Below are 57,671 nucleotides of genomic sequence, written 5' to 3'. Positions count from 1 at the left end.
GTTACGGGTCTGAACCAGTTCTTCAAACTTACGGTCAGCTTCTGCGTTAGCTTCAGCATCGCGTACCATTTTCTGGATCTCTTCCTCGTTCAAACCAGAAGATGCCTTAATGGTGATCTTCTGCTCGCGACCGGTATTTTTGTCTTTAGCAGACACATGCAAGATACCGTCGGCGTCGATATCGAAGGTGACTTCGATTTGCGCCATACCACGAGGTGCCGCCTGAATACCGTCCAGATTGAACTGACCCAGAGACTTGTTATCCTGAGCACGTTTACGCTCACCTTGTAGCACATGGATGGTTACCGCAGACTGGTTGTCTTCTGCAGTAGAGAACACCTGGCTGTGCTTGGTTGGGATAGTGGTGTTTTTGGTGATAAGCGGAGTCATCACACCACCCATGGTTTCAATACCCAGTGACAGTGGAGTTACGTCCAGCAATAGGACGTCTTTCACTTCACCAGACAGAACACCACCCTGCACTGCCGCACCAATCGCTACAGCTTCATCTGGGTTAACGTCTTTACGTGGTTCTTTGCCGAAGAAATCAGCCACTTTCTTCTGAACCATTGGCATACGAGTCTGACCACCCACCAGGATAACGTCCTGAATATCGGAAACAGACAAGCCAGCATCCTGCAGAGCCACTTTCAGTGGTTCAATAGAACGGTTTACCAAATCTTCTACCAGTGACTCCAATTTAGCGCGAGTCACTTTGATGTTCATGTGTTTTGGACCGCTGCCATCAGCCGTAATGTACGGCAGGTTAACGTCGGTCTGTTGAGCTGAAGACAACTCAATTTTTGCTTTTTCAGCGGCTTCTTTCAGGCGCTGCATGGCCAGTGGATCGGTACGCAGATCCATACCTTGGTCTTTCTTAAATTCATCAACCAAATAGTTGATCAAACGGCTATCGAAGTCTTCACCACCCAAGTGGGTATCACCATTGGTTGCCAGAACTTCGAAGGTTTTTTCGCCATCAACTTCATCGATTTCGATAATAGAGATATCGAAAGTACCACCACCGAGGTCATAAACCGCAATAGTACGGTTTCCAACTTCTTTATCCAGACCGTAGGCCAGTGCCGCGGCGGTTGGTTCGTTGATGATACGTTTTACTTCCAGACCTGCGATACGGCCAGCATCTTTAGTTGCCTGACGCTGAGCATCGTTGAAGTAAGCAGGTACGGTGATAACAGCTTCAGTAACGGGTTCACCCAGAAAATCTTCCGCTGTTTTCTTCATTTTCTTCAGCACTTCAGCAGAAATCTGCGGTGGTGCAACTTTCTGGCCTTTTACTTCAACCCAAGCATCACCATTGTCAGCAGCCACGATTTTGTACGGCATGATGTCTTTATCACGCTGTGCTTCTTCATCCTGGAAACGACGGCCAATCAAACGTTTGATGGCAAACAGTGTATTTTGTGGGTTAGTGATAGCCTGACGTTTAGCAGGTTGACCAACCAGAATTTCACCATCTTGGGTATAAGCGATGATAGAAGGTGTAGTGCGGTCACCTTCGCTGTTCTCCAGCACACGCGCTTTTGTACCATCCATAATAGCTACACAAGAGTTGGTAGTACCCAAGTCGATACCAATAATTTTACCCATCTAAAACGCCTCCACTAAAAAGTCATATTCGGTCAAGTTACTAATCTATATGTGGGCGGATTGTTTATTTTCAACTGCCCGTATTTTCTTAATCAATGTTTTCATGCCCAATATTGTGTTGATGCATGTCTCCGCTGATCCACGATTAGCTCCTGCGGTTGGGAATAAGATGGGGCCACGAAACTCAGCATCAAGGGGGGAGATGAAAAAAAATTACTTTTTATCACCCTCAAGATCATTGTTTCCAATCGCGGGGATCATTATGATGCCGCGCGCACTGAGGGAATCGACGACTTTTTGGTCATTCAGGCGCTTTATACTTATTCGGATAATGATACCCAAAGAGTTTGGTGTTGCAGCTAGATTGTCAGCTAACCTTCTGCGACTTCAAGAATGAAGGGGATATCCATTTTTTAGCATTCTGTTAGTGACAGAGGACTTATGAACACCACCAAGTTGGCGAATCCTGGCCCATTAGGGCTGATGGGCTTTGGGATGACTACCGTCTTGCTTAACCTGCACAATGCAGGCTTCTTTCCCCTGACCTCTGTTATTTTGAGTATGGGGATTTTTTACGGCGGCCTGGCACAAATTTTGGCCGGTTTGCTGGAGTACAAAAAAGGCAATACCTTTGCGGCAACTGCATTTACCTCATACGGTGCATTCTGGCTGAGCCTCGTTGGCTTGCTGATGCTGCCGAAAATGGGTCTGGCGGAAGCCACTGACGCACAATTCCTCGGTGTTTATTTAGGTTTGTGGGGTATTTTCACGCTGTTTATGTTCTTCGGCACCTTACCAGCTAACCGCGCCTTGCAATTTGTCTTCGGCAGCCTGACAGTGCTATTTGCTCTGCTGGCAGTGGGTAACTTCACGGGTAACCATTCGCTGTTGGTCTTTGCTGGCTTCGAAGGCATTATTTGTGGTGCTAGTGCAATTTATTTGGCAATGGCTGAAGTGCTGAACGAGCAATATGGCCGTACTGTGCTGCCAATCGGCGAACCAAGCCAAATTTCACATGTACAAGCTGTAGCTTAATTACAGCTTCACCAGTAATTTTATATTTAATAACACACTGAATATTGGATAACTCTAATATTCAGTGTTCTTCATTTATTACTTCACAACTAAACATTATTTATCACTTAATGATGTAACCATTTATTAAAACCAGAATAACTCATTCAATATATACCACCATAAAAAACGCACTATAACATTGTGATACCTCATAATTGAAAAATAGACAAGGAGGAAAATACCGACACATCTTATAATCCCAACGCCTCGATAATGACACCCCGTTTTTTAGTTAACGAAGCCAAGAGGATATCATGATAATAGCCTGCAAACTATTAGTAATAATTACATTAATAATATCAAAAATAGCTTATTCAGATGAGGGTGATGATGAAGTTTGCTTCTACACTGAGGATTATTTTCAAGGTGAGAAGACCTGTTTACATTCAGGCCGACAAATAGATCTGTACCATGAGTATATAAGTTCATTTCTTTTGGAAACAGACCCATCTATTATTGATAATGATAGTATAAATTCAATAAATATACCACCAGGAATGATGGCGACAATATATAAAAATGATAATTTCAATGCGCCTTTTTTCTCGTTAACGGAAAGCATAAACACTAAAGACTTAATTAGTATAGATATGGACAACGAGATAAGCAGTATTAAAGTATCAGAAAACAAAAAGCTCAATTGTAATCAAAAATGTATTATTTTAGATTCATACAAGATAACACTGCCTGAAGCATTCGGAAAATACTGGAATGATGAGCGCTTAGTTAACAAACAAATATTACTCATTTTTAACAGTCAAGATCATAGGAAAGACGATGGTTACAGTATCAACTTACTAAATGGACCGAATATTACCGTTGCAGAAAAAGAAATTACGTTCTCAGATTACAGCATGTTCAATAAATTCGCTTTTGAATACGTAAACAATGCGGACAAACTTGCTTTCATTATACAATTAAGTGATGACACTGTACAATTTCAATATATTCAAACACTAAAAGAACAGTTGGTGGATATATCACCTATTATTTCATTCAAGTGGATTGAAGTTATTGATATAGCACCAGAAATAATCATTGAAAATTACAATTACCGCAGTAACAAACCATTGATATTAAATAATTCTATACTAACAGCTGACACCGGCGAGCAGAACTGGGAAAAAAGAGACCTGGCTAAAACGAGTCAGTTAATATGTTACTTCACACCATTTTTAAATATTTACAACTATATTACTCATGGTTCATGTCAACAATTAGATAGAATACTTTTCAATGCAGATGAATATTTCAGCCATAATACCAAAGAAAAAACTTTGCATATTGCAGGAGATAGTCGCCCGTTAAAAGAGAAACCATCAACAGATATCAGTATTAAAGAAGTAAGAACTAAAGAAACAAATAAAACTGAAATCGATGATAACTACATGACACTTAGTTATATTGACAGCACACATAACCACCAATCATTAAGCCTGCCTGCGGTAGCAAAAACCTGTATGGTCTCGATATACTCGCTACTTAATACACGTCTACCACGTCAAGTAAGACCCCCTTGCATTGATTGGACGCTAGATATCATGACTGATTTTACATTGTTATTTGGCAACGATATACGAACCTGGAACTCAGAGTATTTTAGTAAAATTATAGACTCAATTATAAGAACAGGGAGCACAGGAGCTATAGTCGAAAATAAAGAGATAGAGCAACGATTAAGTGATGCGATAAGGGAAAAAATCGTCGATAAAACCACAGGAAACCCCCTAAGTCAGATTAAGACTGCGTTTGATTATGCTCAACTGAGTTATTTAACCTATAGTTTTTATTACTCATCTGATGACATGCCAGCCCAAGTAGAACAACTGCCACTGGGTATTTATGAGTTGCTCTTAGAAACCTTCGTATATAGACCAACAACACCTAGGGTTATTGAACACGGTGAGTTAGTCGAACAACATGATTCAGAGTTTGAGATAGAAATAATAGCAACACCATCTCCCGAGGAAGTAGCAAAACTATCCGCTGAGGAAATTGAGAAAAATCGCGCCTTACGAGAAGAACTCATCAAAATCATTGAACAATGGGGAGAACGATATCAAGGCATGCATATTGTTGATCAAGATGCCGACTCCGATATGGCAAATGCAATGAGTAAAACTCTGCATGCTGGACATATTGTTACCGGTATTATCCACCGCAGATTGATTATTAAGCGTCCTGGTGAGATTTATGTCGTGCTCAAGTTCCGCGGGGAAATTATCGCGATTGTTCTGGCAGACCGTTTCAATAACAGAAATCAAGTTGAGCTGGTCGCATCGGCAACACTGCCAGACTATGTGTTAACCCCGAATAGTGAAGGGACCGTAAGAGGAGCGGGAACAGCCGCCGTTAACGCATTGGCTCAATATTTACAGCAACAAGGTGCCAGTACACTCTTTTCTGAGGTGATTTCTCAACCCTCTGCGCGCGTAAAACAAAAGGTCGGTTTTAATTTTAAATCAGAGTTCTAACGGACCCAGCTAAAAACAAAAGCCCATAATGTTTGATCACATTATGGGCTATTTTTTTACGGTAACTTGGCATGCATGAGTAATAATTTGGTTAGCTCATGACCTTCTTCGCCATATTGATTTTAACTTCGCTGTTAATATCGTTACGCAGATAAACCCCGAGTAGCAATCCTACCAACGATAGCAGCAACATATAATAGGCTGGTGCCATAGGGGTCACCTTCATTAATAGGGTGACCAGAATCGGTGTCAGGCCGCCGAATATGGCGTAAGCCACATTGTAAGAGAATGAAATCCCCGTGAAACGGACCTCCGCGGGGAAAGCACGTACCATTACATAAGGTACCGCGCCGACGATCCCGACACAAAAACCGGCCATCATATAATGGGTAAACAGTTGGGTCGGATCAGTGAGATTGGTGTGATAGAACGACCATGTTGATAGCGCCAACATTAGGCTGCCGACAATAAAGGTTTTACTGGCACCGAAGCGGTCAATCGCCAGACCCGCAATGACACAACCGCAAACCAATGCGACAATCGCCAGACTGTTCGCCTGCAATGCTAACGCGGGCAGCACACCGAACTGTTTCTGCAAATAGGTCGGGGTCATCAAGATAACGACCACGATACCGGCAGAAAGTAGCCAAGTGAGTAACATCGAAACAACCACTTCTTTCTTGTAATTGACCACCACGGATTTCAGTGGCAGCTCTTCAGCCAGAGCTTTACGAGCCTGCATCTCTTTGAAGATAGGTGTTTCCTGCAACCAGCGGCGTAAATACATCGCGAACAAACCGAAGATCCCCCCCAAGAAGAACGGCACACGCCAACCGCCATCCAAAATAGCCTGATGACCCAACGTGGTATTCATGGCCGTCGCGACCAGTGAACCCAGCAAGATCCCCGCAGTCAGACCGGCGGTCAAAGTACCACAGGCAATCCCAATGCGTCGGCGCGGCACATGCTCCGCCACAAAGACCCAAGCTCCGGGGACTTCACCACCGATTGCCGCACCTTGCAACACACGCATCAGCAGTAGCAGCAGTGGTGCAGCGATGCCGATAGAGGCGTAAGTTGGCAGCATACCGATCGCCAACGTTGGCAAGGCCATCAATAGAATACTGAGGGTAAACATCTTCTTACGGCCAACCAAGTCGCCAAAGTGCGCCATGATAATGCCGCCCAGCGGCCGGGCCAGATAGCCGGCGGCGAAGATACCGAATGTCTGCACCTGACGCAGCCATTCAGGCATATCCGTCGGGAAGAAGAGGTCACCAATCACCGCCGCAAAAAAAACAAAGATGATAAAGTCATAAAACTCTAGCGCCCCGCCTAATGCAGCCAGAGTCAGCGTTTTATAATCTTGCTTATTCAACCGACGATTATGATTATGTTGTTGGTCAACATCATGTTGGGATAAGTCGCTTTGAGATGAGTTGTGTTCTTGAGACATATGACACCGTAGTAAACCAGAGTTGGGGAAGAAAAATATTTTCATCTTTTTGTAAAGTAAACATGACTATACCGTACAAAATTCCCCACACTTTGATAATGGTATCTAATGCTATAGAAACTTTTAATTTAGCTTTTTATATCGATAATGGCGTTTTTCGGACGAAAAGTCGCTACCACTTCAGCATTGGTCTCTATATAAGGCCCATCCAGCAGTTGAATGCAATAAGGCACACTAGCAAAAATACCCGCAACCACCGCCTTCGACTGGGAATCTTTCACCCCTTCCAGCGTCTCTTTAATTGATTTGGGCTGTCCCGGTAAGTTGATGATCAGCGCCTGCTTACGGATAACCCCAACTTGGCGGGATAAAATAGCGGTAGGAACGAAATGGAGGCTGATTTGACGCATTTGCTCGCCAAAACCGGGCATCTGCCGATCGGCGATAGCCAGAGTGGCATCAGGGGTGACATCGCGCCTTGCTGGGCCAGTTCCACCCGTAGTCAACACCAAATGGCAACCCATTTCATCGACTAACTCACACAGGGTTTGTTCAATCAGCGTTTGTTCGTCAGGGATAAGGCGCGTTTCAATTTCAAAGGGGGTGGTTAATGCACTTGCCAGCCACTCTTCTAGCGCCGGAATGCCTTTATCCTGATAAACCCCGCTCGACGCCCGATCAGAGACGGAGACTAAACCTATACGTAATGTATTCATGCGACTACCTCGATGAAATGCCTTTATCTGGTCGAATGATAACATACCCAAAGTGATTGAAGTGACGGCTCGGGCAGTAAAGCGCCCCAGCGAATAGGCCGCAGAAAACAAAAAAGGCGGCTTACGCCACCTTTTCGTCAAATCTCGCGTGATCCGCTCAGATTACAGCAGGTCGGAGATCATTTTCTCAAGTTTGCCCTGATCGATAGCAAACTTACGGATACCGTCAGCCAGTTTATCAATCGCCATTGGGTCCTGATTGTGCTGCCAGTAGAATTCAGCTTCAGTCAGTGGCGTAGGTTTCGGCTGAACTTCACCGGTGTAAGACAATTTACGCTCAACCGGACCTTCGCTTTCTGCCAGCTCTTTCAGCAGTGATGGTGCGATAGTCAGACGGTCACAACCCGCCAATTCAATGATTTCGCCCAGATTACGGAAGCTTGCGCCCATCACCACAGTCTTGTAACCGTGTTGTTTGTAATACTGGTAGATCTCAGTCACTGAAACCACACCTGGATCTTCGTTTGGCGCGAACTCTTTTTTGTCGCCATTGGCTTTGTACCAATCAAGAATACGGCCAACAAACGGAGAAATCAGGAACACACCGGCTTCCGCACAAGCACGTGCCTGAGCGAAGGAGAACAGCAGTGTCAGGTTGCAGTTAATGCCTTCTTTTTCCAGCTGTTCTGCGGCACGAATACCCTGCCAAGTAGAAGCCAGTTTGATCAGAATACGGTCATTGCTGATGCCCGCTTCGTTATACAGTTTGATTAGGCGCTTGGCTTTTGCCACGCTAGCGACGGTGTCATAGGACAGACGCGCATCAACTTCGGTGGAAATACGCCCAGGGATCAATTTCAGAATTTCCAAACCAATATTGACAGCCAGTTTGTCCGTTGCATCGACGATCTGCTGAGCATGATCGCTGCTCTGTTCGCGCGCCCAGGCAATAGCTTCATCGATCAATTTGCGATATTCAGGAATTTGAGCCGCATTCAGAATGAGGGATGGGTTGGTGGTTGCATCTTGCGGTTGATACAGTTTCATTGCCGCGATATCCCCAGTATCTGCGACTACAGTGGTGATTTGGCGTAGGGAAGTAAGTTTATCGGTCATGTTGTCGTTTCTCGTCGTTTGTGCATGAACTTTTGGCATGTCGCAACTTTTTATCGCTTTCGAAATGGTTCTTCACCGTTTTTGGAATGTTAGCCATTTCGCAATATTGGCTATTTTGAAGCCCTGCCTTGTCTTGATAATAACATGCGTAATCCTTGGTGCAAGGCAGTTAAACTGATTAAAAAAAGCGCAACCTTGCTCTATCCGGTTCGCAACCGTTTTCGCCTTTCAAAACAGCTGGAAATCGTCTGATTAATAGCAACTTCATCCATTCTTGTGGTGCTGAGACGATTTAGCTAAGCTATTTATCTTGCGAAAACTATACCTCCGATATAGAAAGCAGCCCACCTATCTTAGCAATCGCCCAATCTTCTTTTAGCTGGCGCGCGCTTTTTGCTACAGTGTGTTATCTGGATTAACAGGATGTCGTGATGCTTATTATTATCTCCCCGGCCAAAACCCTTGATTATCAAAGTCCGTTAGCGACCAACAAGTTTACTCGGCCTGAAATGTTGGATAAGTCACAAGCACTTATCGAGATCTGCCGCGAGCTGACGCCGGCTCAAATCAGCAGCCTGATGGGGATTAGCGACAAACTGGCGGGTTTGAATGCCGCTCGCTTCAGTGAATGGCAGCCTGATTTCACGCCAGAGAATGCCCGTCAGGCCATTCTGGCCTTCAAAGGTGATGTCTACACTGGAATGCAGGCACAGACGTTCAGCGATGCCGATTTTGATTTCGCCCAACAACATTTACGTATGCTCTCTGGCCTATACGGCGTGCTGCGTCCGTTGGATTTGATGCAACCCTACCGGCTGGAAATGGGCATTAAGCTAGCTAACCTACAGGGCAAAGATCTCTATACGTTTTGGGGTGACCAGATAACCGAGAAACTGAATCAAGCGCTGGCACAGCAAGGGGATAACGTGCTGATTAATCTGGCGTCTGATGAGTATTTTAAAGCCGTGAAACCGGCCAAATTAGTTGGTTCACTGATTAAGCCAGTATTCTTGGATGAGAAAAACGGTAAATACAAAATTATCAGTTTCTACGCCAAGAAAGCCCGTGGTCTGATGAGCCGTTTCATCATCCAGAACAAGCTAACCAAACCTGAGCAACTGATTGATTTTAATCTGGAAGGTTATGAGTTTGATGCCGGACTGTCAGCGAAAAACGAACTGGTATTTAAGCGGACTGAGCGGTTTTAACAGCTTCAAGTAGAAAAAGCATTACCCTAAGTCATTGGTGTTGCAGCTAGGCAGCAAACAACGCTGCAACACCAAGTAAGATGGGTAATTATTTCGGTAATGCCATCAAGAACGCCCGCATTGTCGCAAAATCTGCTGGCAAATCATGGGATAGCAAAGGTAATTGCGCCCGAATGGCCAATGGTTTTGGCAGCGGTAATTCCTGACCCAAAATCTCTTCCACGCTCTCTTTGAATTTCGCTGGGTGCGCAGTTCCAATAAACAGCCCGAACTCACCATCTTGCAGTTGATCGCGCAAGACACGGTAAGCAATAGCGGCATGAGGTTCTGAGATATAGCCCAACTTCGCCATCTCGCGCAGGGTCTCTTTTGTCACTTCATCACTCACCGCGCCGTGGCCCAAGTCCTTCAACTGCCAGACTTTACGGCGATATAACTCTTCTACGCGCGGCCAGTTATTCGGCTGGCTAACATCCATGGCATTGGATAGCGTTGCCACAGTGGATTTTGGCTGCCACTGGCCATTGACCAAGAAACGCGGCACGGTGTCATTGGCATTAGTTGCCGCGATAAAGCGCTTCACCGGTAGACCTAAGGATTTCGCCAGCAGACCCGCCGTCAGATCACCAAAGTTACCGCTTGGCACAGAGATGACCAGTTGATTACGTGCTTCTTGTGGCAGTTGAGCGACCGCTTCAAAGTAGTAGCAAATCTGAGCCAGTAACCGGCTGATATTGATGGAGTTAGCCGAGTTAAGACTCAGTTCCTGCTTTAACTCTTCATCATCAAAAGCTTGTTTTACCAGCGCCTGACAGGCATCAAAATCGCCATCAATCGCCACGGTGTGGATATTGCCGCCCAGCGTACAGAACAACTTCTCTTGCAGCGGGCTGATTTTGCCGCGTGGATAAAGGATAACCACACGCACATTTTTCAGGCCGTAGAAAGCATGGGCCACCGCCGCGCCGGTATCACCGGAGGTCGCGGTCAAGATGGTCACAGGTTGATCGCCAGCCACTTCGGCCAGCATTTGCGCCATAAAACGAGCGCCGAAATCTTTAAATGCCAACGTCGGGCCGTGGAACAGCTCCAGTGTCGCGATATCATTCTCAACCTGCGCAACCGGTGCCGGGAATTCAAATGCCGCCTGAACACGTTTGGTTAACACTTCAGGGGTAATTTCGCTGCCAATAAATGCGGATAGAATACGGCTACTGCGCGTGACAAAATCCAGATCCAGCAGTTGGTCGATCTCTGTTACGTTAAATTCGGGTAACTCCAGCGGGAAGAAAAGCCCCTGCTGCTTGCCCAGGCCCTGCTTAATCGCTTGCGAGAAGCTGACCTGCTCGTTGTGATCTTTAAGGTTATACAGTTTCATGCGTTATCCCAGTAGTCGTGCGCCTGCGGTATCCAGACGGCAAATATGAACAAAACCTTCGTCGTTTTGCAGGTAATGATTTTGTAGCCAGCTCGCCATGCGCTGCGCGGTTTCAGTGTCGTTACAGACCGCAAACAGCGTCGGGCCGGATCCAGAAATGCCACAGGCCAGTGCGCCGATATCATGGGCAGCTTGTCTTGCCGCCGCAAAGCCCGGCAGCAACTGCGTGCGATAAGGCTCGGCGATCACATCTTTCATCATTTTGGCGGCTAAATCTGGCTGCTGCGTATGACAGGCATGAATGAATCCTGCCAGATTGCGCCCGTGAGCGATGCAATCCTGACGGCGATACTGTGCTGGTAAAATGGCGCGAGCCTCAGCCGTGGAGACTTTAATGCCCGGATAGGCCATCACCCACAGCCAGTCGTCAAAACCGGGGACGCCCTGACTGATGTAGCCCTCCTGCTCGAGAATCAGCTGCATTCCGCCTAAATAACAGGGCGCAACATTATCAAAATGAACGCTTCCCGAGACGCGCCCTTCCAGCTCGCCCATCAGCCCCAGCAGCGTCACTTCATCCAGCGGCTTACCACAGAATTCGTTCATTGCCATCAAACCGGCCACCACCGAGCAAGCGCTGGAACCCAGCCCTGAGCCAATCGGCATGTTTTTTTCCAGCACCATTGCCACCGGGATCGTTTTGCCGATCTCCTGACAAAAACGCTCCCAACATTGATAAACGATATTCTCTTTCGGGTCATCAGGTAATTTGCTAACAAAGCGACCTTCATTGCGCAGGCTGAAGCTATCTGCCGCAGTCACACTGACGCAATCGCCAAGCAGGGTGCCGTCTATCGGTGTCACCGCCGCGCCCAATACATCGAAGCCGACGCTGACATTGCCAATCGATGCCGGAGCATAGATTTTAACCATATTTAAACTCCCAACTTCCATGATAATGTGCGTAAAAGATCGGCAAATACCCCAGCGGCAGTCACGTCATTACCTGCGCCATAACCGCGTAAGACCAACGGAATCGGCTGATAATAGCGGGTATAGAACGCCAGCGCGTTTTCACCATTCTTCACTTTATACAGTGGATCGTTACCATCAACCGCATCCATCCGCACTTTACAACGCCCGTCCTCAATGGCCCCGACATAGCGCAACACTTTCCCCTGCTCTGCGGCATCCGCCACCTTGCGGGTAAATTCTGCATCCAATGACGGCAAACGTGCCAGGAAGCTGTCTACATCGCCCGAGGCATCGAAACTGGCTGGCAGCACAGACTCAACCTCGATATCAGCCAGTTCAAGTTTGTACCCTGCTTCACGGGCCAAAATCAACAATTTACGGGCAACATCCATCCCAGAGAGGTCATCCCGTGGGTCTGGCTCGGTATAACCCATGGCCTTAGCCTGCAATGTGGCCTCTGACAATGTCATCCCTTCGTCCAACTTGCCGAAGATAAAGGAGAGCGAGCCTGACAGAATGCCAGAAAAACGCATCAGTTCGTCACCAGCATTGAGCAGATTCTGTAAGTTTTCGATCACCGGCAGACCCGCGCCAACGTTAGTGTCATACAAGAACTTACGGCATGATTTTGCCGCCGCCGCGCGCATCTGGTGGTAGTAGTTCATTGATGAGGTGTTGGCTTTCTTGTTTGGCGTGACAACGTGGAAACCATCGGCCAGGAAATCAGCATATTGATCCGCCACAGCCTGACTGGAGGTACAGTCAACAATCACCGGGTTGAGCAAGTGATACTCTTTCACCAGGCGAATCAGACGACTCAAGTTGAATGGCTCTTGTACTTCCGCCAATTCGTGACGCCAGTTATCCAGTGCAATGCCATGCACATTGGTCAACATGGCTTTAGAGTTGGCGATGCCACAAACGCGCAGATCGATATGGCGCTGTTTCAGCCATGGTTGCTGGCGATAGATTTGCTCAATCAATGCCCCACCCACACCACCGACACCAATCACGAACACTTCAATCACTTGATCGGTGTTAAACAGCATTTGGTGACAAACACGCACGCCAGTTGTTACCGAGTCATTACTGACCACCACCGAAATAGAGCGCTCGGACGAACCTTGGGCGATGGCAATGATATTAATGTTGGCACGGGCCAGCGCTGAGAAGAAGCGAGCCGAGATACCACGCAGGGTACGCATCCCGTCGCCGACAACAGAGATGATCGCCAGATGCTCCATCACATCCAACGGCTCCAGCACGCCATCTTTCAGCTCCAGATAAAACTCCTCTTCCAGTGCCTTACGGGCGCGCAGAAGCTCCCCTTGTGGCACACAGAAGCTGATGCTGTATTCGGAAGAGGACTGAGTGATCAGCACCACAGAGATACCGCTGCGAGACATTACGGCAAAGACGCGGGCAGCCATACCGACCATCCCCTTCATTCCTGGCCCTGAAACGTTAATCATCGCCATGTTATTCAGGTTGGTGATGCCTTTTACCGGGAAACCGTCGTCAGTGCTTTCGCCACCAATCAGTGTGCCGGGAGCTTGTGGGTTAGCGGTATTTTTTATCAGGCAAGGGATCTGGAACTGGGCGATGGGGGCAATAGTGCGGGGGTGGAGAACCGAAGCGCCAAAGTAGGAGAGCTCCATCGCCTCCTGATATGACATCGATTTCAATAATCGCGCATCAGGGACGACACGGGGGTCGCAAGTATAAACCCCGTCGACGTCAGTCCAGATCTCACAACAGTCAGCGCGTAAACAGGCGGCCAGCACAGCGGCTGAATAGTCGGAACCGTTACGTCCCAGTACCACTAACTCACCTTTGTCATTACCGGCAGTGAAACCAGCCATCAGAATGATGTGGTCGGCTGGAATATTGCTGGAGCCAATACGGCGAGTCGATTCAGTGATATCCACAGTGGATTCGAGATAGTGGCCTTGCGCCAGCAGTTTCTCAACCGGATTAATCACGCTGACTTGATAGCCTTTCGCCTGGAAGACTGCTTCCATAATAGCAATGGAGAGTTTTTCGCCACGGCAGATGATGGCCGCATTGATGCTGTCTGGGCACTGCCCCAGCAAGGAGATACCGTGCAGAATGTGCTTGAGTTGCGCAAACTCATGGGCCACCAAGGCTTTCAAACGCTCATAGTCAAAACCCGGCTGGGCATCGGCCAATCCGCGCAATAGCTCGGAAAAAATCCGCTCAGCATCGCTGATGTTAGGCGAGATATCTTGTCCGGCGACCATTTTGTCGATCATCGCGACCAGATGATTGGTAATTTTAGCGGGGGCGGATAACACCGTAGCCACTTGTCCCTGACGCACATTACTTTCAATGATATCGGCAACACGCATAAAGCGTTCTGCATTTGCTACTGATGTCCCGCCAAATTTCAGCACTCGCATTTCTGGTTCTCTCCCGCTTTCGCGCTTTTTTTATCGCAAACTTTTTTTGCAAAGATTTGATTGAAAAAAAAAGCCCGCACTGTCTAGGTGCGGGCTTTTTTCTGTTGTTTCCTGTACGCGTCAGCCCGCCCCGTAACCTGTGGTTTCGGTGGTGGTAATAATCGTTGTAATCAGGCTGATGTATCGCATGTCGTCTGTCTGTCTCATAAATGAAGCTGTCCCCCTATTGGTTAAAGCAATCGCCCTACGAAGTCAAATTTTTTCATCTAACACCCCTAAAAAATGAGTCACTCCATCAGGGTTAATCCACTAAACCAATAACCGTTATCCGGCGATCAAAATAAAAATAACCGTTAACACCCAGATAATAAAACTGAAAAAATTACTTAAATCAACACAATTGACTTTGACGTTTTTTTTCAACTTAACGACAAGCCCCCCCGACTGACAATCGACGCAACCTCTATGATAAAATCCGCTTAAAGGACCCAATAGCTATTCTCTGACCTGTTATTCAGGCTAACGATCTAAAAAGTAGCAAAAAATGCCGCTAACCCCTGTTACTTTACATTTGACTAACATTGGCGATAATTCTTCTTATGCTTTTACGTGAAATAGCACGCTGGCAAGAAAAACGGCTTCATTGCCGCTATGTCGGAAGAATATTGATTTTAAACAATAAAAATCAACAGATTAGAAAAATGGTTTTTTTGTTACGTCTGACCGCCAATTTTTAATATTAATAACACTGAATCGATCACATATTTTAACCCGTCATCGCTTAAGCTGGTATTCTTGTAAGTCTTTTTCACAAAAGTGTTAACGTGCTACAATTGAATTTGATATATGTCAACAAAGCGTAGTTTTGTTGGGTGGTAGATTCGGCTCACACTGTTATATTGCTGTTAATAGGGTTAGGATATGCGCCGCTTTTGTCACCTTTGGGGCTGTAGGGAGTAACACCCCGACCAAGCTAGCGATGTTGTTGACGTTGATGGAAAGTGCATCAAGAACGCGTTTGTAGATTCAATTGGTCAACGCAACAGTCATGTGAAAACATGGGGTTGCGGAGGGTTTTTGAATGAGACGGACATTTACAGCAAAGGAAAAAGCATCTGTTTTTGAACTGTGGAAGAACGGAACAGGCTTCAGTGAAATAGCTAATATCCTGGGTTCGAAACCAGGAACAATCTTCACTATGTTAAGAGATACTGGCGGCATAAAACCCAATGAGCGCAAGCGGGCTGTAGCTCACCTGACGCTGTCTGAGCGCGAGGAAATACGAGCCGGTTTGTCAGCCAAAATGAGCATTCGTGCGATAGCTACTGCGCTGAATCGTAGTCCTTCGACGATCTCACGTGAAGTTCAGCGTAATCGAGGCAGGCGCTATTACAAAGCTGTTGATGCTAATAACCGGGCCAGCAGGATGGCGAAAAGACCAAAACCGTGCTTACTGGATCAGAATTTACCGTTGCGAGAGCTTGTTCTGGAAAAGCTGGAGATGAAGTGGTCTCCTGAGCAAATATCAGGATGGTTAAGGCGAACGAAGCCGCGTCAAAAAACACTGCGAATATCACCGGAGACAATTTATAAAACGCTGTACTTTCGTAGCCGTGAAGCGCTACACCACCTGAATGTAAAGCATCTGCGCCGGTCGCATAGCCTTCGTCATGGCAGACGCCATACCCGCAAAGGTGAAAGAGGTACGATCAACATAGTGAACGGAACGCCAATTCACGAACGCTCCCGGCATATCGATAACAGACGCTCTCTGGGGCACTGGGAAGGCGATTTAGTATCAGGCACAAAAAACTCGCATATAGCCACACTTGTAGACCGAAAATCACGTTATACGATCATCCTTAGACTCAGGGGCAAAGATTCTTTCTCAGTGAATCAGGCTCTTACCGACAAATTCCTGAGCTTGCCGCCTGAACTCCGGCAATCACTGACATGGGACAGAGGAATGGAGCTGGCCAGGCATCTGGAATTTACTGGCAGCACCGGAGTTAAAGTTTACTTCTGCGATCCTCAGAGTCCCTGGCAGCGGGGAACAAACGAGAACACTAATGGGCTAATTAGACAGTACTTTCCCAAAAAGACATGCCTTGCCCAATATACTCAACATGAGTTGGATCAGGTTGCAGCTCAGCTAAACAACAGACCAAGAAAGACACTGAAGTTCAAAACACCGAAAGAGATAATTGAAAGGGGTGTTGCGTTGACAGATTGAATCTACATTTACGTACTTTAGTCATGTGATGAACGGGATGACGAGTAACAAGTCAATAAAAATCCTAATATAACAAAGACTTCTGTACTTCCTATTTCTATTTTGTTGGCAATTTTAGGTAGCAAACATGCAGACCCCGCACATTCTGATCGTAGAAGATGAGATAGTTACTCGTAACACCCTGAAGAGCATTTTCGAGGCGGAAGGCTATGTTGTTCATGAAGCCAATGATGGCGCAGAAATGCACCACATTCTGTCTGAGAATGATATTAACTTAGTTATCATGGACATCAATCTGCCAGGCAAAAATGGCCTGCTGCTGGCACGAGAACTTCGTGAACAAGCCAGTGTTGCCCTGATGTTCCTGACTGGTCGTGATAACGAAGTCGATAAGATCCTGGGCTTAGAAATTGGCGCTGATGATTACATCACCAAGCCTTTCAACCCACGCGAATTAACCATTCGGGCACGTAACCTGCTGTCTCGTACCATGAACTTAGGCAGTGTAGGTGAAGAGCGCCGCTTGGTTGAGAGCTATAAATTTAATGGCTGGGAACTGGATATCAATAGCCGCTCACTGATAAGCCCTGCTGGCGAGCACTATAAGTTGCCGCGCAGTGAGTTCCGCGCCATGCTGCACTTCTGCGAAAACCCGGGCAAAATTCAATCCCGTGGCGAATTGCTGAAGAAGATGACCGGCCGTGAGCTGAAACCCCATGACCGCACAGTTGACGTGACCATCCGCCGTATTCGTAAGCATTTCGAGTCCACGCCGGACACGCCTGAAATCATCGCCACTATCCACGGCGAAGGTTATCGTTTCTGTGGTGATCTGGAAGAGTAAACCTCTACCAGGTGATCATTGCAGTAAAAAGCCAGTATTTATATGCTGGCTTTTTTATGACGGAACTCACGATCATCTTCTCAAGCTTATTACTTTGGAATCTTATCCCAAGGAATAATCGGCACGGCACTGATCGCATTTTTCGGTGAGCCATCAACCACACGATCCGAATAGGTCAAATAGATTAGCGCATTGCGTTTTTGGTCGTAGAAACGAACCACCTGTAGCTTTTTAAATACCAGTGAAGTCCGCTTCTGAAAAACCACCGAACCTTCAGATTTCTTATTTGTAATTTTGTCAGTTAACTCAATCGGCCCTACTTGCTGACAGGAAATGGCTGCGTCAGACGTATCTTCCGCCAACCCCAGCCCGCCTTTGATACCACCGGTTTTTGCCCGGCTGATATAACAAGTTACATTTTTAACATCAGGGTCATCGAAGGCTTCAACCACGATTTTATGATCCGGCCCCAGCAGTTTAAATACCGTATCAACTGAACCAATCTCCTCCGCATGGGCGCTAATTGCCCCCAAAGAAAGCATACAACCAAGCAATATCCAACTTTTTTTCATACACTTACTCCATTCCGTTGAATAAGGTTATTCAACGTTAACTTTTTTTAGCAGAAATAAAATATTCGTTAAAAAGCTATTTTATAAATCTTAGATACTTTTTTAACACATAACGACAGGAAATTCTTAAGCAGTCGGGAACATAAAAAGTTGCTACTATGCGCCAGAGTTATTCTTTTCATATTATTAACACCCTAAATTTAGGCCGCTTTACGAGGAAGATCTATGGATCAAGCCAGTATCATTCGTGATTTGCTCAGCTGGCTAGAAAGTCATTTAGACCAGCCTTTAGCACTGGACAATGTCGCTGCTAAAGCAGGCTATTCAAAATGGCATTTGCAGCGAATGTTCAAGGATGTCACCGGGAATGCTATCGGTGCTTATATTCGTGCAAGAAGGCTATCTAAAGCAGCTGTCGCGTTACGACTCACCAGCCGCCCGATTCTGGATATTGCGCTGCAATATCGCTTTGATTCGCAGCAAACCTTTACCCGTGCGTTTAAAAAACAGTTTGCGCAAACACCTGCGCTATACCGTCGGGCCGAGGATTGGCATTCAGCGGGGATATGTCCGCCTATCCGGTTAGGTGCACATACCCTACCTCAACCTGAATTCATCACGTTGCCCGAGCAACATCTGGTCGGTCTAACCCAGAGCTACTCTTGCACCCTTGAGCAGATATCGACGTATCGCACTGAATTGCGGACACATTTCTGGCAACAGTATTTGGGTGAAGCCGATCAACTGCCGCCAGTCCTCTATGGCTTACATCACTCCCGACCGAATCAGGAGAAAGATGATGAGCAAGAGATTTTCTACACCACGGCCATTGAACCACAGCATGTGCCGAGTAACGTGCAGGCAGGACAAGCGGTTATCTTGCAGGGTGGCGAATATGTGCTGTTTAGCTACGAAGGGGCGCTGGACGGTTTGCAGAACTTCATCCTGACACTTTATGGCACCAGCTTGCCGCAGTTAGGATTAACCCGCAGAAGTGGATATGATATCGAACGATTCTTCCCGCAGGGGAGGCCCAAAGATCAGCCTCCAACCTCGCTGAAATGTGAATATCTCATTCCTATCCGGCGTTAACGCTGTAGCTCATCAAGTGCTGGCATATCCAAGTGAGCGGTATCGCCAGCACTCTCAATCACCCACCCTGAAGCCAACCAAGGGCTTTCCTGATAATCAGCACGTGATAGCGAACAGTTGCGCAAACGTAGACGCCGTTCGGCATGTGCGGGTAAACCCAACAACGTACTCAGCAAGCAGCCCAGCGCCATACCATGGCTGACTAACAGCGGTTTACTGCCAGCAGGTAACTCGAGGCAACTATCCAGCGCCGCGCGCATACGCCGCCCCAGCTCGGTCATCGACTCCCCTTCAGGGATACGACCGCCTTCTGTGCCATTGACCATCTGCTTACGCCACTGCTCTTCTTCTGGCGTTAAGCTCTCAATCGGACGTGTTTCCAGCACGCCCATGTCCAGCTCACGCAGACGTGGATCTGTCACCATTTTTAGCCCACAAGCCTCGGCGATAATTTTTGCCGTCTGCTGCGTACGCCCAAGATCACTGGCGATAATATGCGTGATCCCTTGGCTGCGAACCCGTTGCGCAACCAAGTGCGCCTGACGTATACCGTTTTCGGTTAGCGGGCTGTCTGATTGGCCTTGAATACGGCGTTCCGCGTTCCAAATGGTTTCGCCATGACGCACGAGATATACCTGTAACATGTCTTTTTTCCGTTATACTGCGTGAAATAACCCTGCGACTTCATCTGCGAAGGGTATAGATTCTTAAATATATCGAGACTCATTATGTACCATGTTGTGGCCGCAACTACCAACCCCGCAAAGATCAAGGCTATTAGCCTCGCCTTCGATGATCTTTATGGCCCTGACGGCTATCGCATTGAAGGTGTCAATGTCGACAGCGGTGTTCCCCTGCAACCCATCGGCAGTATTGAGACGCGCACCGGTGCCAGACAACGCGTCAGCAATGCACGTCAGATTCGCCCTGAGGCTGATTTTTGGGTCGGGGTTGAAGCCGGTATCGAAGATAATATGACCTTTGCATGGATGGTTATTGAGCACTTACAATCACGAGGAGAGTCTCGTTCTGCCAGTTTGATGCTGCCCGATATTATATTGCAAGGAATTCGCCAAGGCCGTGAGCTAGGCGACGAAATGGCAGTTTTAACCGGGATATCGAATGTTAAGCATAAAGGCGGGGCCATCGGCATTTTCACCGACGGCAAGTTGACTCGTACCAGTGTTTATCATCAAGCGTTATTGTTGGCGCTGGTACCATTTCATAATGAAATTTATCAACGCCCAGCCCAAGGCTGAGTTGCCGCGAAACAAAACTACTTTTTATCTGCCAACAATTGGGCTTCAAGCCAGCTTTTGAGTTGTGGTGGCGCAGCTTTCAGGCTATTGGATCCCCGGGTAATGGTCGCGATACCGGCACCCAGCTGGTTTTTCAATTCACGCTGACTTAACTCCCCACGCATTAACTCCTCAATGATACGGACACGGGTGCCCAGCGCAGTGCGCTCATCGGGTGTCAGCATCAATTGCAGCAACGGCAAATGGAGATCTTGCGCAATCGCATTTTGCAGCAGCGCAACAAAGCTCAGCCAGTGCTGATTATCTTCAGCGGACAATGCCGGATCAGCGTCCACAGGATGATTCGCAGGTGTAGCAATACCCGCTGAATGAGATATTCGCTTTTCGTCGGTCAACAGTGGTTTTGTCATGATAAGTACCCAAGGGAAAGCTGTCATACTATTTAACTAGTACAACAGCTTATCATAACCTCAGACATACCCAAAGAACTTGGAACCGCCGCAGCGTTAAGGATAAGGAATATCCTCAAAGTCATTGGCGTTGCGGCAAGGCAGCAAGCGAGCAAATCCCGATGAGCTGACACAAGTCAGTGATTCGGGTGCGCAAGCGCCGCTAACACCGCCGCAGCGTCAAGGATAAGGAATATCCTCAAAGTCATTGGCGTTGCGGCAAGGCAGCAAGCGAGCAAATCCCGATGAGCTGACACAAGTCAGTGATTCGGGTGCGCAAGCGCCGCTAACACCGCCGCAGCGTCAAGGACGAAGAGGATTAGTAACGCCGCTGCCACTCGGCATCACTCAACACCTTCGTTGGGCGATTCATAAAGTGACGATAAAAAGCATCGTACGCCAACACATTTTTCACATAGCCACGGGTTTCGGAGAAAGGAATACTCTCGATAAATGCCACGGCATCGACCTGCCCGGCACTGTTACCCAACCAGGTATTAACCCGTGATGGCCCCGCATTGTAGGCTGCACTGGATAGAATGCGGTTGCGCCCGAACTGCTGATAGACCTCTTCCAGATAACTGGTACCAATCTCAATGTTGGTGACAGGATCGAGCAACTGACTGCTATTCAGATAGCCACTGATATTATTCAGTTTCACCGTGTGTTCTGCGGTGCGCGGCATCACCTGCATCAGCCCTGCGGCGCCCACTGGTGATTGTGCTTTCGGGTTCCAGGCACTCTCTTGACGGGCAATCGCCATGGCATAACTTGGCGTGATCCCTTTGCCTTCTGTCGCCTGACGGAACTCCGTCGGCCACGCCAGTGGGAAGCGCTCTTCCAGATGGTCCCACAGTTTGGCAACGATGGTCGCCTGAACACTGAGATCAGCCCACTTCTGGTTAAATGCATAACGCGCTAGCGCTTCCTGTTCAGGTTGACTGCGGCTGGCGACCAAATAGCTCCACTCGTTACGGGCCTGATTATCCATATTCCAGTACATCAGCTCACGCACGCGGGCAATTTCTGGTCGCTGTGCCAGCGAAGCATCCGGTTTAGCCGCAACTTCAACCTTAATCGGATAAGGAACGCCCAGTTTCTGCGCCGCCACCATGGGATAAAAACCACGCTCTTGCATCAGGCTACGTAAAATAGCTTCACCCTCGGCTTTCTTGCCTTGCTCCAATAGCAGTGATGCGCGCCAGTAGCGCCACTCATCTTTCTCTTTGGCATCAGCAGGAAGACGCGCCAGCCACGTGGCCAAGCCCTGGCGATCGCCGCTGCCCAGCGACATGCGGATGCGGCGCTCAAGCAAGGGGATGGAGTGGCTACGTAACGTCACTTGATCTCGCCATTTGGCTTGATCGTAAGTCGCATCAGTCCCCATCAAACGCCAGGCAACCGCCTCTTCCAGTTCCAGCTTCTCGCTGTCACTCATTTTTTGCAGTCGCACTAAGGTTGGGATCATCGCGCGGGCATTTTCGACATCCTGACGGGCCAAACGGGTAAATGCAATGATAGTCGCGGAGCGAGTAAAGTCCGTCGGCCCGACCGTGCGGGCGAAGCTTTCAACACTGGCGGGGTCACTTTGCAGTGTCGCCAGTGCCATGCCCATGGTCTGGTAATCGGCTGGCAACTGTTTGAGCAGATAACTGACCAAACTGGCATTGCCCTCTTTCAGCGCCAATTTCATCCGTGCCAGTGTCGCCAATGGTGTTTGATGCCCGGCTTGCTGCCAGACACTGAATAATTTATCGCAGCTTGCGGGCAGCGCCTGCCCATTAAGCCAGATTTCACTCGCGCCATCCCAAGCGACTTGCTGCTCGCCTGTCGCCCATTTGGCATAGTAATAGTTACAGCGAGCGGCAACCGGTTTTGGGGCGGTTGGGCTGAAGGTCAATAACCCACGCCAATCTTCGCGGCGGGCCAGCTCATTAACAAAGCGGGATGGGAGCGAACTTGCAGGCGGCAATGTGGGGTTACGGCTCAGGAAATCATTGACTTGCGCCGCGCTCACTTGGCTCAGATCTTGTGTTAACTGACGGTACTCCAGATAGGGGTACAGCGGATAGTCACGCAACGTGGGCATCAGTTGTGCCACGGTATCCATCTGATTGCTGTCCCAAGCCAGTTTAACTTGCTGATAGCGTTGCCGTTGGGCATCAAGGGAGTCAGCGGATGCGACTCCTGAAGTCGTCACCAGACACACGCCAATCGCCAGATATCGCCACTTTTCCATACTACTGTTTCCTCGCTGGTTGTTGGCTACTGCATTTCACTTACCGTAACCTCTGAGTTCCGGCAGCAGGATATACTAACTAAGAGTTTCACCTGATAGCCAGTGATTACGCACACTAATGGATATGTAGGATTAATCGGCTTGAGTGATGGTTAAAATCAGCGAGGGTCTTCTATGTGATGCTGACGATATTTTGTGCCTTGAAAAAGAGGTCAGACAGAATAGATAGCTCTACAATTATTTACTATTCAATAAGTTAACCTTTACTTATTGCCAAATATTTCGTATTTATTATCTCAGATCAAGGCACTATTTTGATAAAAATCTACTATCCTTGCTTAATATAACTATGCTGTTGTAAATATTTCATTTATACCAAATTGCTAACGTCCGGCAGGGTCAAGGACAAAGGGTAAAATCTTTGCGGTAAATAGATGAAAACGGATAGATAGATTGTAGATTTATTAATTTTTAAGAAGGTTCTTTCAATGCAAAACTCATCAGACCATAAATCCGCCTCCCCGCCCCCAGAGGGAAAGGCCTGGTATCAACTTACTGCGGAAGAATCTTTGCAGCACTTAAGTAGCCGCGAAGAGGGCTTAAGCCAAAAAGAGGCGGAGGAACGCCTTAAACAGTATGGTCCTAATGCGCTACCCGCCAAAAAAAGTAAGCACCCTCTGCTACAGTTCTTAGCCCATTTCAACGATGTCCTGATCTACATTTTGCTCGCCGCAGCCTTGGTTAAGGGTCTGATGGGTCACTCCGTTGACACCATTATTATCCTTTGCGTCGCGGTCATTAATGCCTTAATCGGTTATGTTCAGGAAAATAAAGCTGAGAAGTCACTGAAAAGCATACAAAACATGCTTTCCAGTAAAGCTGTGGTCATCCGTGATGGCAGCGCACAAACCATTGACGCTCAGAATCTTGTACCGGGTGATATTGTTACGCTGAAGCCGGGGGACAAAATCCCAGCCGACTTGCGGTTACTTGAAGCCCACAATCTACAGATTGAAGAAGCTATCCTGACCGGTGAATCGACCGTGGTTGAGAAGCAAATTGGGGTGATTGAGGACGAGTCTGTTATTGGCGATCGCAAAAACCTGCTGTTCTCAGGCACCACTATCAGTGCCGGTACAGCGAAAGGTGTGGTCATTGCCAGCGGCGGTAACACCGAGCTGGGCCATATCAACCAAATGATGTCAGCGGTTGAATCCATTCGCACGCCGTTACTGCAACAGATGGACCGCTTGGGCAAAGCCATTTTCATTCTGATTTTAGTAATGATGGCATTCTTGTTCGTCTTCGCCTTTATCCTGCGCGATCTACCGGTCAATGAACTGCTGCTGGCGCTGATCAGTCTGGCGGTCGCCTCGGTGCCGGAAGGCTTACCGGCGATTATTTCGATCATCCTCTCCCTCGGTGTGCAAGCGATGGCGCGCAACCGCGCGATTATCCGCAAGCTGCCAACGGTAGAAACCTTAGGTGCCATGACGGTCGTCTGTTCCGATAAAACCGGCACACTGACGATGAATGAAATGACCGTTAAAGCGGTGATTTTGGCTGACCATTGCTATCGCGTCACCGGTGAAAGCTACGAGCCGGTCGGCAATATCTACCCCGAAGGCAGTGACCAGCAAGCCACATTGGCCGGGCCGTTAAAAACATTTATCACCGCGGTGAATTTGTGTAATGACAGCCAGATTCAAAAGAACGACCAAGGCCACTGGACCATCGTTGGCGGGCCAACCGAAGGCGCATTGAAAGTCTTGGCCGCCAAATCGGGGATCGAACTGGGCCAAGTGGCTCAGCACGGTAAAATTCCTTTCGATTCGGCTTATAAATACATGGCCACCAGCCATCAAGTTGAGTCGGAAAGCTGCATCTTCCTGACCGGTGCGCCTGACGTGCTGTTCACTTTCTGCCAGCAAGAACTGACGGATCAGGGTGTGGTGCCCTTCCGCCGTGATTACTGGGATGCTGAGATGACGCGCTATACCCAGCAGGGTTTGCGTATGTTGGCCGCGGCCTACCGCCCAACCGAGCAGACCATCAGCGAGTTAGATCACAGCGACATCCAGCAAGGCATGGTATTTGTCGGGATTGCCGGCATGATGGATCCACCGCGCCCGGAAGCTATCGACGCCATTGCCACCTGCCAACAGGCGGGCATTCGCGTGAAAATGATCACCGGCGACCATCAGGAAACCGCCATGGCAATTGGTGCCATGCTGGGGATAGGCAATGGGAAAGACTCCATTACCGGCGGTCAGTTGGAGCATATGGACGATAAGGCGCTGGCGGAAGCGGCGGTTCGTTATGATATCTTCGCCCGTACCAGCCCGGAACATAAGCTACGTCTGGTCAAAGCCTTGCAGGATAAAGGCGAAATCGTCGGGATGACTGGCGATGGCGTTAACGATGCACCCGCGCTGAAGCAGGCCGATGTGGGTATCGCCATGGGGATCAAGGGTACCGAAGTGACAAAAGAAGCCGCCGATATGGTGCTGTCTGATGATAACTTCGCCACCATTGCCCATGCAGTTGAAGAGGGCCGTCGTGTCTACGATAACCTGAAGAAAACCATTCTGTTTGTGTTGCCGACCAACTTGGCGCAAGGGCTGTTAATCATCTTTGCTATCCTGGTGGGTGCGGTGATTCCGCTGACGCCACTGCAAATTCTCTGGATCAACATGGCAACCTCCACCACGCTCTCGTTCGGTTTAGCCTTTGAACCGGCAGAACGCGGTATTATGCGCCGTAACCCACGTGACCCATCAAAACATGTGCTAGACGGCCACGCGATCTGGCGTATCGCCTTCGTGGGTACCTTGATTGCCTGTAGTGCTTTTGCCTTGGAAGCCTATATGGAGCCACGCGGCTACAGCACCGAGTTTATCCGTACCGTGCTCATGCAGACCTTGGTTACTGCGCAGTGGATTTACATGTTTAACTGCCGCGTGATGGATCGCTTCCCACTGAACAAAGAAGTCTTTGTCAACAAAGGGTTGTGGTTGGTATCTGGCGTCTTGGTCCTGTTGCAGTTAGCCATTATCTATCTGCCGTTTATGAATACCGCATTCGGTACTGAGCCATTACCGGCTTACTATTGGGGCGTTACATTACTGGTTTCTATCGCCATCTTTATCATCGTAGAAATCGAGAAATGGATCATCGGGCGCTTCAAAGGCACTTCAAGCGCAGTCTGATTTTCAGCAGCATCATCAAGCCCGGCTAATCAGTCGGGCTTTTTTTATAAATCTTCGATAATATTTAGGATAAATCTCATATTGTCGATACCAAGACTATTCTTGCATCAATTAATTCTTATAATAGTATTTTGGCGACTAATTATTCGTCTGCTGCAATTAACGTGTAAACCGTGTCGCCCTACAGGAAGCGCAAAAATGAATACCGTAACTTGCGCAATTAACGGCGTTAGTAGTTATAAACGCTATCACCCGCTCAAACGGATGACGCTACGGCGTGTCTGGCGGGCCTGTGCCTCTGTTTTACTCCTTATCTCGCTCCTGTTCGCTACCATGCCCTTAAGGGCTGCGAATAATCTGAGTGCAGAACTGCTACATGAACGCAATGATGCCGCCGCCAAAATGGTACTGGGCATTATCAGCTATGCGCGCTGGCCAGTACCACCACCGGTGATTCGCTTATGTGTCGTGGCTCAAACTGATTACGCAGATGAGCTATTCAATCCCGCATTGATGCAAACCGCCCACCCGATCAAAACCGAGCGTTACCCGCAGCCCGACGCGTCGGTTGCCGCCAACTGTGATGTGGTTTATCTGGGTCGTATCGAGGGGCGAAAGCGCCAGGAGCTGGCCGCACGTCTCTCTGGGCACCCGGTTCTGACCATCAGTGAAGATTATGACGAATGCACGCTAGGCAGTGCTTTCTGCCTGCTACTTGAAGATAAGCAAGCTTCTTTCAAAGTCAATATGGATGCATTAGCGCGCGGTGGGGTTCGAGTGCACCCCAGCGTGTTGCAACTTGCCCGTAAGAAGGCTGACGCATTATGAGTTCAATAAAGAAAAAGTCTGCTAGCCAGACCCAACATCACCATGATGCAGCCAGACTCCCGACACTGGGCCGCGTACTGGGGCGAATTCACTTAACGGTGGCACTGGTCTCTGTGGCGACGGCAGGTATCTTCCTCACGCTAGCGGCACTGTTTGCCCTACGGGTTTATGCTGACCATAACCTGCATTTGATTGCCCGTTCGATCAGCTATACCACTGAAGCTGCTGTGGTATTTGGTGACAGCGTCGCTGCCAACGAAGCACTGTCGCTGATTGCCGCCAATGAAGAGGTGGCCGAAGCAAAGATTCTGGATGTGAATGGTCGGGAGATGGCGAGTTGGACACAGCCTGATAATGGCCCCATGCACTACATGGAGCAAAATGTTGCCCGCTGGGCACTGCCTCAACCCGTAGTGCTGCCCATGGTTCATTCCGGTAATGAGATTGGCACCATAGTGATTGTCGGCCACGGCGGTAGCCTACTGCGTTTTCTGCTGCAAGGATTAGCGGGCTTACTGGCGTGTCTGGTGCTCAGCACCTTGGTCGCGTTAGTTCTGTCACGCCGCATGCTCTATGGCATCATCGGCTCACTGAACCAAATTACCAAAGTGGCCCATAACGTCAGTCGCAACCGCAGCTTTGGCCAACGCGTCCCTTCAGCAAAAATTGCGGAACTGAATGAGTTAAGCAATGACTTCAATGGGTTGCTGGAAGAGCTGGAAGTTTGGCAAAAACATCTGACGCAAGAAAATGACTTCCTTGCCCATCGGGCGGCACACGATAGCCTGACTGGTCTGGCAAATCGCGCCTTTTTTGAGGGCCGCTTAAGCCGCACGCTCAATGATTGTCAGTCGGACGATCATGCTGCCGTTCTATTCCTGGATGGTGACCGCTTTAAAGAGATCAACGATAGCTATGGTCATGCAGCAGGTGATGTGGTGCTGACCAGCATCGCCGACCGGATTCGTGCCCTATTACGTGAAACCGATTTAGTGGCCCGTTTGGGCGGGGATGAGTTTGCCGTCTTACTGGCACCTATCCACGAGACAGATGATGTTCTGATTATTGCCAACAATATTATTGAAAGTATGAGCCAACCCATCATTTTGGCCGATGGGAGTGAAATTACGACTTCGCTGAGTATTGGCATTGCGATTTATCCTGATCATGCACAGTCACCCGAAGAGCTGTTACAGCGGGCAGATGAGGCCATGTATCAAGCCAAGAAAAACTTCCAGTCCAGTGGCGGGAGAGCTATTGCTCAGCCATCGGATATTACTCTCACAGAAAGCTTAGGGTAGGTGACATGCAGGGATTGAAAAATAAGAATCTGATCAGCCGTATTTGGTTCAGTTTTTTCGCTATCAGCTTATTGGTACTGGCAGGCTGCCAGGCAAAACCACAAGGGCTGAGCGCTGAGCAAATTGCCGCATTACAAGAGCAGGGGTTTAAGTTAACGGATAACGGCTGGGAGTTCGGCCTCGCCAATAAAGTGCTTTTCGGCAGTGATGTCAGAAAATTAAACCCAACAGGGGTGACTAAAGTACAAAATATCGGCAAGGCTTTAGCCGCCGTTGGCATAACCCATTTGCGGGTGGATGGTCATACTGACTCTACTGGCGAAGATAGCTATAACCAACAACTCTCCTACCAGCGCGCCTTAGCCGTCGCGGATACGCTGGCGAGCACCGGTATTCCAAGACAGAATATTGATGTTCGTGGCCGTGGAAAACTCGATCCAGTCGCTGATAACCGTACCGCCAAAGGGAGAGCAGAGAACCGCCGTGTCTCAATGATAGTGACTGCGCCCTAACCCTTTTTGCTTCCGTTTGCCCTCTATCGAAGCGACTCCCAACGTTATTGGCCCGCAGCGAACAACGCTGTGGCGTCAAGGACGACGGGGATCACTGGGAACTGTTATCAAAACGGGCTACACTCCGCACCAGACATCACTACTAATAGAGAGGCAGACGCAACGTGGCTCAATACGTCTATTCCATGCATCGTGTCGGCAAAGTCGTTCCGCCGAAACGGCATATTTTGAAAAACATCTCCCTGAGTTTCTTCCCTGGTGCCAAAATTGGTGTGCTGGGCCTGAATGGCTCCGGTAAATCGACCCTATTGCGCATTATGGCTGGCATCGATACCGATATTGAAGGTGAAGCTCGCCCACAACCAGGCATCAAAATTGGTTACTTGCCGCAAGAGCCCAAGTTAAATCTTGAGCAAACGGTACGTGAATCCGTTGAAGAAGCGGTGAGCGAAGTCAAACGCGCACTGACCCGTTTGGATGAGGTTTATGCGCTGTATGCGGAACCTGATGCTGATTTCGATAAACTCGCCAAAGAGCAAGGTGAGCTGGAAGCCATTATCCAAGCCCAAGACGGCCATAATCTGGATAACCAGTTAGAACGTGCGGCGGATGCCCTGCGTCTGCCACCTTGGGATGCCAAGATTGCGAATCTATCCGGTGGTGAACGCCGTCGTGTCGCTATCTGTCGCCTGCTGCTGGAAAAACCGGACATGCTGCTGCTGGACGAACCGACCAACCACTTGGATGCGGAATCTGTGGCATGGCTTGAGCGCTTCCTGCACGATTATGAAGGCACTGTGGTCGCCATCACCCATGACCGTTACTTCCTCGATAACGTGGCCGGTTGGATTCTGGAGCTGGACCGTGGCGAAGGTATTCCATGGGAAGGCAACTACTCCTCATGGCTGGAGCAGAAAGATGCTCGTCTGGCACTGGAAGCCTCTTCCGAAGCTGCGCGTCGCAAGTCGATTGAGAAAGAGCTGGAGTGGGTTCGTCAGAATCCAAAAGGCCGTCAGGCGAAAGGTAAAGCACGTCTGGCTCGCTTTGAAGAACTTAACAGCGTCGAGTATCAAAAACGTAACGAAACCAGCGAGTTGTTCATTCCACCAGGCCCACGTTTAGGCGATAAGGTGCTGGAAGTCGAGCATCTGAGCAAATCTTACGGTGACCGCCTGTTGATTGATGATCTGACCTTTGCGCTGCCAAAAGGCGCGATAGTCGGGATCATCGGCCCGAACGGCGCGGGTAAATCGACACTGTTCCGCATGTTATCAGGTCAGGAACAGCCAGACTCCGGCACCATTTCACTGGGTGATACCGTGCAATTAGCCTCGGTTGATCAGTTCCGCGACAACATGGATGACAGCAAAACCGTTTGGGAAGAGGTGTCCGGTGGTCAGGACATCATGAAGATCGGCAACTTTGAAATTCCAAGCCGCGCCTATGTTGGCCGCTTTAACTTTAAAGGGATTGATCAAGGTAAGCGTGTCGGCGAGCTGTCCGGTGGTGAGCGTGGCCGTATCCATTTGGCTAAGCTGCTACAGGTTGGCGGCAACATGCTGCTACTCGATGAACCGACCAACGATCTGGACATCGAAACCCTGCGCGCACTGGAAAACGCCCTGCTGGAATTCCCAGGCTGCGCAATGGTCATTTCCCATGACCGTTGGTTCCTGGACCGAATTGCCACTCACATCATCGATTATCAAGATGAAGGCAAAGTGCAATTCTTCGAAGGTAACTTTACTGAATACGAAGAGTGGAAAAAACGCACTCTGGGTGCCGAAGCACTGGAACCACACCGTATTAAGTATAAGAAAATGGTTAAGTAATTTTTAATCTGACTTATCGATACTCGCGGCCTGCCATTGCAGGCCGTTTTAATCTGGAAACTTAACTCGGTAGCGGGTACTCCGCCCTTCCCCCGGCAGCTTTTCAATACATTCCCGGCCCAATAACTCCGCGAGATGACGGGTTGCGGTTGCTTTACTGACCTGTGCGACTTTTTGATATTGAGATGCGCTGATACCTAAAGCAAAACCATTTTCACCGCCATCTAACAGACGATTAAGCACTTTTATCTGCTCATCCCTCAGCCCACTGTCATTGTGCTTTAACCAGAAGTGATTCTTAGCCAATGTAGAACGAACCCCTTCAGATGCTTGATCCAAACTCTGTTCCAGAGTGGTGATAAACCACAGTAACCAAGGTGTGATATCCAGACTTCCACGTTGGCATTGCTCCAAAATAGCGTAATACCCATCGCGGTTCTCAAGGATGGCAACGGACATGGCGTAAAGATGAATACTTTGGCTATCCGCCTGTGATAATGCCATATCGGTCAGTGCCCTGGTAATACGGCCATTACCGTCCTCGAAGGGATGCAGGGTGACAAACCAGAAATGCGCCATTGCGGCCCGTAACAGTGGATCAACCGCATTATCAATGCGAGAGACATTAAACCAATCGATAAACTGTTTTAGTTCCGCAGACAGAACGTCGCGAGGCGGTGCTTCAAAATGAACCTTTTCCTTGCCCATTCGGCCTGAAACGACTTGCATCGGCTCCCCCCCACGCAATTGAGCGGTCTTAATAGGATTCAGCATCCATGAATCATGGGGGAACAGCCATTCGTGCCATTGATACAATCGCTCAAGCGTTAAATCCGCATGACATTCATGAATGGCGTCAAGCATGATGTCAGCTAAACCATCAGAACGATCAGATGTCAGATCACTCTCTGCCAAAGTCATCCCAAGCTTTTTTGCCAGCGATGAACGCACCGACCTGACATTAAGTTGCTCATTTTCTATTTTTGATGACGCGATAATATTCGCCAAAAGTACATCTAAGGTTTTTGAGGCGCATTCAGCAGAGGTATTTCCCCTGTTTTCACCAAGGAGTTGCCCGAGCTTAAACCGAGTGTTACGTAGCTGAGGCTGAATAAGCGCATCATCCCAGTAAAAATGGGGCCACTTCTCATGCTGCCACACCCATGGGTTTTCGTGCATCGTTATCTCCAGAGTTGAAAATGAGCCGATCAGCCATTTCATTCGGCTCATTTTGTGAGCCGAATAAGCAGTATATTCGGCTCATCAAGACATTGCCAGCCCTTGCATGTAATCCTCAAATACCGGATGCCCAATCACCACATCAATAAAACAGCTCAGCGCGGGGGAATTTAACTTGCGACTTGGGTAGACCAAATAGAGCTCATTGCCCTCGGCTTGCCATTGGGGCAACACTTCGATGAGCTGACGATTCGCCACCACTTCACGGCTTAAAAATGCAGGCAGTAGCGTGATGCCGCCGCCGGCAAGGGCGCATTCGCGGGCATACAACAGGTTATCCGTGACATGCTGCACTGGCACTTGCCAGCGGTAAAATTCACCGTCACGACGTAAAATCAGCGCCTGCCAGGCACGATGGGCAATACAATGGTGCATCTCCAATTGGCTTGGATGGGTGAGCGGCGGATACTGCGCCAGATAGTCTGGTGAGGCCAGCAGGTAGCGCGGTGCATAGCCCAATCGGCGGCCAATCAGTGATGAGTCCTGCGGCTTGCCGGTACGCAGCGCCACATCAAAGCCCTCCTCCACCAGATCCACCATGGTATCCGACACCAAAACCTCCAGCTGTACATCCGGATATTGTCGCTGAAAATCGGTCGCCAGCCGCGCCAACAGGGTGGCACCTAACCCGGCTGGCGTTGAAATTCGCAAACGGCCACTGGGGTTATCCTTCAGCCGTTGCAGTGCCAGATCCGCGCGCTCAGCCGCGTGTAACATCTCTTGGCAATGCACCAAATAGCGCTCACCGGCAAAGGTCAGATTCAATTGACGGGTGGTGCGATTGATCAGCCGAATCCCCAGACCTTGCTCTAACTGGCTGATGCGCTTACTGACACTCGACTTCGGCAACCCGGCCATTTCAGCCGCACGGGTAAAGCTGCCACACTCAGCGACTCGCGCGAACAGCGCCATATCCTGAAGTTGCTTAAACATGATTGTTGATCTCAGACGAACACTGCGTTAGTGATTGTCCATCTTATCACTGCCAGCAGATAGGTCTAGACTCCATGAATACGCTAAACAGGAAGATAAAAATGACGAATAAAGCCATTGCAGTGAACCCACAACAACCCGCTGATTTTATTGAAATCACGCTAGAACTGCTGACACCTGGCCCCTTTGATTTGCTGGTTGAAGTCAAAGCAGCCTCCATCAATCCGGTTGATACCAAAGTGCATAGCAGCTTAAAGAAAAATGGTCTGCAACAGCCACGAATTCTGGGTTGGGATGCGGCCGGGGTGGTGGTCAGCGTCGGCGAGAAGGTTAGCGGTTTTCGCGCTGGCGATGAAGTTTGGTATGCCGGTGATATCACTCGCCCCGGCAGCAACGCCAATCAACAGTTGGTCGATGCCCGCATTGCGGCCCACAAACCCCGCACCCTCAACTGGGCGCAGGCCGCCGCGCTGCCATTAACCGCCATCACCGCGTGGGAGGCGTTGTTCGAGCACCTGAAGATCCAAGATGCCAGTGCCGATCAAAATCTGCTGATCATTGGCGGTGCGGGCGGTGTCGGGTCATTGGCGATTCCATTGGCCGCATTGCGCAGTCCGGTAAAAGTCATTGCCACCGCATCACGACCAGCATCAGCCGCCTGGTGCCGTGAGAGAGGCGCAGACCTGACGGTGGATTACCACGACCTGAAGGCCCAATTGGCGAAAGAAGGTGTCGATAAAGTAGATTACATTCTCTGCCTGAATGACACTGACGGCCACTGGCCTGCTATCAGCGAACTGATCGCGCCACTGGGGCAGATCTGCACCATTGTTGAGAATGAAAAACCGCTGGATCAGAATCAGTTAAAACTGAAGAGTGCGGCGCTGCATTGGGAATTTATGTTCACCCGCAGCATGTACTCTACGCCAGATATCGCTCAACAAGGGGAGATTCTCAAGCAGGTGAGTCAGCTCGTGGATGAGGGAAAACTGCAAGGGACCCTGAGCGAAACACTGCACGGCCTGACAGTGGAAAACCTGCATGCCGCCCATGCCCAAGTGGCGGGCGGGCATATGCAGGGCAAGATAGTTATTGCTTACTAACGTGACTCTTCCCGCCCTTCAGCCAATACGGAAGGGCGGGCAAGGCGTTGCAGGTCGGCGGCCAACAGTTGCTGAACCAACTCGACGCAGCGCAGGAAACGTGCATCATAATCTGCGGATTCAACATGCACATATTCAATATTATTGCTGCGCAACATCTGCTCCAGTAAGTTCTGGAAGGCTTTGCGGTCACGATCACTGCCAAGGCTACGCAACCCATCGGCAACCCATGGCGTGTTGTTTTCCAGCAAGATAACCAGATCAAAACGGTATTCATCAATCAGCGCCTGCACAAAGGGGTGCTCGCGCCCCTCATATTTTTTGCAGAAGGCCTGGGTGGTGACAAAGTCGGTATCGATAAAGGCCACTTTATTGGCGTATTTCACCGCAAAATCCACGTACTGCGCCTGCCCCAGCGCTATCTTGTCATAATCGGAATATTGCAGCGCCATCTCATCGCCCCCCAGATGAGAGAACACATAGTCGCGACCATACTCCCACGCACTGGTGGTATTGAAGATATTAGCTAACTTATTGACTAGGGTAGATTTCCCGCTGGATTCGCCCCCCAATATCGCCACGGTACGGACAAAAAAGGGCTTCACTTCTGTCGGAATGTAATCCCAGTAGCGGAAAGGGTCGCGGCGGATTTGACGGCCACTGATATTCATAAATGAGCGCTGTGGGTCGATCAGAATGGTTTCGATACCCAACTGCTCGCGGTAACGTGGCGCGTCCTGACTCTCGCTGGAGTAAATAAAACTGGGGACGATGCCCTTTTCCGCCATGAATTTTTTGACGCCACGACTCCAGACATCCCAACCATGGGGATAGGGTTCAATTCCATGCTCATCAAATGAGTGAATATGGATATTTTTCTGATACTTAAAGGTTTGCAGCAACCAGCGCAGGCGATCACTGACCGTGGGCTGTTGTGACATTGAACTGTTCTCGAACAGCTCACGATCGCGGGGGTCATCGTGGCACAAAATGACATGCAGCTCGTCAACCTGACTACAGGCGCGCTGGATTAAAAAGATGTGGCCGGTGTGGAGCGGGTAAAATTTACCAAACACCACCCCCACTTTTTTCTCGCGGCGGGGGAATTCCAGCTCAAGAAAACGGTGTAAGGCTTCCAGCTTTTGCGCACTGGGGCTTTTGATCTTGTCGTTGAGTAGCTGGCTTAAATACCCTTTCGTCATACCGCTGGCTTCAGCCACCTGCTGTAAGGTACACCCCTTTTGCTTAATGGCTGTTTTGAGATAGTCGAACTGCAGCATGCCGCCTCCTTGTTTAGTGCGCTAAACAAAAATAACACAGTATGCTGCGAGATTCGTACTACTAAATGCGTGATTACAGATCTTCTAAAACCGCCAAGGCATCAGCCAGTTTCTTCACACCGAAAACCTGCATATTGGGCAGCGGCTTCTTCGGCATATTGGCGTATGGCACGATAGCGCGTTTAAAACCGTGTTTAGCGGCTTCGGAAATACGCTCCTGACCACTTGGCACCGGCCTGATTTCACCCGCCAGCCCCACCTCACCAAACACCACCAAATCTTGCGGCAGCGGACGGTCGCGCAGACTGGACACCAGCGACATCAGCAGCGCCAGATCCGCACTGGTTTCCGTCACTTTCACGCCACCGACCACATTGACGAACACATCCTGATCCGACATCTGCAAGCCGCCATGACGATGCAACACCGCCAGTAAGATTGCCAGCCGGTTTTGCTCCAGTCCGACCGCCACCCGACGTGGGTTTGACATCATGGAGTGATCCACCAGCGCCTGAATCTCAACCAGCAGCGGGCGCGTCCCTTCCCACACCACCATCACTGAACTGCCCGCCGTCACTTCATCCCCTCGGCTGAGGAAGATCGCTGACGGATTACTGACTTCCCGCAGGCCCTGCTCGGTCATGGCGAAGACGCCGAGCTCATTGACAGCACCGAAGCGGTTTTTGTGGCTGCGTAAGGTGCGAAAACGTGAGTCACCGTCACCATCGAGCATCACTGAGCAGTCGATACAATGCTCCAGCACTTTTGGCCCCGCCAGCGAGCCATCTTTGGTCACGTGGCCCACCATCACAATGGCGACACCACGCGTTTTGGCAAAGCGCGTCAGATAGGCGGCGGTTTCGCGCACTTGCGCCACACTGCCCGGGGACGATTGGATATCCGCCATGTGCATCACCTGAATAGAGTCGATCACCATCAGCCGTGGCTGCTCTTGCTCGGCAATCAGGCAGATCTGCTCGATACTGGTTTCCGACAGCATATTCAGGCCCCCCGTGGGCAAGCCCAGGCGGTGCGCGCGCATAGCAACCTGTTGCAATGACTCTTCGCCAGTGACATACAGGGTTTTCATATTTTCGGACAATTTGCAGAGTGTTTGCAGCAGCAGGGTACTTTTCCCCGCCCCCGGATTCCCGCCAATCAGAATGGCACTGCCCGGTACCACACCTCCGCCCAGCACCCGATCGAACTCAAGAAAGCCGGTTGAGAAGCGCGGTTGTTCGTCCAGACTGATATCCGATAGCTTCTGTACCCGACTGACACCGGCATCACCGGCATAGCCGCCAAAACGTTCAGTTCGTGACGACGAGGATGACACTGCCGCCAGCCGCACCTCGGTGATGGTATTCCAGGCATTACAGGCACTGCACTGCCCCTGCCAGCGCGGATAATCCGCCCCGCATTCATTACAGACAAATGCCCGTTTTGGCGCTTTAGCCACGATTCACCTCAATCTAATAATAAAACATCCCCGAAGACATTGGTGCTACAGCTAGGCAGCCAGTGAACTCATCCCGATGAGCTTACATCAGTAAGTGATTCGGGTGAGTGAGTGCCGCTAACAACGCTGTAGTGCCAAGGACACAGGGGATTAGCGTTCTTCATGCTTTAGGCTACCGGTCAGGATACACAGCACACTGATCAAATCACCGTGACGGATAGCCACTTTCGCTTTCGCGTAAACCTTTGGTTTGGCATGGAAAGCCAGCCCCAGCCCCGCGGCTTGCATCATCTTCAGGTCGTTAGCACCGTCGCCTATCGCCACAGTTTGAGCCACTGGGATATTCAATTTTTCGGCCAGTTTGAGCAGGGTGTCGGCTTTGAATTGCGCATCGACAATCGGCCCCAGAACTTTGCCTGTCAGCTTGCCATCTTTGATCTCAAGCTCGTTGGCGGCAACCGCCACCAGCCGCAATTTGTCGCGCAGATACTCGGCATAATAGGTAAAACCGCCGGAAGCAATTGCCACATGCCAATCCAGCGCCTGAAGCTTACGCACCAGACTGGTCAGCCCCGGCATGAGAGGTAACTCGTCGCGTACCTGTTTTAGGATATTGGCATCGGCCCCTTTCAGGGTAGCCACTCGCTGGCGCAGGCTGGCGGAGAAATCCAACTCACCTTGCATAGCGCGTTCAGTGACGGCGGCCACCTCTTCACCTACACCGGCCAGCTTGGCAATTTCATCAATACATTCAATTTGGATGGCGGTAGAGTCCATATCCATCACCAGCAGGCCGGGGGTGCGCAAATGCGGAATGGCCCCCAATGGCGCAACATCAAGGCCACTCTCATCGGCCAGCGTTTTAATCCGTGGTGTTAAGCTGCCCGCCAGACGGATCACCTGATAATCTTCCACGCACCAGGCGGAAACAATCACCATTGCCGCGCCCAGTTGGCGTTGGAAATCAGTAATACGCTTTTTATCCAGTTTCCTGCCGTACAACAGCCAACCTGTGTGACCAGCACGATAATCCAGCGGCATCACTTCATCGCCACTGAGTGAAAGTGGCAAACCCGGCCATTGGTAGATCTCCGCCGGAAGATCACAATAGGTCAGACTATTAGACATGAATAACTCCTGTAGAAAACTGGGTATAAGGCAAGACAAAACAACGCATCAAGCTATCCTATCGCCCTTGCTTCTGGCAACATATACCCTAAATAATTCGAGTTGCAGTCAGGCGGCAACTGAGCAAATCCCCAAGCGCTTACATCAGTAAGTGACTGGGATGAACGAGGGCCGTCAACACACCTGCAACTTGAAGGATGACGGATATAGAGTCACCGAATTCGGCAAGGAACCTGCATGGCCAAGGCTAAACTAAAATTTCGACTGCACCGGACAGCTATTGTCCTGATTTGTCTGGCATTGTTAGTCTTGCTCATGCAAGGTGCATCCTACTTCAGCCTCAGTCATCAGTTGGCACGTTCAGAACAAGTCGAAGAACTGGCGAAAACATTGGCGAAACAAGTCACTTTTAGCCTCTCACCGATCATGGACAGTGGTGATGATGATATCGACAGCCAGAAGGTCGATGCCGTACTCCAGCAACTGACGCAATCAAGTCGCATCTTGGATGCCAGTGTCTATCAGATTGACGGTACGCTGGTGGCCGCCGCCGGAGAGAACGTAAAAGTTCGCGATCGGCTGGCTTTAGATGGTAAACGCCCCGGCAGTTATTTCAACCACCAGATTGTCGAGCTGATCCCCGGTAAAAGCGGGCCAAGTGGATTTCTGCGTATGACGCTGGATACCCATGTGCTGGCGACCGAATCCAAGCAGGTGGATAATACCACCAATTTACTGCGCCTGATGATATTGGTCGCGCTGGCCGTGGGCATTATTTTGGCACGTACCCTGCTGCAAGGCCGCCGCAGCCGTTGGCAGCAGTCGCCCTATCTGCTGACCGCCAATACGCCAGTGAAAGAAGAAGATGAAAGTGAAGAGGACACACCGACGTCAGATAAAAAACCGGATGAGAAGTAGTGCAGCTATTATGCCATGCGCCCAATAACAGGGGTCAGTGACGCTATCTTTTCCTGCATCTGACGAGCTATCACTTTAAAGCCGGTACTGATAGCTGAGTGTGCCGCCACTGTTTGCCAGAATTTCAGTGCCAACTCTTGCGCCTGCAACCAATGCTCCCGACTGACATCAACTGATAACGTTATATCGGGTACGGTATGCCGCATATTCCCGGTACCTGACGGAGCAAAAGCCATAGGCAACATGTCGTAAATGGGAGCTAGTGATAAAGGCCTACTTTCGGGATGCAAGAATGATAGATTTCCATGATGCATGTCTGTATTCGCAATCAATACCCCGAAAGCCCAGATTAATCGCACTTGTTCAAGTTGTGCTGGACTCAGTAAGCCTTTTGCCGCCAGTTCGCGACAAACTTTTGGCCAACTGGCAATCGGCATGCCGACAAATTCAGCATTCACAGCTTCCAGAGAGACCATCCCAACGCGGCCACGCTGCCCATATCGGTCAAAACGTTCAACCTCAAGGAAAATTTGCCGATCCTGATTTTGCAGGATATGAGTGGCGGCTGCCGGGTAATCTGCGCCCTTTAATGTGTTCAGTGCCAAAGACTCGGCAATGAGCAGATCCGCCCAGCGTTGTGAGTTAGGGTTATCCTGTGTAGCAGTAAATTTAACAATGACATACGACGGCGGCTGTTCTGAGTATCCGGCATAACAGGTAAATTTGGGCTGTTCCCCTCCCGCAGAAGAGCCCACCATTTCACCGGCGAGTGCCATTTGGGACAATTCAGTGTAACGAGCTAACTTATTTGCTGGCTCAATCGGTATTGCGTCAGGAGCCGCTAGCCAATGTTGATAACTCTGCTCTCCAATCAATAGATTGCCATTCATATCATCCGCCTGACGGGACAGCGCGAGTAAAATATGATCTTCATTCCACAAGTGGACATCATCCGCGAGCTGCAACTGAGTTGCGACCGACTTTCCCCAGATTCGCCCGAGAAATCCCTGAGGGCGCATATCGGTCAAATACCAAGGCAAGCTATCAAATTTCTGCCAAGTATCTGATTCCAATTGATGTACGCAGCACATTTCGGCTGGATGGATAAGATAGAGTGTTGCGAAATGAGCAGCATGGCCCCGCTCATCGATACGATACAAAGGAAATCGCCCCTCTTCCCCGCTATCTCCGGCAATAGGTCGTCGTAAGGCATACTGTGTTGCTCTGCCTTTGCCTATTTTCAGCACGTTGTCTTTTAACCCACTTAATTGTCGTGAAACGGTGGGCTGACTGATCGTCATGATCTGTGCCAGATAAGACGCCGTGGCTGGGCCTTGACGTAATAGCGTTTCCAGAGAGTGCATATGAATAGATTTTTGAATAGAAACATGAATAGATGGATGAATAGATTTATAGCGTTAATTAGCTGATATGTAAAGAAACAGATTTTTTACGGTGATTTTTATGAATAGATTCAGCAGCAGAAAGACCTGCTGCTGAATAGAAAGCGCAGAACGCGTGTTAGGCTTTGTCGCCCAACAACACAGATTCCAATGCAATCTCAATCATGTCATTAAACGTGGTCTGGCGTTCGGCTGCGGTGGTTTGCTCGCCGGTACGGATATGGTCAGACACGGTGCAGATAGTCAGGGCTTTCGCACCGAATTCAGCGGCCACGCCATAGATACCTGCGGCTTCCATCTCCACACCCAAAATGCCGTATTTCTCCATAACATCAAACATTTGCGGATCTGGCGTGTAGAACAGATCAGCGGAGAAGATGTTGCCCACACGGACATCAATGCCTTTCGCTTTGGCAGCATCAACGGCATTGCGGGTCATTTCGAAATCAGCAATCGCCGCATAGTCGTGATCCTTAAAGCGCAGGCGGTTGACCTTGGAATCGGTGCAAGCCCCCATACCGATAACCACATCGCGTAGCTTAACGTCAGCGCGCACCGCGCCGCATGAACCCACACGGATAATCTTTTTCACGCCAAAATCGGTGATCAGCTCTTTCGCGTAAATGGAGCAGGATGGGATACCCATGCCATGACCCATCACCGAGATTTTGCGGCCTTTATAGGTGCCGGTGAAGCCCAACATGCCACGCACGTCGTTCACTTGCTTCACATCTTGCAGGAAGGTTTCTGCGATAAACTTCGCACGCAGCGGATCCCCTGGCATCAATACAACGTCAGCGAAATCACCCATTTCAGCATTAATATGTGGCGTTGCCATAATCACTTTCCTTAAAAATCAGAGAATTAAATTTTGTATTACCCAACCGCTTGCAAATTTTAACGACGTTGCGCAGTTCAGAAAAACGTTGGTATCGCGAGCGTAGATGAGCACAGGCAGTTTGGGTGCGGTCAGCGCGCAAAAACCGGAGCCTACATCGGGTCTTATAAGACCCGAGTACGTGAGGATTTTTAGCACGGCCCAATCCTAAAATGACAGGCTCAGCTTCGCTTCATGCCCTAAAGCATATTCTTACCGTAATCCATTGGTGACAGATCGAAATACTTCGCTACTGTCTGCCCAATATCAGCAAAGGTCTCACGGTGCCCCAACGACCCCGGCTTCACTTTCGGGCCATAAACCAAGACCGGAATATGCTCACGGGTATGGTCGGTGCCCGGCCAAGTTGGGTCACAACCGTGGTCTGCGGTCAGGATCATAATGTCATCTTCTTTCACCAGCGCCAGCAATTCAGGCAGACGACGGTCAAACAGTTCCAGTGCCGCGGCATAACCAGCAACATCACGGCGGTGACCGTAGGAAGAGTCAAAATCAACAAAGTTGGTGAACACGATAGTGTTATCACCCGCTTTTTTCATCTCTTCTATAGTGGCGTCAAACAGCGCATCCAGACCCGTGGCTTTCACTTTTTGCGTGATACCAACATGAGCGTAGATATCGGCGATTTTACCGATTGAGACCACTTCGCCGCCCTTCTCATCCACCAGTTTCTTCAGCATGGTCGGCGCTGGCGGTTCAACGGCCAAATCGTGGCGGTTACCGGTGCGCTGGAAGTTACCCGGCTTATCACCGATGAACGGACGAGCAATCACGCGACCAATATTGTAGCCGCCTTCAGTCAGCTCTTCGCGGGCAATTTCGCACAGCTCATACAGGCGATCCAGACCAAATGTCTCTTCATGGCAGGCAATCTGGAACACCGAGTCAGCTGAGGTGTAGAAAATCGGCTTGCCGGTTTTCATATGCTCTTCGCCCAGTTGATCGAGGATAACCGTGCCGCTTGAGTGGCAGTTACCCAGATAGCCCGGCAAATTGGCGCGTTTGACCAGTTTATCCAGTAATTCCGGCGGGAAGCTGTTTTCTACATCGCTGAAGTAACCCCAGTCGAACAATACCGGCACACCGGCAATTTCCCAGTGACCTGATGGCGTGTCTTTACCGGAGGATAACTCGCTGGCATAACCATAAGCGCCAATGATATCTGCGTCTTTATCCAGCCCTACCGGGAATTTACCAGTCGACTCCTCAGCCGCTTTACCCAGCCCTAAACGGCTCAGGTTCGGCAGTGTCAATGGACCGCTACGGCCGACATTAGCTTCACCACGGGCGCAGACCTCAGCGATGTGGCCCAGTGTATCCGCCCCTTCATCACCAAATTTTTTAGCATCTTCACTCGCGCCGATACCAAATGAGTCTAAAACCATAATAAATGTACGTTTCATTATTCTCTCCTGCAAAGATTCACCCGCCTGGCGGGGATCATCAAAATGGGGCGGTTATTCAGTGATACGGCGATAGATCACCGGCGTCTCTTCCGGTACTTTGTCACCCAGTGTCATTGCCGTGCGCACGGCATCTGCCGCCTGCTGCCAATCATCTTCGTTATTGGCATGAATCACGGCCAATGGCCGTTGACCATCAACACTGGCACCCAAACGGGCCATATCGGTTAAACCAACACTGTAATCAATAGAATCTGTGGCGCGACGACGGCCACCGCCGAGGGCGACCACCGCCATACCTAATGCCCGTGTATCCATGGCAGTGATAATACCCGGCCGCTCAGCAAACACCGGCTTACTCAACATGGCAACCGGCAAGTAGCTGTCATAGCGCTCGACGAAATCACTCGGGCCTTTTTGCGCCGCCACCATACGGCCAAAAATTTCTGCCGCTTTGCCGTTATCCAGCACCGCTTGCAGCTTGACTCTGGCATCGGCATCATCTTGCGCCAAACCACCTGACAGCAGCATTTCCACACACAGCGCCATGGTCACTTCCAGCAGACGTGGGTTGCGATATTCGCCAGTCAGGAAGCGCACCGCTTCGCGTACTTCAACGCCATTACCGGCGCTGGAGGCCAAAACTTGGTTCATGTCGGTCAGCAGCGCCGTGGTTTTGCAACCTGCACCATTCGCTACGCTGACAATCGCCTGCGCCAAATCAGCAGATAGCTGATAGGTCGGCATAAACGCACCAGAGCCGACTTTAACGTCCATCACCAACGCATCTAATCCTTCCGCCAGTTTCTTGGCCAGAATGGAGGCGGTAATCAGTGGGATAGAGTCCACTGTCGCGGTGATATCACGGGTGGCATAAAAACGCTTATCCGCCGGTGCCAGCGAGCTGGTTTGGCCGATAATCGCCACACCAATATTCTGAATGATTTTGCGGAACGTATTATCATCAGGGAAAATATCAAAACCGGGAATGGCTTCCAGTTTATCCAGTGTCCCGCCGGTATGCCCCAAACCACGGCCTGAGATCATCGGCACATAACCCCCACAGGCGGCGATCATAGGGCCGAGCATCAGCGATGTCACATCACCGACACCGCCCGTGGAGTGTTTATCCACAATCGGGCCATTGAGATTGAGGCTCTTCCAGTTCAGTACCGTGCCAGAATCACGCATCGCCATGGTGAGTGCCACACGTTCAGGCATGCTCATATCATGGAAGTAAATGGTCATCGCCAGAGCAGCAATCTGCCCTTCGGAAACCACGTTGTCACGAATACCATTGATAAAGAAGCGAATTTCTTCTTCACTGAGTGGCTGACCGTCGCGTTTTTTACGGATAATTTCTTGTGCGAGAAACAAGGCATCCCCCTGTTTATGGAATGAAAGCCGCACTGCGAGCAAATCAGCCCGCAGTGCATCTGCTAAATTCAGTTATTGGCTAAGTTCAATCAGCACGAACGGTCAATAGCCGCTGCTTTTGCTGTCGCTCTGATGACCCAGCGTTGTTAATAAGCTGGCTAACAGACTGGACGCCCCGAAGCGGAAGTGGCGAGCATCGGCCCAACCTTCACCCATCAATTGATCGGCCAGTTGTAGGAATTGCGCGGCATCTTCAGCGGTGCGCACCCCACCGGCTGGCTTGAAGCCCACAGTTTTACCCACCCCCAAATCACGAATGGTGCGCATCATGATGTCCGCACTTTCCAGCGTGGCATTGACGGGCACTTTACCGGTAGAGGTTTTGATAAAATCAGCGCCCGCCTTGATGGCAATTTCAGAGGCCTGGCGAATCAAGTGCTCTTGCTTTAACTCACCCGTTTCGATAATGACTTTCAGCAATACATTCGCGGCAGCACAGACTTCTTTGCACTGTTTGACTAATTCGAAACCCACTTTATCGTTACCCGCCATTAAGGCGCGATAAGGGAAAACCACATCCACTTCATCAGCACCCAACGCGATAGCTTCGCGGGTTTCTGCCACTGCAATGGCAATATCGTCATTGCCATGTGGGAAGTTAGTCACTGTCGCGATGCGAATTTCAGGCGTACCTTGCTCACGCAATGTTTTACGCGCAATAGGAATAAAGCGAGGATAAATACAGATGGCCGCCGTATTACCGGCAGGGCTTTTTGCCTGATGACACAACGCGATAACTTTATCATCGGTGTCGTCGTCATTCAGGGTGGTTAAATCCATCAAACTCAGCGCGCGTTTGGCATAATCGTGCAGATTCGCGCAGGCGGTTAATTCGGTCATAAAACTCTCCAACACTATTTCAGCCCCGGCACCTTGCCAGATCTGAGCATTTATTTATGAGCGAGCCAAGAGACTTTATCGGTATCTTTGACTTTGAACTCAACACGTTGGCGAGCGGACTTGGTTCCTTGAAGATAGCCCCACGGGTAAACCCCTTGGTTGCAATTGAGATCCTTCTCACCGCAATACTCTTCTTACCTGGAAATTGCCGCGATATTCGCTGCTCTCACTCAGAAAAGTTAATCATGCTATTTGAACATGTTATCGACACATGAGATGTGTTCAATTTCACATTACTCAATAGTAACTTGTAACGCGCCAATATTATATGTGATTAAAGTCACAAAATAACCTGATTTATGGCTTATCACACTATTATGCCCACTCGCTTCAAGAATAGCTTATGGGCAGGAATCCGCCTGAAGTACAGGCGGATTAGGCCTAATTACAGGGCCAGGAAGAAACCCGCGATGGTGGCACTCATCAAATTCGACAGCGTCCCAGCAGCAACGGCTTTCAGGCCAAAGCGCGCGATGTCATGGCGACGATTCGGCGCCATGCTACCCAACCCACCCAGTAAGATAGCGACTGATGATAAGTTGGCAAAACCACAGAGCGCGAAGGAGATAATGGCTTTCGTGTGATCAGAAAGTACCTGTAAGCCGGCAGCTTTGACTAACTCTTCTGCCTGTAGATATTGGCCGAAATTCATAAATGCCACGAATTCGTTGACGATGATTTTCTGGCCGATAAAGGAGCCCGCCACCATGGCTTCACTCCACGGCACACCGATCAGGTAGGCGATTGGGGAGAATACCCAACCCAGAATCAGCTCTAGCGAGAGTTGCGGGTAGTCGAACCAGCCGCCAATTCCGCCTAAAATACCATTCAGCAAAGCAATCAATGCGATGAAAGCCAGCAACATTGCGCCGACATTCAGCGCCAATTGCAGACCAGAAGCCGCACCGGAAGCCGCCGCGTCAATCACGTTAGCCGGACGCTCATCTTCGGCAATCAGTGTGGTGGCATCGACGGTATCGTGGGTTTTTTCCGTTTCTGGCACCATCAATTTAGCAAAGAGCAAGCCGCCCGGCGCTGCCATAAAGGAGGCCGCAATCAGGTATTCCAAAGGTACACCCATCTGCGCGTAACCCGCCAATACTGAACCGGCGACGGAGGCTAAACCGCCACACATCACGGCAAACAGTTCCGATTGAGTCATGGTGGCAATATAAGGGCGCACCACCAGTGGGGCTTCGGTTTGCCCGACAAAAATGTTGGCGGTCGCGGAAAGGGATTCGGTACGTGAGGTGCCGAGCAGTTTTTGTAAACCGCCACCTAAGACCTTAATCACGATTTGCATGATGCCGAGATAGTACAAAACTGCGATCAATGAGGAGAAGAAGACAATCACCGGTAAGACACGCAGGGCGAAGACAAAACCGCCACCGCCAAAGACTTCAAACATTTTGTCGGACACCAAACCGCCAAACATAAATGAAATACCGTTATTGCCGTAAGCGATCACATTCGCCACGCCTTCAGACATCCCACCCAGGATACGACGCCCAATTGGCACATATAATACCAGTGCCCCGACGCCCACCTGGATAATAAACGCCCCTACCACTGTCCGGATATTAATCGCCCTAAAATTACTTGAAAGAAGTACGGCTATTAATATCAGTACTGCCATCCCGACCAAGCTCATAAGCATGTAAGATCATCCTGTTAATGATTTGTATGAAAATAATATGGGCGGGATTATACCGACATGGGCTGACGATCAAACAATCTCTGTCACAAATAAACACAACTCAGAGCAACTGTTAGACATTTAATGTGACAATCATCACAGAAATATCACTGCAAAAGTAATAGCTCGCTAATTATTAGCACAATTGCACAATCCGATTGGGAGGTTATCGCGGGAATTTATTGGCTTGGGGGTAACTGAAATAGGCGCTGGCTATTCTCCAGCAGATGGACGGCTATCTCTTGCGGCGCTTCTGAGCGCAACTCACACAAGGCTGTGAACACGTGCGCTGCCCGCTCGGGGCGATTGGGTTGGCCCTGAAAACCAGCTAATGGCATATCCGGTGCATCGGTTTCCAGCAGTAAAGCAGAGAGCGGCAATGCGGCCATAACCTTACGGGTTTTCTGCGCCCGCTCATAAGTGATGGTTCCGCCAACGCCAATGTAATAGCCCAGGCGAATAAATGCCTGTGCCTGCGCTAAGCTGCCAGCAAAACCATGCACCACGCCAGTGCGTGGCAACGCCACTTTGCGCAATGCGGCAGCCAGTGGGTCATGGGCGCGGCGGGAATGCAAAATAACCGGGAGATCATGCTGTTTCGCCAGCTTGAGCTGAGCCTGCAATAACGCCAATTGCCGTGGAAATTGCGGCTCCTCCATATAGAGATCCAGACCCATCTCCCCCACCGCCACCACTTTTTCAGGTTTATTCGCTAAATAAGAGGCCAGCGTTGCCAAATCGGCCTCTTGGTGCTCAGCAATATAGAGCGGATGCATGCCCAGTGCCGCAAACAGCGGCGGATAGCGCTCAGCCAAGGCTAAAACACGAGGGAAGTAAGCTGCACTGACGGCAGGGATAATCAGTTGCCTGACATTCGCCTGCGCCGCACTCGCTAAACTGGCGGCTTCCTCGCCACTAAAGGGTGGAAAGTCAAAGTGACAGTGGGTGTCAACAAAATAGGGGGTATCGATAAGTGGAGGCGTCGACCCCGTTATCTGCGCCATTATGCGGTATCACCTTTGCTTTTACTGCGCGCCGTGGTTGGCACAATAAGCCCACTGTCTGCCATTGTCATCTGAGCCGGAAGATGTTGATTCGCCACCGCAACTGAATCGATTGGCGTAATGATATCCGGCGTTTGGATGATATCAAATGAAGAATCATCGGCATCAATCAACTCGGCCATATCATCTGGCTGGTTAATATCTTGTGGCTGGATCATACGGCGGGAGAGAGGGATCGCGGTTTTCTCGCCACTGATTTCGGCTTGATACTGCCCGTCACGGGGCAACAGCCAGTGCCCGACGGTGGCCAGGAAATAGCGACCACAGCGGCGGCCCAAATGGTAATCTTGATTCAGGGCCGCAACACGGCTCCCCAGCGCATTGCTGGCGAGAGGTTTAGGCGGGAAAATCTCGAAAATCCGCAGGTCACCCGGCGGCTTCTCAATAAATTGCTGAATACGATGATAGCTCTGTTCATGCTGCTGCATGATCCGTACCAGTTGCTGCAAGCTGCTTTCACTCAGCAAGTGCTCCATGCGCTTCATCCATTGCGGGGTGCAGTAAGCTTGCGAAGGGACGGTACGAATAACCACGATGGTATCCGCGCCACGGCGGTAAGCTTCTTCGACCGGAATTGCATCGCTGATGCCGCCGTCCTGATAACTTATGCCATCTAAATCAACGCCCTGACGGTAGAAACCGGGAATGGCACTGGAGGCTTTAAGCGCCGGCAGCCAGCTTTCACGAGTTGGGGCGATATAGGTTGGCTCGAAATCATCACTGCGACAGGCACACATCAAGAATTCGCGCCCATTAGTCAGGTGTTGTTCGGCGTGATCGAGTGCCAGCGGCAATTGCTGCGAGGTGATATCCACCAGCCAATCGAGATCAATTAAGTGCCCACCACGGACAAAGCGTAATGGGTTGAAGAAGTCGGCAGTTGTGGTGTAACGGGTAATGACGCGGCGAGCATAGCCTGGTTGACCGCAGATAAAAGCAGAGAGGTTTTGTGCGCCAGCAGACGTGCCGATCATCAGATCAAAAGGGTTAAAGCGGGCGCGTTGGAATTCATCCAGCACGCCGGCTGTAAAAATTCCCCGCTGCCCGCCGCCCTCGCAGACCAACGCCATTTTACCGGGTTGATATGGTTTATAGGCGAGTGGCTCAATATTACCGAGCGTGATAGGTATTCTGTATCCCACCATCCATCCTTAATTCCACTACAACAGGTGTCGAGGATACCCCTTCTTCACTCTTGCTGTAACCCTCTAGCCATACTAAAGGCGCTTACGTCCTGTAAACAAACTGATGAGGAATAGCACAATACCGACGACGAAGACGACTTTCGCGGCCCAGGCTGCCGTACCGGCTAGCCCACCAAAACCTAATGCCGCAGCGATTAACGCAATAATCAGAAATATGATGCCCCAGCGAAACATAAGCTTCTCCTTACCGTTTTAAAAAATATTCCGTGGGCTTATCAATCGCCCACGAAACACCTGTCAGTCGGATAACAATTAAGGCTTGATGCTCAGATCATTTTTAACGCTTTTCACGCCATCTACCGCTTTAGCGATACTTTCAGCACGTTCGGACTGGGCTTTATTCTCAACAGTACCGGAGAGCTGCACGACGCCATCGGTAGTTTCAACTTTAACGTTACGCGACGGGACAATGTCATCAGCCAGTAATTTGGCTTTGATGGAGCTGGTTGTCGCAGCATCGCCAGCATATTCACTGACGGATTGTGTTTTCTGATCTTTTACATGCAGCTTATCGCTAACAGATTTCACGCCTTCAACGTTTGCGGCAATTTCAACGGCGGTTTCGGCTTCGGCCTGCGAAGTGACAAAGCCACTCAGCGTCACGACGCCATGGTTAGTTTCGACTGAAATATCAGTACTTTTGAGGGATTTCTCTTCCAGCAACGCGCTTTTCACTTTTGCCGTTGCTGCACTATCCCCCATGTAGTTATCAACTTTCTTCATGGAGCTATCGATTTTGGCACCGGTACTGTCCACAGCGTTGGAGGTTTTATTGAGCAGAGTATCTTCGGCCAGCACACTGCCGCTGATAAGCGCAGTACCTAAAACAACAGCCATCACTGAACGGGCAAATTTTGTGTTTTTCATCGATTTCTTCCTTTATTGTTTTGAACCCCAAACTGGCCATTACACCCCAATTTACGGATTCTTTCGCTACCGCCGATGGGTAGCCATTTGATGAATACTTTACGATTACTACAGATTGGTCGCCCCAAAGTGAATGCGACTCAAGTCTGCGCGTAGTTATAAAGATAGAGCATCTTGGGAGAAATACAGTCGGAATCGGCCTAAAGGCAGATTTTTATGACTAAGTCAGAGTTATCTTAGGGGGAGAATTATGAGAGAAATTAATGAATCGGGGTACGCTGTACCCCGATAGAATGCGGCTTGCGGCGGGATTAATGCTCGCGCGTTTTACGGAAACGAACTTCTGGGTAACGCTCTTGCGTAATATTGAGATTGACCATGGTTGGGGCGATATAGCTCAAATTATCACCGCCATCTAATGCCAGGTTAACTTCATTCTTACGTTTGAACTCTTCGAATTTCTTCACATCATCACATTCAACCCAACGGGCAGTTGAGACGTTAACGGATTCATATACCGCTTCCACGTTGTATTCGCTTTTCAGTCGTGAAGAGACCACTTCAAATTGCAGAATACCGACCGCGCCAACAATTAAATCGTTGTTGGTCAGTGGGCGGAACACCTGCACCGCACCCTCTTCTGACAACTGAACCAAACCTTTCAGCAGCTGTTTTTGCTTCAATGGGTCACGCAGACGAATACGGCGGAACAGTTCAGGGGCAAAGTTAGGAATACCGGTGAACTTCATATCTTCACCTTGGGTGAAGGTATCGCCGATTTGAATCGTGCCATGGTTATGCAGGCCGATAATATCGCCCGCAAAGGCTTCTTCAATGTGCGAGCGGTCACCCGCCATAAAGGTCAACGCATCGGAAATCACCACATCTTTTTTGGTGCGCACCTGACGCAGCTTCATACCTTTTTCATAACGGCCGGACACCACGCGCATAAAAGCAACGCGGTCACGGTGTTTCGGGTCCATGTTGGCCTGAATCTTGAACACAAAACCGGTGAACTTCTCTTCCGCAGCAACCACAACTCGGGTGTCGGTTTTACGCGGCATCGGAGCGGGCGCCCATTCGACCAAACCATCCAGCATATGGTCGACACCAAAGTTACCCAGTGCAGTACCAAAGAAGACCGGCGTTAAGTCACCCGACAGGAAGGCTTCATGATCAAACTCATGGGAAGCGCCTTGAACCAGCTCTAGCTCCTGGCGGAACTGCTTGGCAATGTCTTCGCCCACCGCCACATCCAGATCCGGGTTATTTAACCCTTTAATAATGCGCACTTCCTGAATGGTGTGGCCTTTACCGGTCTGATACAGGTAAGTTTCATCTTTATAAAGGTGGTAAACCCCTTTAAACGACTTACCGCAGCTAATCGGCCAAGTGATTGGTGAGCAAGCAATTTTCAGCTCACGTTCCACTTCATCCAGCACTTCCATCGGATCACGGATCTCGCGGTCCAATTTGTTCATAAAGGTCAGGATCGGCGTATCGCGCAGACGGGTGACTTCCATCAGTTTGCGCGTCCGGTCTTCTACCCCTTTGGCCGCATCAATTACCATCAAACAGCAGTCGACAGCGGTCAGAGTACGATAAGTATCTTCGGAGAAATCTTCATGCCCTGGGGTGTCGAGCAAGTTAACCAGGCAACCGCCGTACGGGAACTGCATCACAGAAGTGGTGATGGAGATACCGCGCTGCTTTTCCATTTCCATCCAGTCAGATTTGGCATGGTGGCTTGAGCCACGACCTTTTACAGTACCGGCGGTCTGGATTGCGTGTCCGAACAGCAACACTTTTTCGGTAATGGTGGTTTTACCGGCATCGGGGTGGGAAATGATGGCGAAAGTACGTCTTTTCGCCACTTCCAGTGCATATTCACTTGGAGACATAGTTTGAAATTTCTACTTTTAGGCCGCCCTGCTCTGGGCTGCACATCCTATTGATGTACCAGTCAGGCAAAGCAAGGCATTGAATTATGGCGCTATACCCTTCTTACTTGACGTTGCTGCTTATTCAGCGGCAACACTCATCACTTGGGGTATAAGTGGTTATAGCGCGGTATTTTCCCTGATTTATGCGAGATAGACAATTTATTCGAGAGAGATCATCGGTAAAACAGCGCTACCCCATCGGTAACGCCATCATGATGGCATCTTCACGCCCATTGGCACTTGGGTAATAGTTGCGACGCACCGAAACCTCGTTAAAGCCCAGACTCTCATATAGGGCAATAGCCCCTGCGTTTGAGGCCCGAACTTCCAGCCAAAGTGTGACAATCTCCCGCGTTTCTAACTGCGTAATCAGGTGTTCGAGCAGTAAACGGCCATAGCCCTGGCGCTGATACTGTGGATCAATGGCGATATTAAACAGCGTCGCTTCATCCAATACGATTTGGGTAATGGCAAAACCCACCATTTTTTGGTCGACACTCAATTTAAAATTGAGGTAGCGCTCACCCTGATTGCTGACTAAGGTTTTTTCCGTCCACGGGAAAGCGTGGCTGGCTTGCTCAATTTGGTACGCTGTGGCCAGATCGGCTGGCGTCAGGATAGAAATCTGCTTCATGGTGACAAATCTGCTGCCAAAGTGCGCGCTTCGCGCTCGCGTCTTGATAAAGTCCGGCCAATGCCGGGCTGTGTAACTGTGCACCCGCAACCGCTAGCGGTTCACTGATGCCCAGTCGCCAACTGTTGCACTGCGTATCCGCGGGTAACATGGCTACCTGATCCGGCGTCAGCGCATAAGCCTGACGGGAAGTCAGCCCCAAGCTGCGCAACACATCGCACAACAGCGGGTCATCATGTTCAGGGAGCTGTTGTGCCACGATCAACAGGCGGGTATCTTCGGGTAAGCGCACTGCAATTTCACCCTGCAAGACGGCCGGGCGGCGCAATGTCCACTGCGTAATGCCAAGCTGTTGTAACAGCAAGTCTCGTCTCGATGCCATGCCATTTCCTGTCAGAGCGACCCGTATTTCGACGCTATGCTAGCAAACCCATCGAACATGCGCCAACAAACCTCTATAATCCCCGATCATATTATTGAGGAGCCAAAGACTGATGTCAGCATTAACCCCAGCCAGTGAAGTGATACTGCGCCATAGTGATGAATTTATAGCCCGCCACGTGTTGTTTGCCGGTGACTTGCAAGATGCGCTGCCAGCGCAGTTTGATGCCGCTGGGGTACGGGTTCACTCCAATCAATATCACCACTGGCAATTACTGAGCACGACGCTGGAAGAGAATGTGCAATTCGGGCTTTTGGCGACACCTGAGATCGTTGCGACCTGCGATACGCTGGTCTATTACTGGCCAAAAAGCAAACAGGAAGCTCAATTCCAACTGGCGAACCTGCTCTCTTTATTGCCTGTTGGCACCGATATCTTTGTGGTGGGTGAAAACCGCAGCGGCGTGCGCAGCGCAGAAGAGATGCTGTCTGATTTCGCGCAATTGACCAAGATAGACAGTGCTCGCCGTTGTGGCTTGTACCATGGCCGCTTAGATAAGCAGCCAGAATTTGATGCCGATGCCTGGTGGGAAAGCTATCAGGTGGGCGATGTGACAGTGAAAACCCTGCCGGGTGTGTTCAGCCGCGATTCGCTGGATTCAGGCAGCCATCTGTTGCTGTCCACCTTCAGCGAGCCGTTTAAAGGCAGCGTGCTGGATGTCGGTTGTGGTGCGGGCGTACTGGCCTCGGTTTTGGCGCAACAATCGCCAAAAATCAAATGGACCCTGAGTGATGTCTCTGCGGCAGCTATCGAAGCCAGCCGAGCGACACTGGCGGCGAATAATATTGAAGCACAAGTGATTGCCAGCAATGTCTATTCCGACATCAAAGGCCGCTTCGAGATGATTATTTCGAACCCACCTTTCCATGATGGCATTCAAACCAGTCTGACGGCGGCGGAAATGCTGATCCGTGGTGCGACCGCACATCTGCATGTAGGCGGTAAATTGCGTATCGTGGCGAACTCTTTCTTGCCTTATCCTGCCCTGCTGGATGCCGCATTTGGCAGCCATGAAGTGCTGGCGCAGAATGGTCGTTTTAAGGTGTATCAGGCAACCGTCGGCCGCGCGCCACGAGACGCTAAGAAAAAACGTTAAGATCAGGCATTAAGATAGACCATCCCTTCCGCGCCGTAGCGTTCACCTGCTGCGGCATGGAATGGGAACACCGCATCCAGCGCCGCCAACTCTTGCGGGCTGAGCACCACCGCTAATGCCGCCAGATTCTCTTCCAAATAGCTGCGACGTTTAGTGCCTGGGATCGGCACAATGTGTTTCCCCTGCGCCAATACCCACGCCAATGCCAGTTGCGACGGTTTAACTCCTTTATCTTGCGCCATTCTTGTCACGGTATCGGCCAGTGCCAGATTAAGTGCAAAGTTATCGCCCTGAAAACGCGGGTTATGGCGACGAAAATCATCGGCAGCCAAATCCTCTGGGCTGCGAATAGCCCCCGTCAAGAAACCGCGCCCTAGCGGGCTATAGGCGACAAAGCCAATCCCTAATCGTTCGCAGGTTGCCAACACTGATGTCTCTGCATCTCGCGTCCACAGTGAGTATTCACTCTGTACCGCAGTAATCGGATGCACCTGATGGGCTTTTTCCAAGGTGGCCGCCGAAACCTCGCTCAGACCGATATAACGGATTTTACCCGCCGTGACCAAATCAGCCAGCGTGCCAATCACCTCTTCAACCGGCACTGTGGGATCACCACGATGCTGATAATAGAGGTCAATCACCTCGACACCCAACCGCTTCAAACTGCCATCGACCGATTGACGTATGTAGTCAGGGCGGCTGCTGACGCCACGTACCATCGGATCTGCCGGGTCTCGCACAATGCCGAATTTGGTGGCTAAAAAGACCTGATCTCGCTTGCCCTTAATTGCCCGCCCCACTAACTCTTCATTGGTAAAGGGGCCATACATATCTGCGGTATCAAGCATCGTCACCCCCAGTTCCAGCGCCCGGTGGAGGGTAGCAATGGACTCGTTGGTGTCCTGATTGGTGGAGTAAAAATCACTCATTCCCATGCAGCCAAGGCCCAGTGCCGAGACTTGCGGACCATTCAAACCTAATTGACGTTGTTGCATTGTGATACTCCCCATTAGTGATATCGGAAGAAAGTGTGGTTGTTTCGCGGAGAAAGATAAATAATGCAGATTGCTCATCACTGTTCAAAAAACACCAACAATAGGCGGACGTAACCATGGATCAAATTCAAGCCATGCGGATTTTTGTCCGTATTGTTGAGTTGGGCAGTTTCAGTCGTGCAGCAGAAAAACTGCAATTGCCGCGCGCCACGGTCAGTCACACCTTAAAACGGTTAGAGCAGCGGCTCGGCGTGCGCTTATTGGTGCGCACCACCCGCCAAGTGAATATCACCGCCGAAGGGACGCTCTACTACCAGCGCTGCTTACAATTGCTGTCGGCGTTTGAAGAGGCGGATTCACTCTTTAGTCACCAGCGGCTGCAACCCGAGGGGAAAGTGCGTATCGATATGCCCCACTCGCTAGCCCGCAATGTGGTAATCCCGGCACTGAGTGACTTCTATCAGCGCTATCCCCATATCACTCTGATTCTTGGTGCCAATGACAGCACTATCGATCTGATGCGCGAAGGGGTGGATTGCGTATTGCGCGCCTGGTTGCCTCATGACGAACAGTTAGCGGTGCGCAATATTGGTCAGCAGCCACAAATAACCTGCGCATCACCCGCTTATCTGGCGAAATATGGCGTGCCGACGTCACTCGACGACTTGGCGGGGCATCAAGCGGTGGGGTATTTTTCACAGCTGACTCACCGCGATTATCCCTTGGAATTTGCTTATCAGGGGAGGGTTGAAACGCGGGAGTTGCCGAGCATCTTGAGTGTCAACGGCGCGGATGCCTATATTGCCGCAGGGGTTGCCGGCTTAGGGCTAATTCAAGCGCCAACGCAGGGTATCCAGCGCCAATTGGCGCAAGGGGAGCTGATTGAGGTCTTACCCCACTGCCCTCCGCCGGCCATGCCACTGTTTATTATGTTTCCTCCGGGACGCTTTCTCGCCCCCAGAGTCAGAGTGTTGATTGACTGGCTGATCGCGCTATTTGCCCATTACCCGCCACCGCCGAGTGAGGTGCCGTGAAAGGCATTGTTCGGGGGGGATAAACGAAAAACAGGCCAGAAATCAAATCAATTGAACAACATATGATGCTTTTTACAGCAAACGTCCCGCTTAGGGGAAATAAGTATTGACCTGAACGTGAAAATCTCTAGAATTCGCCCCCGTGGTAGCATCAAAAAAGTAATGTTTCCGGTACGCGATGGTGGCGGAATTGGTAGACGCGCTAGCTTCAGGTGTTAGTGTTCTTACGGACGTGAGGGTTCAAGTCCCTCCCTTCGCACCAAACATTATTTTCTCAGGCAGCCAGCAGTAGAGATTTATATTGCACAGCACATGCGATGGTGGCGGAATTGGTAGACGCGCTAGCTTCAGGTGTTAGTGTTCTTACGGACGTGAGGGTTCAAGTCCCTCCCTTCGCACCACGCTGGTGATATAAATCTAAAAATATCAGGCTACGCAAATTAGCTGATAAGCAGTAAGAAATCATTTGGGCGATGGTGGCGGAATTGGTAGACGCGCTAGCTTCAGGTGTTAGTGTTCTTACGGACGTGAGGGTTCAAGTCCCTCCCTTCGCACCACGATGATTTCAATCCTCTTCCGTTTCATATCTCCCTCAATTGTAATTTCGTTTTCCCCTCAATTTTATTCTTATATTCAAAAAAACAGCTCGCTGATGCCACTGTGCATCACTACTGCAACCATCCCCCCCAATAGCGCCAAACAAGATGGCAACAACAGAAAATGCCGTAGCCGAGTGTGATACAGCATGCTAATGGTTGCCAGCATCGCGAGCACGATCACGACCCGCAACTGACCGATGGTGATATCGGCCCATTCCAGCAGTGGTAGCAACACAAAAGGGAGCAATATTCCCCAACCACTGGACATGCTACGGCTCAATAACCCACGAATCCTCCACGAACGGTAAGCGGCTAATCTGGCTACAATCATAATGACGGCCCCACCCAAGTGATAATGATAACCAATATCATATATCACTCTTTGCCAATCTGCATCATGAAGTTGTCATGCGCCAACACGAAGGTGTCATTAGTGAAGAAACATCATGATGACAGGCGGAAACAAAAATGGTAATTTTGATTAAGAAAATTCCTAAAACGACATTAAACGCTTCAAACAAAAATAATTACTTATAAAAACTATTTATCGTGATGCCTAAATAATAGGGCTTCATGAGGATATTGTTTATTTGTCTACTGACAGCACGACATTATGCAGAGTGAATTGAATATGAATAGCCATTCCTACGATCAGCTTCTGAATAGTAAGCATCGGCTCTCTTTACTGCTTTTTTTATTTCTTAATGCGTCGTCAGCTATTTTTAGTATGGTATTACCATCACCAAAAACACCTGCGGTGACATTACCGATTGTTATGATCACGGTTATCAGCCTCGGTGCTGCCGCTTATTTGGTTTTTATTTCGAAGAAATATGCGGATAAACTGAATTTATTTGCAATTATCATAGGTGTGTTATGGGCCTGGCAAATCATCTTAAAATACGAATATCCAGGCACAAATGAAAATAACTACTTATTACTTAGCCTGTTTACCATTTTCTTTATCAGCACCATTGCGCTGTCTGACAATTTTATCGCCTTTTGTCTGCACACTACACCAGCTGCGATAACCGTTATTTTCCTGGATGATTTTCAAAATATCTTCCGCATAATATTCACTATTATGCTGCCGCTGATGGGCTTCTCTTTACATCATTTGATGTCGCGTCGCAGCGATGACTTTACCCGAAAACTGGTTGCACATCTTTATAATGAAAGAGAGAAATTCAGTGA

The 57,671-nt window shown here is 49.7% G+C and carries 50 protein-coding genes, 3 tRNA genes and 1 other annotated feature (2 of these 54 only partly in view); of the genes, 20 read left to right on the top strand and 33 right to left on the bottom strand.

Annotation, left to right across the window (positions count from 1 at the left end):
• Positions 1-1,611 carry the 5' portion of a molecular chaperone DnaK gene (dnaK, locus tag ACZ76_RS12200; protein ID WP_048619165.1) on the bottom strand. It extends 300 nt beyond the left edge of the window, so 1,611 of the gene's 1,911 nt are visible here — the first part of the coding sequence; the start codon lies at positions 1,609-1,611; the stop codon falls past the left edge of the window.
• 441 nt (positions 1,612-2,052) lie between these two features.
• On the opposite strand from dnaK, the gene satP reads away from it, so the two are divergent.
• Both satP and ACZ76_RS12190 read left to right on the top strand, forming a co-directional pair.
• The gene (gene satP, locus ACZ76_RS12195; protein ID WP_048619164.1) at positions 2,053-2,646 is read left to right on the top strand and encodes an acetate uptake transporter; all 594 of its coding nucleotides are present in this window, start codon (positions 2,053-2,055) and stop codon (positions 2,644-2,646) included.
• A 632-nt stretch (positions 2,647-3,278) separates the two neighbouring features.
• A complete protein-coding gene (locus ACZ76_RS12190) occupies positions 3,279-5,162 on the top strand; it encodes a GNAT family N-acetyltransferase (protein WP_048620281.1) in 1,884 nt (627 codons plus the stop codon).
• 91 nt (positions 5,163-5,253) lie between these two features.
• Here ACZ76_RS12190 and ACZ76_RS12185 read toward each other — a convergent pair whose 3' ends face one another.
• From ACZ76_RS12185 to tal, 3 genes are all read right to left on the bottom strand, one after another.
• Positions 5,254-6,618, bottom strand: coding sequence for an MFS transporter (locus tag ACZ76_RS12185; RefSeq protein ID WP_048619163.1), 1,365 nt, complete (start codon positions 6,616-6,618; stop codon positions 5,254-5,256).
• A gap of 128 nt (positions 6,619-6,746) precedes the next feature.
• On the bottom strand, positions 6,747-7,334 hold the full coding sequence (gene mog, locus ACZ76_RS12180) for a molybdopterin adenylyltransferase (RefSeq protein WP_048619162.1): 588 nt from the start codon (positions 7,332-7,334) through the stop codon (positions 6,747-6,749).
• A gap of 162 nt (positions 7,335-7,496) precedes the next feature.
• Positions 7,497-8,450: a transaldolase gene (tal, locus tag ACZ76_RS12175; protein WP_048619161.1), complete on the bottom strand. Its 954-nt coding sequence runs from the start codon at positions 8,448-8,450 to the stop codon at positions 7,497-7,499.
• Positions 8,451-8,881: 431 nt separating this feature from the next.
• Between tal and yaaA the strand changes: the two genes are divergently transcribed.
• Positions 8,882-9,658, top strand: a complete 777-nt coding sequence (gene yaaA, locus ACZ76_RS12170; protein ID WP_048619160.1) for a peroxide stress protein YaaA — start codon at positions 8,882-8,884, stop codon at positions 9,656-9,658.
• Positions 9,659-9,746: 88 nt separating this feature from the next.
• Here yaaA and thrC read toward each other — a convergent pair whose 3' ends face one another.
• The 5 genes from thrC to yjjY form a co-directional block, all read right to left on the bottom strand.
• Complete coding sequence (thrC, locus tag ACZ76_RS12165; RefSeq protein WP_048619159.1) at positions 9,747-11,036, bottom strand: threonine synthase; 1,290 nt, start codon at positions 11,034-11,036, stop codon at positions 9,747-9,749.
• Positions 11,037-11,039: 3 nt separating this feature from the next.
• Positions 11,040-11,969, bottom strand: coding sequence for a homoserine kinase (gene thrB, locus ACZ76_RS12160; protein WP_048619158.1), 930 nt, complete (start codon positions 11,967-11,969; stop codon positions 11,040-11,042).
• Between the two features lie 2 nt (positions 11,970-11,971).
• A complete protein-coding gene (gene thrA, locus ACZ76_RS12155) occupies positions 11,972-14,431 on the bottom strand; it encodes a bifunctional aspartate kinase/homoserine dehydrogenase I (RefSeq protein ID WP_048619157.1) in 2,460 nt (819 codons plus the stop codon).
• 63 nt (positions 14,432-14,494) lie between these two features.
• Positions 14,495-14,613, bottom strand: a sequence feature (Thr leader region).
• The gene (gene thrL, locus ACZ76_RS18470; protein WP_099462105.1) at positions 14,552-14,620 is read right to left on the bottom strand and encodes a thr operon leader peptide; all 69 of its coding nucleotides are present in this window, start codon (positions 14,618-14,620) and stop codon (positions 14,552-14,554) included. (Overlaps the previous feature by 62 nt.)
• Before the next feature lie 705 nt (positions 14,621-15,325).
• Complete coding sequence (gene yjjY, locus ACZ76_RS19570) at positions 15,326-15,457, bottom strand: YjjY family protein (protein ID WP_235428222.1); 132 nt, start codon at positions 15,455-15,457, stop codon at positions 15,326-15,328.
• A gap of 55 nt (positions 15,458-15,512) precedes the next feature.
• Here yjjY and ACZ76_RS12150 point away from each other — a divergent pair, with 55 nt between their 5' ends.
• Positions 15,513-16,664, top strand: coding sequence for an IS30 family transposase (locus ACZ76_RS12150; protein WP_048617478.1), 1,152 nt, complete (start codon positions 15,513-15,515; stop codon positions 16,662-16,664).
• Between the two features lie 127 nt (positions 16,665-16,791).
• On the top strand, positions 16,792-17,508 hold the full coding sequence (gene arcA, locus ACZ76_RS12145; RefSeq protein WP_004706052.1) for a two-component system response regulator ArcA: 717 nt from the start codon (positions 16,792-16,794) through the stop codon (positions 17,506-17,508).
• An 89-nt stretch (positions 17,509-17,597) separates the two neighbouring features.
• On the opposite strand, the gene creA is transcribed toward arcA, so the two are convergent.
• Complete coding sequence (creA, locus tag ACZ76_RS12140; RefSeq protein WP_048619156.1) at positions 17,598-18,080, bottom strand: protein CreA; 483 nt, start codon at positions 18,078-18,080, stop codon at positions 17,598-17,600.
• 225 nt (positions 18,081-18,305) lie between these two features.
• Here creA and robA point away from each other — a divergent pair, with 225 nt between their 5' ends.
• Positions 18,306-19,172, top strand: a complete 867-nt coding sequence (gene robA, locus ACZ76_RS12135; protein ID WP_048619155.1) for an MDR efflux pump AcrAB transcriptional activator RobA — start codon at positions 18,306-18,308, stop codon at positions 19,170-19,172.
• Here robA and gpmB read toward each other — a convergent pair.
• Positions 19,169-19,816, bottom strand: a complete 648-nt coding sequence (gene gpmB / locus ACZ76_RS12130; RefSeq protein ID WP_048619154.1) for a 2,3-diphosphoglycerate-dependent phosphoglycerate mutase GpmB — start codon at positions 19,814-19,816, stop codon at positions 19,169-19,171. The two genes, robA and gpmB, sit on opposite strands and share 4 nt — an antisense overlap.
• Positions 19,817-19,900: 84 nt before the next feature.
• Here gpmB and yjjX point away from each other — a divergent pair, with 84 nt between their 5' ends.
• Positions 19,901-20,431 (top strand): inosine/xanthosine triphosphatase, encoded by a 531-nt coding sequence (yjjX, locus tag ACZ76_RS12125; RefSeq protein WP_048619153.1) that lies wholly within the window; start codon positions 19,901-19,903, stop codon positions 20,429-20,431.
• 17 nt (positions 20,432-20,448) lie between these two features.
• Here yjjX and trpR read toward each other — a convergent pair whose 3' ends face one another.
• Together trpR and sltY are read right to left on the bottom strand one after the other, a co-directional pair.
• The gene (gene trpR, locus ACZ76_RS12120) at positions 20,449-20,841 is read right to left on the bottom strand and encodes a trp operon repressor (RefSeq protein WP_048619152.1); all 393 of its coding nucleotides are present in this window, start codon (positions 20,839-20,841) and stop codon (positions 20,449-20,451) included.
• Positions 20,842-21,199: 358 nt separating this feature from the next.
• Positions 21,200-23,119, bottom strand: coding sequence for a murein transglycosylase (gene sltY, locus ACZ76_RS12115; protein ID WP_048619151.1), 1,920 nt, complete (start codon positions 23,117-23,119; stop codon positions 21,200-21,202).
• 488 nt (positions 23,120-23,607) lie between these two features.
• Between sltY and ACZ76_RS12110 the strand changes: the two genes are divergently transcribed.
• The 5 genes from ACZ76_RS12110 to ettA all read left to right on the top strand — a co-directional run bounded on the left by ACZ76_RS12110 (position 23,608) and on the right by ettA (position 30,801).
• Positions 23,608-26,328 (top strand): cation-transporting P-type ATPase, encoded by a 2,721-nt coding sequence (locus ACZ76_RS12110; protein WP_048619150.1) that lies wholly within the window; start codon positions 23,608-23,610, stop codon positions 26,326-26,328.
• A gap of 198 nt (positions 26,329-26,526) precedes the next feature.
• Positions 26,527-27,156 carry a YfiR family protein gene (locus tag ACZ76_RS12105; RefSeq protein WP_048619149.1) on the top strand — a complete coding sequence of 210 codons (630 nt, stop codon included), beginning with the start codon at positions 26,527-26,529 and terminating at the stop codon, positions 27,154-27,156.
• Positions 27,153-28,457 (top strand): diguanylate cyclase domain-containing protein, encoded by a 1,305-nt coding sequence (locus ACZ76_RS12100; RefSeq protein WP_048619148.1) that lies wholly within the window; start codon positions 27,153-27,155, stop codon positions 28,455-28,457. Before ACZ76_RS12105 ends, ACZ76_RS12100 begins: the two co-directional genes overlap by 4 nt.
• Positions 28,458-28,462: 5 nt before the next feature.
• The gene (locus tag ACZ76_RS12095; RefSeq protein ID WP_048619147.1) at positions 28,463-28,969 is read left to right on the top strand and encodes an OmpA family protein; all 507 of its coding nucleotides are present in this window, start codon (positions 28,463-28,465) and stop codon (positions 28,967-28,969) included.
• Between the two features lie 164 nt (positions 28,970-29,133).
• Positions 29,134-30,801, top strand: coding sequence for an energy-dependent translational throttle protein EttA (ettA, locus tag ACZ76_RS12090; protein ID WP_032896362.1), 1,668 nt, complete (start codon positions 29,134-29,136; stop codon positions 30,799-30,801).
• A gap of 48 nt (positions 30,802-30,849) precedes the next feature.
• On the opposite strand, the gene ACZ76_RS12085 is transcribed toward ettA, so the two are convergent.
• Both ACZ76_RS12085 and ACZ76_RS12080 read right to left on the bottom strand, forming a co-directional pair.
• Positions 30,850-31,980 carry a Fic family protein gene (locus ACZ76_RS12085; protein WP_048620280.1) on the bottom strand — a complete coding sequence of 377 codons (1,131 nt, stop codon included), beginning with the start codon at positions 31,978-31,980 and terminating at the stop codon, positions 30,850-30,852.
• A gap of 84 nt (positions 31,981-32,064) precedes the next feature.
• Positions 32,065-32,973 (bottom strand): LysR family transcriptional regulator, encoded by a 909-nt coding sequence (locus ACZ76_RS12080; RefSeq protein ID WP_048619146.1) that lies wholly within the window; start codon positions 32,971-32,973, stop codon positions 32,065-32,067.
• Positions 32,974-33,074: 101 nt separating this feature from the next.
• Between ACZ76_RS12080 and ACZ76_RS12075 the strand changes: the two genes are divergently transcribed.
• Positions 33,075-34,076, top strand: coding sequence for a zinc-binding alcohol dehydrogenase family protein (locus ACZ76_RS12075; RefSeq protein WP_048619145.1), 1,002 nt, complete (start codon positions 33,075-33,077; stop codon positions 34,074-34,076).
• On the opposite strand, the gene nadR is transcribed toward ACZ76_RS12075, so the two are convergent.
• From nadR to serB, 3 genes are all read right to left on the bottom strand, one after another.
• Positions 34,073-35,356: a multifunctional transcriptional regulator/nicotinamide-nucleotide adenylyltransferase/ribosylnicotinamide kinase NadR gene (gene nadR / locus ACZ76_RS12070; protein ID WP_048619144.1), complete on the bottom strand. Its 1,284-nt coding sequence runs from the start codon at positions 35,354-35,356 to the stop codon at positions 34,073-34,075. The two genes, ACZ76_RS12075 and nadR, sit on opposite strands and share 4 nt — an antisense overlap.
• Before the next feature lie 73 nt (positions 35,357-35,429).
• Positions 35,430-36,815, bottom strand: coding sequence for a DNA repair protein RadA (radA, locus tag ACZ76_RS12065; RefSeq protein WP_048619143.1), 1,386 nt, complete (start codon positions 36,813-36,815; stop codon positions 35,430-35,432).
• A gap of 150 nt (positions 36,816-36,965) precedes the next feature.
• Positions 36,966-37,943, bottom strand: a complete 978-nt coding sequence (gene serB / locus ACZ76_RS12060) for a phosphoserine phosphatase (protein WP_048619142.1) — start codon at positions 37,941-37,943, stop codon at positions 36,966-36,968.
• Positions 37,944-38,180: 237 nt separating this feature from the next.
• On the opposite strand from serB, the gene ACZ76_RS12055 reads away from it, so the two are divergent.
• Positions 38,181-38,861, top strand: a complete 681-nt coding sequence (locus ACZ76_RS12055) for a YtjB family periplasmic protein (RefSeq protein ID WP_048619141.1) — start codon at positions 38,181-38,183, stop codon at positions 38,859-38,861.
• A gap of 8 nt (positions 38,862-38,869) precedes the next feature.
• On the opposite strand, the gene yjjJ is transcribed toward ACZ76_RS12055, so the two are convergent.
• The 13 genes from yjjJ to ACZ76_RS11995 all read right to left on the bottom strand — a co-directional run bounded on the left by yjjJ (position 38,870) and on the right by ACZ76_RS11995 (position 52,693).
• Complete coding sequence (yjjJ, locus tag ACZ76_RS12050) at positions 38,870-40,225, bottom strand: type II toxin-antitoxin system HipA family toxin YjjJ (protein WP_048619140.1); 1,356 nt, start codon at positions 40,223-40,225, stop codon at positions 38,870-38,872.
• 157 nt (positions 40,226-40,382) lie between these two features.
• Positions 40,383-41,102, bottom strand: a complete 720-nt coding sequence (gene deoD / locus ACZ76_RS12045; RefSeq protein WP_032896373.1) for a purine-nucleoside phosphorylase — start codon at positions 41,100-41,102, stop codon at positions 40,383-40,385.
• 239 nt (positions 41,103-41,341) lie between these two features.
• On the bottom strand, positions 41,342-42,565 hold the full coding sequence (gene deoB / locus ACZ76_RS12040; RefSeq protein WP_048619139.1) for a phosphopentomutase: 1,224 nt from the start codon (positions 42,563-42,565) through the stop codon (positions 41,342-41,344).
• A gap of 54 nt (positions 42,566-42,619) precedes the next feature.
• Entirely contained in the window at positions 42,620-43,942 is a 1,323-nt protein-coding gene (gene deoA / locus ACZ76_RS12035; protein ID WP_048619138.1) for a thymidine phosphorylase, read from the bottom strand.
• 102 nt (positions 43,943-44,044) lie between these two features.
• Complete coding sequence (gene deoC, locus ACZ76_RS12030) at positions 44,045-44,842, bottom strand: deoxyribose-phosphate aldolase (protein WP_048619137.1); 798 nt, start codon at positions 44,840-44,842, stop codon at positions 44,045-44,047.
• A gap of 445 nt (positions 44,843-45,287) precedes the next feature.
• Positions 45,288-46,559 (bottom strand): NupC/NupG family nucleoside CNT transporter, encoded by a 1,272-nt coding sequence (locus ACZ76_RS12025; RefSeq protein ID WP_072080881.1) that lies wholly within the window; start codon positions 46,557-46,559, stop codon positions 45,288-45,290.
• 218 nt (positions 46,560-46,777) lie between these two features.
• Complete coding sequence (locus tag ACZ76_RS12020) at positions 46,778-47,602, bottom strand: TatD family hydrolase (protein ID WP_048619136.1); 825 nt, start codon at positions 47,600-47,602, stop codon at positions 46,778-46,780.
• Positions 47,602-48,807 carry a patatin-like phospholipase family protein gene (locus tag ACZ76_RS12015; RefSeq protein WP_048619135.1) on the bottom strand — a complete coding sequence of 402 codons (1,206 nt, stop codon included), beginning with the start codon at positions 48,805-48,807 and terminating at the stop codon, positions 47,602-47,604. Before ACZ76_RS12015 ends, ACZ76_RS12020 begins: the two co-directional genes overlap by 1 nt.
• A gap of 72 nt (positions 48,808-48,879) precedes the next feature.
• Positions 48,880-49,041 (bottom strand): DUF1328 domain-containing protein, encoded by a 162-nt coding sequence (locus tag ACZ76_RS18465; RefSeq protein ID WP_004876076.1) that lies wholly within the window; start codon positions 49,039-49,041, stop codon positions 48,880-48,882.
• A gap of 78 nt (positions 49,042-49,119) precedes the next feature.
• Positions 49,120-49,734, bottom strand: a complete 615-nt coding sequence (osmY, locus tag ACZ76_RS12010; RefSeq protein WP_048619134.1) for a molecular chaperone OsmY — start codon at positions 49,732-49,734, stop codon at positions 49,120-49,122.
• Between the two features lie 311 nt (positions 49,735-50,045).
• A complete protein-coding gene (gene prfC, locus ACZ76_RS12005; protein ID WP_048619133.1) occupies positions 50,046-51,635 on the bottom strand; it encodes a peptide chain release factor 3 in 1,590 nt (529 codons plus the stop codon).
• 232 nt (positions 51,636-51,867) lie between these two features.
• Positions 51,868-52,311, bottom strand: a complete 444-nt coding sequence (gene rimI / locus ACZ76_RS12000; RefSeq protein ID WP_048619132.1) for a ribosomal protein S18-alanine N-acetyltransferase — start codon at positions 52,309-52,311, stop codon at positions 51,868-51,870.
• Positions 52,256-52,693 carry a DNA polymerase III subunit psi gene (locus ACZ76_RS11995; RefSeq protein ID WP_048619131.1) on the bottom strand — a complete coding sequence of 146 codons (438 nt, stop codon included), beginning with the start codon at positions 52,691-52,693 and terminating at the stop codon, positions 52,256-52,258. The genes rimI and ACZ76_RS11995 overlap by 56 nt, the downstream gene beginning before the upstream one ends.
• 112 nt (positions 52,694-52,805) lie before the next feature.
• On the opposite strand from ACZ76_RS11995, the gene rsmC reads away from it, so the two are divergent.
• Positions 52,806-53,849, top strand: coding sequence for a 16S rRNA (guanine(1207)-N(2))-methyltransferase RsmC (rsmC, locus tag ACZ76_RS11990; RefSeq protein ID WP_048619130.1), 1,044 nt, complete (start codon positions 52,806-52,808; stop codon positions 53,847-53,849).
• A gap of 2 nt (positions 53,850-53,851) precedes the next feature.
• Here rsmC and ACZ76_RS11985 read toward each other — a convergent pair whose 3' ends face one another.
• On the bottom strand, positions 53,852-54,844 hold the full coding sequence (locus ACZ76_RS11985) for an aldo/keto reductase (protein WP_048619129.1): 993 nt from the start codon (positions 54,842-54,844) through the stop codon (positions 53,852-53,854).
• Between the two features lie 116 nt (positions 54,845-54,960).
• On the opposite strand from ACZ76_RS11985, the gene ACZ76_RS11980 reads away from it, so the two are divergent.
• From ACZ76_RS11980 to ACZ76_RS11965, 4 genes are all read left to right on the top strand, one after another.
• Positions 54,961-55,878, top strand: a complete 918-nt coding sequence (locus tag ACZ76_RS11980; RefSeq protein WP_048619128.1) for a LysR family transcriptional regulator — start codon at positions 54,961-54,963, stop codon at positions 55,876-55,878.
• 175 nt (positions 55,879-56,053) lie between these two features.
• Positions 56,054-56,140, top strand: a tRNA-Leu gene (locus ACZ76_RS11975).
• Between the two features lie 52 nt (positions 56,141-56,192).
• Positions 56,193-56,279, top strand: a tRNA-Leu gene (locus ACZ76_RS11970).
• A gap of 69 nt (positions 56,280-56,348) precedes the next feature.
• A tRNA-Leu gene (locus tag ACZ76_RS11965) sits at positions 56,349-56,435 on the top strand.
• A 76-nt stretch (positions 56,436-56,511) separates the two neighbouring features.
• On the opposite strand, the gene ACZ76_RS11960 is transcribed toward ACZ76_RS11965, so the two are convergent.
• Complete coding sequence (locus tag ACZ76_RS11960) at positions 56,512-56,808, bottom strand: DUF1435 family protein (protein ID WP_048620278.1); 297 nt, start codon at positions 56,806-56,808, stop codon at positions 56,512-56,514.
• 282 nt (positions 56,809-57,090) lie between these two features.
• Between ACZ76_RS11960 and ACZ76_RS11955 the strand changes: the two genes are divergently transcribed.
• Positions 57,091-57,671, top strand: the 5' portion of a protein-coding gene (locus ACZ76_RS11955; protein ID WP_048619127.1) for a GGDEF domain-containing protein. The gene runs 520 nt beyond the window's last position; 581 of the gene's 1,101 nt are visible here — the first part of the coding sequence; its start codon is at positions 57,091-57,093; its stop codon lies beyond the right edge, outside the window.

Origin of the sequence: Yersinia aleksiciae, from assembly GCF_001047675.1 — a bacterium.
GTDB lineage: Bacteria > Pseudomonadota > Gammaproteobacteria > Enterobacterales > Enterobacteriaceae > Yersinia > Yersinia aleksiciae.
Note: the sequence above shows the minus strand (reverse complement) of the source record. Positions and strands in the feature narration are given on the sequence as shown.

Bases quoted from the DNA above. Each gene is read 5' to 3' on its own strand.
- satP (WP_048619164.1), top strand. From the start codon at position 2,053: ATGAACACCACCAAGTTGGCGAATCCTGGCCCATTAGGGCTGATGGGC.
- ACZ76_RS12190 (WP_048620281.1), top strand. From the start codon at position 3,279: ATGGACAACGAGATAAGCAGTATTAAAGTATCAGAAAACAAAAAGCTC.
- ACZ76_RS12185 (WP_048619163.1), bottom strand. From the start codon at position 6,618: ATGTCTCAAGAACACAACTCATCTCAAAGCGACTTATCCCAACATGAT.
- mog (WP_048619162.1), bottom strand. From the start codon at position 7,334: ATGAATACATTACGTATAGGTTTAGTCTCCGTCTCTGATCGGGCGTCG.
- tal (WP_048619161.1), bottom strand. From the start codon at position 8,450: ATGACCGATAAACTTACTTCCCTACGCCAAATCACCACTGTAGTCGCA.
- yaaA (WP_048619160.1), top strand. From the start codon at position 8,882: ATGCTTATTATTATCTCCCCGGCCAAAACCCTTGATTATCAAAGTCCG.
- thrC (WP_048619159.1), bottom strand. From the start codon at position 11,036: ATGAAACTGTATAACCTTAAAGATCACAACGAGCAGGTCAGCTTCTCG.
- thrB (WP_048619158.1), bottom strand. From the start codon at position 11,969: ATGGTTAAAATCTATGCTCCGGCATCGATTGGCAATGTCAGCGTCGGC.
- thrA (WP_048619157.1), bottom strand. From the start codon at position 14,431: ATGCGAGTGCTGAAATTTGGCGGGACATCAGTAGCAAATGCAGAACGC.
- ACZ76_RS12150 (WP_048617478.1), top strand. From the start codon at position 15,513: ATGAGACGGACATTTACAGCAAAGGAAAAAGCATCTGTTTTTGAACTG.
- arcA (WP_004706052.1), top strand. From the start codon at position 16,792: ATGCAGACCCCGCACATTCTGATCGTAGAAGATGAGATAGTTACTCGT.
- creA (WP_048619156.1), bottom strand. From the start codon at position 18,080: ATGAAAAAAAGTTGGATATTGCTTGGTTGTATGCTTTCTTTGGGGGCA.
- robA (WP_048619155.1), top strand. From the start codon at position 18,306: ATGGATCAAGCCAGTATCATTCGTGATTTGCTCAGCTGGCTAGAAAGT.
- gpmB (WP_048619154.1), bottom strand. From the start codon at position 19,816: ATGTTACAGGTATATCTCGTGCGTCATGGCGAAACCATTTGGAACGCG.
- yjjX (WP_048619153.1), top strand. From the start codon at position 19,901: ATGTACCATGTTGTGGCCGCAACTACCAACCCCGCAAAGATCAAGGCT.
- trpR (WP_048619152.1), bottom strand. From the start codon at position 20,841: ATGACAAAACCACTGTTGACCGACGAAAAGCGAATATCTCATTCAGCG.
- sltY (WP_048619151.1), bottom strand. From the start codon at position 23,119: ATGGAAAAGTGGCGATATCTGGCGATTGGCGTGTGTCTGGTGACGACT.
- ACZ76_RS12110 (WP_048619150.1), top strand. From the start codon at position 23,608: ATGCAAAACTCATCAGACCATAAATCCGCCTCCCCGCCCCCAGAGGGA.
- ACZ76_RS12105 (WP_048619149.1), top strand. From the start codon at position 26,527: ATGAATACCGTAACTTGCGCAATTAACGGCGTTAGTAGTTATAAACGC.
- ACZ76_RS12100 (WP_048619148.1), top strand. From the start codon at position 27,153: ATGAGTTCAATAAAGAAAAAGTCTGCTAGCCAGACCCAACATCACCAT.
- ACZ76_RS12095 (WP_048619147.1), top strand. From the start codon at position 28,463: ATGCAGGGATTGAAAAATAAGAATCTGATCAGCCGTATTTGGTTCAGT.
- ACZ76_RS12085 (WP_048620280.1), bottom strand. From the start codon at position 31,980: ATGCACGAAAACCCATGGGTGTGGCAGCATGAGAAGTGGCCCCATTTT.
- ACZ76_RS12080 (WP_048619146.1), bottom strand. From the start codon at position 32,973: ATGTTTAAGCAACTTCAGGATATGGCGCTGTTCGCGCGAGTCGCTGAG.
- ACZ76_RS12075 (WP_048619145.1), top strand. From the start codon at position 33,075: ATGACGAATAAAGCCATTGCAGTGAACCCACAACAACCCGCTGATTTT.
- nadR (WP_048619144.1), bottom strand. From the start codon at position 35,356: ATGCTGCAGTTCGACTATCTCAAAACAGCCATTAAGCAAAAGGGGTGT.
- serB (WP_048619142.1), bottom strand. From the start codon at position 37,943: ATGTCTAATAGTCTGACCTATTGTGATCTTCCGGCGGAGATCTACCAA.
- ACZ76_RS12055 (WP_048619141.1), top strand. From the start codon at position 38,181: ATGGCCAAGGCTAAACTAAAATTTCGACTGCACCGGACAGCTATTGTC.
- yjjJ (WP_048619140.1), bottom strand. From the start codon at position 40,225: ATGCACTCTCTGGAAACGCTATTACGTCAAGGCCCAGCCACGGCGTCT.
- deoD (WP_032896373.1), bottom strand. From the start codon at position 41,102: ATGGCAACGCCACATATTAATGCTGAAATGGGTGATTTCGCTGACGTT.
- deoB (WP_048619139.1), bottom strand. From the start codon at position 42,565: ATGAAACGTACATTTATTATGGTTTTAGACTCATTTGGTATCGGCGCG.
- deoC (WP_048619137.1), bottom strand. From the start codon at position 44,842: ATGACCGAATTAACCGCCTGCGCGAATCTGCACGATTATGCCAAACGC.
- ACZ76_RS12025 (WP_072080881.1), bottom strand. From the start codon at position 46,559: ATGCTTATGAGCTTGGTCGGGATGGCAGTACTGATATTAATAGCCGTA.
- ACZ76_RS12020 (WP_048619136.1), bottom strand. From the start codon at position 47,602: ATGGCGCAGATAACGGGGTCGACGCCTCCACTTATCGATACCCCCTAT.
- ACZ76_RS12015 (WP_048619135.1), bottom strand. From the start codon at position 48,807: ATGGTGGGATACAGAATACCTATCACGCTCGGTAATATTGAGCCACTC.
- ACZ76_RS18465 (WP_004876076.1), bottom strand. From the start codon at position 49,041: ATGTTTCGCTGGGGCATCATATTTCTGATTATTGCGTTAATCGCTGCG.
- osmY (WP_048619134.1), bottom strand. From the start codon at position 49,734: ATGAAAAACACAAAATTTGCCCGTTCAGTGATGGCTGTTGTTTTAGGT.
- prfC (WP_048619133.1), bottom strand. From the start codon at position 51,635: ATGTCTCCAAGTGAATATGCACTGGAAGTGGCGAAAAGACGTACTTTC.
- rimI (WP_048619132.1), bottom strand. From the start codon at position 52,311: ATGAAGCAGATTTCTATCCTGACGCCAGCCGATCTGGCCACAGCGTAC.
- ACZ76_RS11995 (WP_048619131.1), bottom strand. From the start codon at position 52,693: ATGGCATCGAGACGAGACTTGCTGTTACAACAGCTTGGCATTACGCAG.
- rsmC (WP_048619130.1), top strand. From the start codon at position 52,806: ATGTCAGCATTAACCCCAGCCAGTGAAGTGATACTGCGCCATAGTGAT.
- ACZ76_RS11985 (WP_048619129.1), bottom strand. From the start codon at position 54,844: ATGCAACAACGTCAATTAGGTTTGAATGGTCCGCAAGTCTCGGCACTG.
- ACZ76_RS11980 (WP_048619128.1), top strand. From the start codon at position 54,961: ATGGATCAAATTCAAGCCATGCGGATTTTTGTCCGTATTGTTGAGTTG.
- ACZ76_RS11960 (WP_048620278.1), bottom strand. From the start codon at position 56,808: ATGATTGTAGCCAGATTAGCCGCTTACCGTTCGTGGAGGATTCGTGGG.